Here is a 57,126-nt window from a genome sequence, read left to right on the forward strand (position 1 = left end):
GATTCAGCTTGTGGCGGTTTGGCAGCATCAGCGGTTTAGAAGAGATTTTTCCGCACAGCTTACCGAAGGCCACGATAGAACCGGTGAAGGTCACCGCACCGATGAAGATGCCGAGGAACACTTCCGTTAAATGGATGTTTTCCATCACCGGCTCAAGGCCAGGCGCATGATCCAGATAGCTGTTGAAGCCAACCAGAACGGCTGCCAGGCCAACGAAGCTGTGCAGAATGGCCACCAGCTCTGGCATTTCGGTCATTTCGACTTTCTTCGCCAGATGGATGCCGATAGCACCACCGATAACCATGGCAACGATAATCCATACCACGTTGCCCGTTTCCGGCCCAAAGATGGTCGCGACCAGCGCGATGGCCATACCGGCCATGCCAAACAGGTTCCCTTGCTTAGAGGTTTCGTGCTTTGAAAGCCCTGCAAGGCTGAAAATAAACAGGATCGCGGCAACAATGTATGCAGCTGTAACTAATCCACCAGACATTTGTTACCCCTTAGTTCTTCCGGAACATTTTCAGCATGCGCTGAGTGACGGTGAAACCACCGAAAATATTGATGCTGGCAATCAGCACGGCGATGAAGCTCAGGAAGCTGACCCAGCCGCCATGACCAATCTGTAACAGAGCACCGACGACGATGATCCCTGAAATGGCGTTGGTGACCGACATCAGCGGCGTATGCAGCGCGTGAGAGACATTCCAGACAACGTAATACCCTACGACGCACGCTAACGCGAAGACGGTAAAGTGGCTAAGGAACTCTTTGGGTGCAACATCGGCAAGCCAGCCGAACAGAATGATCGCAATGGCCATAAAGGCATATTTGCGCCACGGCGAAGCCGGTTTTTTCTCTTCTACAGGCGCGGCAACTTTCGGTTGCGCGGCCTGAGGCTGAGCAGAAACCTGGATTGGCGGTGCAGGCCATGTCACCTCGCCTTCGCGAATAACGGTAACCCCACGGATCACTACGTCTTCGAAATCGACATTGATGTTGCCGTCTTTCTCTTTCGCCAACAGCTTAAGCAGATTGACGAGGTTGGTACCGTAAAGCTGGGAGGACTGCGTAGGCAGGCGGCCTGGTAAATCTGTATAGCCAATGACGCGCACGCCGTTTGGCGTAACGGTAATTTTGTCCGCTACGGTGTATTCACAGTTACCGCCGTTTTGCGCAGCGAGGTCGACTATCACGCTGCCCGGCTGCATGGAGTCAACCATTTCACGGGTGATCAGTTTTGGTGCAGGTTTACCCGGAATCAGAGCGGTAGTCACAATGATGTCTACTTCTTTTGCCTGGGCGGCAAACAGCGCCATTTCCGCTTCAATGAACGCGGCGGACATGACTTTAGCGTAACCATCACCACTGCCCGCTTCTTCTTTGAAGTCGAGTTCAAGGAACTCGGCACCCATGCTCTGTACCTGCTCTTTAACTTCAGGGCGGGTATCGAAAGCGCGCACGATGGCGCCAAGGCTGTTAGCCGCACCGATGGCCGCAAGGCCCGCAACGCCAGCGCCGATAACCATCACTTTTGCCGGTGGTACCTTGCCTGCAGCGGTAATTTGCCCGGTAAAGAAGCGGCCAAACTCATGGGCTGCTTCAACGATGGCGCGATAACCGGCAATGTTTGCCATTGAGCTAAGCGCATCAAGAGACTGGGCGCGGGAAATACGCGGGACAGAATCCATAGCCATTACGGTGACATTGCGCGCTGCCAGCTTTTCCAGCAACTCCGCATTTTGCGCAGGCCAGATGAAACTCACAAGCGTAGACCCTTCACGCATGAGCTCAATTTCACTGTCCTGCGGTGCATTCACTTTTAAAATGATATCTGACTGCCAGACGTCCGCCGTGTCGGTAACGGTGGCCCCAGCGGCCTGAAAAGCTTCGTCTTCGAAGCTTGCCAGCTTCCCTGCACCACTTTCAATGGCGACAGTGAAGCCAAGTTTCAGCAGTTGTTCCACGGTTTTCGGTGTGGCAGCCACACGGGATTCACCGGCCCACCGCTCTTTTGGTACACCAATACGCATAGTATTCCCTTCAATCTGTTTTTTTATGATGGTTTGTCAGAATTTGCCGCAGTCCACAAAGCGCGCTGCCCTGAGGTCTGACCAACGCAATTTCAGCTACCGCTTCAACAAAAAATACATCTGTAACAAACTTTTTATAACCTACTGAAAATAACGCCTGTGATCCACATCATGATCGCAGTATTTGTATCTTTACCGCAAAATCGAAGGGTCAATGCCCTCAGACAGCTTTTTTTAACTAAATTTCTTTCTCAACGCCTGATATTACGCTTAAGCGAAGCGCTAAAACAGCGTTCTACACGGCACAAAATCACTGTTTTAACATTGTATTAACCAAATAAGTGATAAGATTTATCGAATTTAGTGGTCAACGGGCCAATTTCATCAGCTATACATTTTCGTGATGAAAATTAACTGCCTGGAAGATCACCACTTTGAAAAATGGCGCAGACAGTAGCACCGTTCTAATGCAATAATCTGCGGCTTACAGATACTTTCAGAGAATGCGGTTTAAGTATTCATTTTTGCGCAAGGCGAAGGACTATTTTATGAAGCTCAAGAACACCCTTCTGGCGTCAGCTCTTATCTCACTGACAACTCTGTCCGCTCAAGCGGCTCAGGAACTGACACCAGAGCAAGCGGCCTCTCTTAAACCTTTTGATCGCATCGTCGTGACGGGTCGTTTTAATGCGATCAACGATGCGGCCAAAGCCGTTTCTCGTCGTGCGGACGATGCAGGCGCCGCTTCTTTCTATATTCAGGATCTCAACGACGCAGGTAACAGCGGTAACTGGCGCGTGGTGGCGGATATCTACCACACAGACGCCCCTAAAGCTGATGTAAAAGGCAACCGTGTGATTAATGGCGTTATGGAGCTGCCAAAAGATCAGGCTTACCTGCTGGAGCCATTTGATACCGTGACTATCCAGGGCTTTTATCGTAGCCAGCCGGAAGTTAACGACGTAATAAGTAAAGCAGCTAAAGAAAAAGGTGCGGCATCTTTCTTTATCGTGCGTCAGGTTGATGCAAACCAGGGTGGCAACCAGCGCATCACTGCTTTTATTTATAAATCCGATGCGCCAAAACGCGTTGTGCAAAGTCCCGATGCTATCCCTGCTGATTCAGAAGCGGGCAAAGCGGCACTGGCTGCTGGTGGCGTTGCGGCGACGAAAGTTGAAATTCCGGGCGTGGCATCCTCCTCTGCGCCAAGCAGTGATGTTGGCCGCTTCTTCGAAACCCAGTCTTCTAAAGGGGGTCGTTACACGGTAACGCTTCCGGACGGCACGAAAGTTGAAGAAGTGAATAAAGTGACGGCAGCACAGATGGTGCCATTCGACAGCGTTCAGTTTACCGGCCACTTTAATGGTATGACCGACGTCTCCTACCAGGTGGCGAAGCGCGCGGCGAAGAAAGGGGCTAAGTACTACCACGTTACCCGCCAGTGGCAAGAGCGCGGCGGTAACATGACCATCAGCGCCGACCTCTACAAATAAGTTCATTTTCCTTACGGGGCAGCCACGGCTGCCCTTAGATTGCTGACAAAGAAGGAAACAGCGTGGTTTTTCCTTCTTTGTGGTAAACAGGCGAAAATCAATGAATTGATTTTCCTTGTTATTTATTCGGTGAGATCTTTGCGAAACGCATTCGCTTTAGGTTTGTCATCAGTCTGGGGGCAGCCACGGCTGCCCTTTTTATGCCTTCATTCCACCTGATTAGTCCAATTTATGGCACATGTCATTGCAAGGCGTGTTCACACTCCGTAAAATCCCGCGCCTTAGTGTGATCCACCATATTTATGCTCTAAAGCATAATAATTATTCTGGATCCCTTCTTACTGATACTGGACACTGATGGAAAAGAAACTTGGCCTTGCGGCATTAACAGCACTGGTTCTTAGCTCTATGCTCGGCGCAGGGGTGTTTAGCCTGCCGCAGAATATGGCGGCCGTTGCGAGTCCTGCGGCGTTACTGATCGGCTGGGCAATTACCGGCGCAGGCATTCTCCTGCTGGCCCTGGCAATGCTCGTTCTCACCCGCCTGCGTCCCGACCTTGATGGAGGCATTTTCACCTATGCCCGTGAAGGTTTTGGTGAGCTAATCGGTTTCTGTTCCGCGTGGGGCTACTGGCTTTGCGCCGTCATCGCCAACGTCTCTTATCTGGTGATTGTCTTTTCCGCTTTAAGCTTCTTCACCGATACGCCAGAGCTGCGTCTGTTTGGCGATGGCAACACCTGGCAGGCGATAGTCGGCGCGTCGGTACTGCTATGGATGGTGCACTGGCTGGTGCTCCGTGGCGTCCAGACGGCGGCAAGCATCAATCTGGCTGCGACGCTCGCCAAGCTCCTGCCGCTCGGGATGTTTATCATCCTGGCGGCGATGACCTTTCAGCTTCGCACCTTTAGCCTCGACTTTAGCGGCCTGGAATTAGGTATTCCCGTGTGGGAACAGGTGAAGAACACCATGCTCATTACGCTATGGGTATTCATCGGCGTTGAAGGCGCTGTTGTGGTTTCGGCCCGCGCCCGCAATAAAAAAGACGTTGGTCGTGCGACGCTGCTTGCGGTCATTGCGGCACTTGGCGTCTACCTATTGGTGACTTTGTTGTCTCTTGGCGTTGTAGCGCGTCCGGAGCTGGCGACAATGCGTAACCCCTCTATGGCCGGTATTATGGTGGATATGCTGGGACCGTGGGGTGAAGTGATTATCGCTGCAGGCCTGATTGTTTCCGTCTGCGGTGCCTACCTGAGCTGGACTATCATGGCGGCAGAAGTGCCTTTGCTGGCGGCGACGCACCGAGCCTTCCCAAAGATCTTTGCTCGCCAGAACAAAAATAATGCCCCTTCTTCATCACTTTGGTTAACCAACATCAGCGTGCAGGTTTGTCTGGTTCTGATTTGGCTGACCGGTTCGGATTACAACACGCTGCTGACGATTGCCTCCGAGATGATCCTCGTCCCCTATTTCCTGGTGGGGGCTTTCTTGCTGAAAGTGGCTGCCCGTCCGCTGCACAAGGCCATTGGGCTGGGTGCCTGCATTTATGGCTTATGGCTTCTGTATGCTTCCGGCCCCATGCATCTGCTGCTTTCAGTGGTATTGTACGCGCCTGGATTACTTGTCTTTATCTATGCCCGCCGCACCCATGCGCATGAAGGTATCCTGAAGGTTCAGGAAAAAACGATCATCGGCATGATTCTGGTCGCCGCAGTCCCGGCAACATGGATGTTGATGAGGTAACGACGGTTTGCCCGCGATGAGGAGCCAGTAATGACGACAGAGCTAACCCCCAGGCCAATTTTGATAACAGGGGCAGGCCGCCGCATTGGGCTTGCCCTTGCGAAAGAGTTTCTGGCTTGTCATCAGCCGGTGATAGTCAGCTTTCGGACTCGTTACTCGGCCATTGACGAGCTGGAACAGGCCGGTGCGCTGTGTCTTTTCGCGGATTTTTCCACAGATGCGGGTATTCATACTTTCGCAGCCGCAGTTATGGAAAGATGTAGCGGCCTGCGTGCCATCATCCATAATGCCAGCGCCTGGCAAGCGGAATCAAAAGACAGACCGCTGAGTGAAACCCTTGCCGCCATGCTGCAAATTCACGTCAACGCGCCCTATCTGCTTAATCACCTGCTGGAACCGTTGCTTCGTGGTCATGGCCAGGCCAGCACCGATATCATTCATTTCACCGATTATGTTGTAGAACGAGGCAGCGATAAGCATATTGCCTACGCCGCCAGCAAAGCGGCATTAGATAATCTGACCCGTTCGTTTGCCCGCAAGCTGGCACCGGAGGTTAAAGTTAACGCTATCGCCCCGGCCATGATCATGTTCAACGACCACGATAGTGCGCAGTACCGTCAGGAAGCGCTGAACAAATCACTGATGAAAATTGCCCCCGGTGAAGCGGAGATTGTGGCGCTGGTAAAATATCTGCTGGCGAGTCGCTATGTTACGGGAAGAACCCACGCCGTGGACGGCGGCCGCCCCCTGCGATAAATTTGTTTACCTACCGTTGATAGCATAATAGATTCGCTCAGTGTATTTTCCTCTTTTCTTCTAATGTGCCGGGTTATGAACAAAATCGTATATGTGGAAGACGATCCCGAGGTCGGCTCGCTGATTGCCGCTTACCTGGGAAAACACGACATTGATGTCATCGTCGAAAGCCGTGGCGACCGCGCGGAAGAAGTGATTAAGCAGCAGCAGCCAGACCTGGTGCTGTTAGACGTGATGCTTCCCGGCAAAGATGGTATGACCCTGTGTCGCGATCTTCGCCCGCAGTGGGACGGCCCAATTGTGCTGCTGACCTCGCTGGACAGCGATATGAATCATATTCTGTCGCTGGAGATGGGCGCTAACGATTACATTCTCAAAACCACTCCCCCCGCCGTGTTGCTGGCACGGTTGCGGCTGCATCTTCGGCAGAGAATTTCCGCCCAACATACCGCTGAAACCACTCCAACGACACTGAAGCCACATAAAGCGACGCGCTTCGGCACGCTGTGCATTGACCCCCTTAATCGTCAGGTCACGCTGGGTGAAGAGAATATCGCGCTGTCGACGGCGGATTTCGATTTGCTGTGGGAGCTGGCGACACATGCAGGGCAGATTATGGATCGGGATGCTTTGCTCAAAAATCTGCGCGGGGTAAGTTATGACGGCATGGACCGGAGCGTGGATGTTGCTATATCGCGCCTGCGCAAGAAACTTTACGACAGCGCAACTGAGCCGTTCCGTATAAAGACAGTGCGTAATAAAGGCTATCTTTTCGCGCCGCACGCCTGGGAAAGCGAAGCCTGAAAAGGCTCTCAGGCTCGCTCCTGGGCCTTAGTGGTGCAGCATTTCGTCCACCACCTGCGCCTTCGTCATGTTGTAAGGGTAAAACGTTGGCCAGTTATCCATCTCTTTTAGCAGCGCTTCCTGCGACGTATTGCCCATAAATATATGGAAATGCAGGGATTTGCGCGGGCTGATAATGTGGTCGCTAAACTGCACATATTTAGGTGCCTTTGAACGGGCATCTTTGCATTCAAACAGATAGCGAACACCCTTCTTTCCCGATGCATAGTTCAGAATTTTGTAACCGGCGTAGGAGTACTCACAGGCGCTGACGTTTTTACCGACGTGAAATTCCATCACGTTGTTCTCGATGCCGATAGTATCAATGTCGGTGGCATAACCTGCCTTGTAGTACGCCTCCAGATCGCTAATCGACTTTCCGGTTTGCTTCGCCTTTTTCTCAAGAACGGGCGTGAGATCGCCATTCTGCATATAAGGATTTAGCGACTGCCAGATACCTTCCCAGTCGCTCAGCGCGCGATCTTTCACATTGGCATTAGCAAACACACCCTCGCTCGCTTTTTGTTCAACCTCGCTTAAAGGCTTTCCATGACTGTGCCCGTGAGCAAAGGTCTGTTGAACAGTTAATAAGGCTCCCATCCCAACGATTAAAAGGGCTTTTCTCATCTGGCTACGCTCTCCTGCGTGTGCATGAATAATGAGATGATGTTATAACATAACAATTCTGTATTCAACCCCACATCACGTGTGGCGCGCAGGCAAATTTGTTTTCATAGCCAGGTAGAATGGACACAGGCATACTCTTTTCCCTGTAATGCCTCCAACCGGTGGCCGAGAATAAAACGTAATCAGGCTGGCGATTTTTAATGAAAAAACTTTTTATTCAGTTTTATCTCCTGCTGTTTGTCTGCTTCCTGGTGATGACCATGCTGGTCGGGCTGGTTTATAAATTCACCGCCGAGCGCGCGGGCCGCCAGTCGCTTGACGATTTAATGAAAAGCTCGTTGTATCTGATGCGCAGCGAGCTTCGTGAAATCCCCCCTCGTGACTGGAACAAGACCATCAACGATCTTGACCTCAATCTCTCTTTTAAACTGAACATCGAGCCGATGAGCAAGTTTAAGCTCGATGAGATGACTGCCCGCCACCTGCGGGAAGGCGAAATTGTCGCCCTCGACGACGAGTACACGTTTATCCAGCGCATCCCTCGCAGCCATTACGTGCTGGCGGTTGGCCCTATTCCCTACCTCTTTTTCCTGCATCAGATGCGCCTGCTGGACGTCGGGCTGATGATATTTATCGCCATCTCACTCGCCTTCCCGGTATTCATCTGGATGCGCCCCCACTGGCAGGACATGTTGAAACTGGAGACGGCAGCGCAGCGTCTGGGTAAAGGTCATCTGAATGAGCGGATTCATTTCGACAGCGCCTCCAGCTTTGAGCGCCTTGGCGTAGCCTTCAACCAGATGGCTGACAACATTAATGCGCTAATCGCCAGTAAAAAGTTGTTAATTGACGGTATCGCCCACGAGCTGCGTACGCCGCTGGTTCGCCTGAGGTATCGTCTTGAGATGAGTGAAAATCTGAGCGACGAAGAGTCACAGGCCCTGAATCGCGATATCGGCCAGCTGGAAGGCCTTATTGACGAGCTGCTGACCTACGCCCGCCTCGACCGTCCTCAGACCGAGTTACACCTGGCACCGGTTAACCTTCCTGAATGGATGCAAAACCACATTGCTGATGTGCGTCTGATTCACCCGCATCGTGAAATCGCTCTGCAATGCCCTGCCGCGGGAGATTTCGGCCAGGTTGATTTGCGCCTGCTGGAACGGGTGACGGATAACCTCATTAACAACGCTCTGCGCTACAGCCAGCAACGGCTGCGCGTGAGCCTGAGCATTAATGAGCACATCGCAAGGCTAGTCGTCGAAGACGACGGCCCCGGCATTCCGGTTGAAGAGCGTGAGCATATTTTCCAGCCGTTCGTCCGCCTGGATCCCAGCCGCGACAGGGCAACCGGCGGCTGCGGCCTGGGTCTGGCGATTGTTCATTCCGTCGCGATGGCTATGGGAGGAGCTGTCCGCGTAGACAGCGGCCCTCTGGGCGGCGCACGTTTGCATTTTAGCTGGCCGGTCACCTCTTTTGGCCCAGAGCAAAGCCCCTCGGCGGCCATCAAAACCGCATAATCCTGCCTGACGAAAGCTGCGCTGGTGGTCAGGCTGTCACCGACGTGCTATAACTCTATAAGTATGTTGTAACTAAAATGGGTGCACAATGGCGAATTACGATCTGATTGAACGGTTAACCTCGACGTTCCGGGAGCTGGAACGTGACCTGCTGCTGCTAAGTGGTCAGCTGGACGGCTATCGGCTGCTGGTGGGCCGCGTATTTGCCCTGCCCACCATCGAGAAAGGCAGCGAACACGAACCGCTCAACGAGATTGAAGTCACGCAGAAAATCGGCAAAGAGGCCCATGAGGCTACGCTTGCCCACTTCACCCGTCTCTTCATCCAGCAGCAGTCGGAAAAAATCAGCAGCAAGGCTGCCGTCCGTCTTCCCGGCGCGGTGTGCTACAGCGCAACCGCCTCCGACTATCAGCAAACTCAGGAGCTGATTGCGCGAATTAACCAGCAGAAAAATGCGATCGAGAAGATTATCAGCGTCGAATCCGGTCTTGCGAGCGTGCAGCGCTTCGAGTGGGTGCATCATCATATTCCGGGCTTGATAACGCTCAACGCCTACCGGACCATCACGCTGGTTGATAATCCAACCACCCTGCGCTTTGGCTGGGCTAACAAGCAAATCATCAAGAATATGACCCGGCATGAGGTAATGGTGATGCTGGAAAAAAGCCTGAAGGCAAACCGCGCCGTGCCGCCCTATACCCGCGAGCAGTGGGCGGAGCAGATCGAGCGCGAACTTAACAACGTCGCGATGCTACCCGCCAGCACGAAGCTGAAGATAAAACGTCCGGTGAAGGTCCAGCCGGTGGCGCGCGTCTGGTATCAGGAGCAGCAGAAGCAGGTGCAGCTCGCCTGTCCTTCACCGCTGATCGTGCTGTGCCAGCAGGACAGCGGCGAAGCACCGCCGGAAATTGGCGAGCTGCTGAATTACGATGCTGAGAACATCCGCCATCGCTATAAGCCAGAAGCCCAGGCGTTAAGGCTGTTGATCCCAAGGCTGCATCTTTACTGCGAGCAATAGAAGCTTACTGCCGCATGCTGCCGACCATCTCTTCTGGCCGCACCCAGGCGTCGAACTCGTCTTCAGTTAGGTAGCCCAGCTTCAGGGCGGAGGCCTTTAACGTCAGCCCTTCTTTGTGAGCCTTCTTGGCGATTTCCGCCGCCTTGTCGTAGCCGATATGGGTATTGAGCGCCGTCACCAGCATCAGCGATTCGTTTAACAGCTGGCTGATACGGTCCCGGTTTGGCTCGATGCCGACGGCACAATGCTCGTTAAAGCTTTCCATGCCGTCCGCCAGCAGGCGAACAGACTGCAGAACGTTATGGATAACCATCGGGCGATAGACGTTCAGCTCGAAATTCCCGGATGCCCCGCCCATGTTCACCGCCACGTCGTTGCCCATCACCTGGCAGCACAGCATCGTCATCGCTTCGCACTGCGTTGGGTTCACCTTGCCCGGCATGATTGAGCTGCCCGGCTCGTTTTCAGGAATGGCGATTTCGCCGATGCCGCAGCGCGGGCCGGATGAGAGCCAGCGAACGTCGTTAGCAATTTTCATCAGCGATGCGGCAAGCCCCTTCAGCGCGCCATGCGCGTGAACCAGAGCATCGCAGGTAGCCAGCGCCTCAAATTTGTTTGGCGCGGTGACAAAAGGCTGCCGGGTAATCTCGGTCAGTTCTTTTGCTACCCGGACGGCATATTCCGGATGAGTATTCAGGCCAGTGCCGACGGCGGTGCCGCCAAGAGCCAGTTCCGCTACGTGCGGCAGGCTGTGTTCGATGTGTTTGAGATTGTGCTCCAGCATCGCCACCCAGCCGGAGATCTCCTGGCCGAGCGTTAACGGCGTGGCGTCCTGTAAATGGGTACGGCCAATTTTAACGATATCGCGGAAGGCTTCCGCTTTCGCCTGCAGCGTCTCTTTCAGCACCTTAAGCTGCGGGATTAACTCTTCGCGTACCGCAATAAGCGCGGCGACGTGCATCGCCGTCGGGAATACGTCGTTAGAACTCTGGCTTTTGTTCACATCATCATTAGGGTGAACCACGCGCTCCATGCCGCGCACGCCCCCAAGGATTTCACTTGCCCGGTTCGCCAGCACCTCGTTCATATTCATGTTGCTTTGCGTGCCCGATCCCGTTTGCCAGATAGCGAGCGGGAACTCATCGGGATGTTTACCCGCCAGCACCTCGTCGGCGGCTGCGAGTATTGCTTTTCCCCGCTCTGCCGGCAGCAGACCAAGATCCATGTTCACCTTAGCGGCGGCACGCTTGGTCAGCGCCAGCGCCTGGATGAGCGCCGTGGGCATTTTTTCCGTGGAGATGCGGAAATGCTCAAGCGAGCGCTGCGTCTGCGCCCCCCAGAGCTTATCAGCCGGAACATCAATGGGTCCCATAGAGTCTTTTTCAATACGACTGGATGCCATTTCACTCTCCTTTCAGATAAAAAAAACCGCCCACAAGGGCGGCCCGGACAGATGACAAACCTCATGCAATCGATCTACGAAAATAATGCACCTTAAAACAGATAAGGAAAACCAATTCATTGGTTTTCGGCTGCTCATTACAGAGAAGAAAAAACCACGTTTTTTTCTTCTCTGTCGGCAACATAGACCGCCCGGTTGGGCGGCTTCATAATGTTATTTCACGCATCGATTACATTGGGAGGCGTGTATTTTCTGGAAGAAGTCGTTGCCCTTGTCATCAACCAGAATAAAGGCCGGGAAATCCTCGACCTCGATTTTCCAGATAGCCTCCATGCCCAGCTCGGGATACTCAACGCAGGTCAGACTCTTGATGCTTTGCTGTGCCAGCACCGCCGCCGGGCCGCCAATGCTGCCCAGATAAAAACCGCCGTGCTTGTGGCAAGCATCCGTAACCTGCTGGCTACGGTTGCCTTTCGCCAGCATCACCATGCTGCCGCCGTTGGCCTGTAGCAAATCCACATAGGAGTCCATTCGCCCTGCCGTCGTTGGCCCAAGCGAACCCGATGCGTACCCGTCCGGCGTTTTGGCCGGGCCCGCGTAGTACACAGGGTGATCTTTTATGTACTGCGGCAGCCCCTCGCCGTTATCGATACGCTCTTTGAGCTTAGCGTGTGCGATGTCACGTGCCACAATAATAGTCCCGCTCAGGGAAAGACGCGTAGAAACGGGATATTGCGAAAGCTGTTTCAGGATCTCGCTCATCGGGCGATTCAGATCGACTTTAACGGCTTCCCCTTCCCCCGCCTGACGCAGTTCCTGCGGGATAAATTTGCCGGGGTTGTGCTCGAGTTTCTCAAGCCAGATGCCGTCGCGGTTAATCTTCGCTTTGATATTTCGGTCCGCGGAGCAGGAAACACCCATGCCTACCGGGCAGGATGCGCCATGGCGCGGCAGGCGAACAACGCGGATATCATGTGCGAAATATTTGCCACCAAACTGCGCGCCCAAGCCAAGGTTCTGCGCCTCTTTCAGCAGCTCATCTTCCAGCTGAACATCGCGAAACGCCTGGCCGTGCTCGTTACCTTCGGTCGGCAGGCCGTCGTAATATTTGGTTGACGCAAGCTTCACCGTTTTGAGCGTGGATTCTGCCGAAGTGCCGCCAATCACAAATGCGACGTGGTACGGCGGGCAGGCTGCGGTGCCCAGACTGCGCATTTTCTCGACCAGATAATCTTTCAGTTTGCCCGGACTGAGCAGCGCTTTAGTTTCCTGATAAAGATAGGTTTTGTTTGCGGACCCGCCCCCTTTAGCGATGCAGAGGAATTTGTATTCCGCCCCGTCAACGCTGTACAGGTCGATCTGCGCAGGCAGGTTGGTTCCGGTGTTCACCTCTTTGTACATGTCCAGCGCGGCGTTTTGCGAATAGCGCAGGTTATCTTCAATGTAGGTGTTGTAGATCCCCTGCGAGAGCGCGGCTTCATCACCACCTCCGGTCCAGACGCGCTGGCCTTTTTTACCAGTGATGATTGCAGTCCCCGTATCCTGGCAGGTTGGCAGGATACCCTTTGCAGCAATCTCTGAGTTACGCAGGAACTGCAGCGCCACGTATTTATCGTTTTCGCTAGCTTCCGGGTCGGCCAGAATATCGGCAACCTGCTGCTGGTGCGCCGGGCGCAGCATAAAAGAGGCATCGTGGAAGGCGTGTTGCGCCAGAAGGGTCAGGGCTTTAGGGTCGACTTTCAGGACTTCCTGCCCTTCGAACTCCGAAACGGAGACGTAATCTTTGCTCAGCAGGTAGTATTCGGTTTCGTCTTTTTTTAACGGGAACGGCTCTTGATAATGAAAGGCTTTATTGGACATTGTTCTCTCACTTACGACATCAGCTACGTTAATTATTCAGGCTTCGGGTGCGGCTGGCGCACCGTGTTAAAAATTGAATCACAATATGCTACACAATTTTTTAACAAAAACTGAGACTAATACGACTTTTTACTGCCCTGGTTACTTCGCTACGGATAATTGGTTTAATAGCCGGAATCTTATCTACATTACAACAGGCCTTGATAATGCAAAAATTAATCAACGCAGTGCAAAATTACGCTTGGGGAAGTCAAACCGCCTTAACTGAACTCTATGGCGTCCAGAACCCGGACAACCTGCCAATGGCAGAATTGTGGATGGGTGCACATCCAAAAAGCAGTTCTCAAGTACTGGTTGATGGCCAGCCGCGCTCCCTGCGCGAAGTTATCGATGCGGATCAGAATTCAGCCCTTGGCGCTGCCGTTGCCGAACGTTTCCGCGAGCTGCCGTTCCTGTTTAAAGTTTTGTGTGCCGATCAGCCCCTCTCAATTCAGGTGCATCCGAACAAAAAAGCCTCCGAGCTGGGCTTTGCAAAAGAAAACGCGGACGGGATCCCGCTGGATGCCGCCGAACGTAACTACAAAGATCCGAACCATAAGCCCGAGCTGGTCTTCGCCCTTACGCCATTCCTTGCGATGAACGCCTTCCGTGAATTCTCTGACATCGTCTCGCTTTTACAGCCTGTTTCGGGCGCGCATACCGCCATTGCCCATTTTCTGGAAAAACCAGGCGCTGAGCGTTTAGCGCAGCTGTTCGCCAGCCTGCTGAATATGCAGGGCGAAGAGAAATCCCGCGCGCTGGGCGTGCTGAAAGCCGCGCTGAATAATCAGCAGGGTGAGCCGTGGGAAACCATCCGCGTCATCTCAGAATTCTATCCGGACGACAGCGGCCTGTTCTCTCCGCTGCTGCTGAACGTCGTTAAGCTCGAACCGGGCGAAGCGATGTTCCTGTTCGCCGAAACCCCGCACGCCTACCTGAAAGGCGTTGCGCTGGAGGTCATGGCGAACTCGGATAACGTGCTGCGCGCGGGCCTGACGCCAAAGTACATCGATATCCCTGAACTGGTCGCCAACGTGAAATTTGAGCCAAAGCCAGCCGGTGAGCTGCTGACCCAGCCGCGGCAAAACGGCAGCGAGCTGGACTTCCCGATCCCGGTAGATGACTTCGCCTTCTCCCTGCACGATTTGAGCGCCACTCCGGCTACGCTTGCGCAGGAGAGCGCGGCAATTGTCTTCTGCGTGGAAGGCGAAGCGGTGCTGAGCAAAAATGAGCAGCGGCTGGTACTGAAGCCTGGTGAATCCGCGTTTATCGCAGCCAGCGAATCTCCGGTTTCGGCCAGCGGCGTGGGCCGTATCGCTCGTGTATTCAATAAGCTCTGATCAAGTAACTTACTGATCTTTTAGCCACGGATTGCTAAGCTTACGGCATTGATTTTATAAAAACGCCCTCGGGCGTTTTTCCTTCGACGCTCAGGGGATGTCTGAGCGCCACTTCTCAAGGGCAGGATACGATGAAAAAATCTCTGGTAGCGGTAGGTGTGATAATAGCGCTGGGCGTGGTGTGGACGGGCACCGCCTGGTATACCGGCAAGCAGCTGGAAGGACGTATGGCGGAAATGATCGCCAACGCCAATGCCGAGTTAAACAATGCCTCACCGGAGTCGGGCCTGGCCGTGAGCTATCAGGATTATCACCGCGGTCTGTTCCATAGCTCTATGCAGCTGGTCATTAAACCCGTTGCCGGTAAAGAAAGCGCGTTCCTGAAACCGGATCAAAGCATCGTTTTTGCTGAAACTATCGATCACGGCCCGTTCCCGTTTGCCCAGCTGAAAAAATTCAATTTGATCCCAAGCATGGCCTCGATTCATACCGTGCTGGTCAACAACCCAACCACCAAACCGCTGTTTGATATCACGGCTGGTAAGTCATTCCTTGATGCGCAAACACGCGTCGGCTATAGCGGCGCAACGTCTTCAGATATTGACCTTCTGCCGCTGAACTATGCCAACGGCGATGACAAAATCTCCTTTAGCGGCGGCCAGTTTTCCGCCGACGTTGACGGCGATGGCAACAACATTGCTATTAACGGTGAAGCAAAAAGCGGCCTGATCAATACCGTCAATCAGTATGGCCAGCACGTGCAGCTCACCTTCAATGGTGTGACCACCGATGGCAGCAGCCAGCGTACCGAATTTGACGAACGGGTGGGCGAACAAAAAGCCTCTGTTGATAAGCTGGCCGTTGCGATTGAAGGCAAAGAGATGGCGGTGCTGGAAGGCTTTAAAATCAACGCGAAGTCTGACGTGCAGGATGATAAAAAGCATCTTACCGCCCAGGTTGACTACACCGTTGACGCGCTGAAACTGCAAAACCGGAACGTTGGCAGCGGCAAACTGACGCTGAAGGTCGGCAATATTGACGGGGCAGCGATGCATGAGTTCAGCCAGAAATATAACGCTGAGTCCCAGAAACTGCTGGCTGACCCGGCCATTGCGCAAAATCCTGAACTCTACCAGGAAAAACTGGTTGACGTTCTGGCCGCCTATTTACCGCTGCTGTTGAAAGGCAACCCGGTCATTACCGTGGCACCGCTGAGCTGGAAGAACGATAAGGGTGAAAGCACCTTTAATCTCTCTCTGTATCTGAAGGATCCTGCTGGCGTCACCGGCCCGGCAAGCACGCCTGAAGAGCAGCTGGACCGCTATGTTAAGTCTCTGGACAGCAAGCTGGTCATCCCGATGGATATGGCCACCGAGCTGATGACGCAGGTCGCTCAGCTGGAAGGTTATAAGCAGGACGATGCGGCGAAACTTGCCTCCCAGCAGATTCAGGGGCTGGCAGCGCTGGGCCAGATGTTCCGCGTGACGAAGGTGGAAGACAACAAAATCACCACCAGCCTGCAATATGGCACCGGTAAGGTCACGCTGAATGGTCAGGCTATGTCGCTGGGTGAACTGTTGGGGATGTTTGCCTTGCCAGGTCTGGACGGCGTGGCACCGGCACCTGAGCTGGAAGCACCAGCGCATTAAGCTTCAGGTTTTGTAGGGTGGATAAGCGTCAGCGTCATCCACCGTAGCCATTTGCAATCACAAGTGAAATTGTCGGGTGAAGTCATGCTCACCCGACCTACATCGACAAGTGATTATTGCTGGCGAAACACTTAGCCTCCAAGCCCAATCGACACTATCTCAACGTATAGCTCGCGCAGCCTTATCAATTAACTCATGTTTTCCACCGCCCAAAGATGGAATGGATGCGGCAACAACTTCATGCGGAAAACCGAGTGAAATGGCGCTCGCGGCATCCAGACGTGCGATTTGTTCAGCGGTGAGCTGAACATCTACCGACGCAAGATTATCTGCCAGCTGTTCTTCCGTACGTGGACCGATAATCGGCAATGTTCCTTTTGCAATCACCCATGCGATGGCGATTTGGCCTGGGGGATAGCCTGTTTCTTCCGCAATTGCCAGTACGGCATCAACGGTGGCGATTTTTATCTGATTGCTCTCATCATGAATGACCGCCCCCAGCCCCTGCGCCCGGCCAGATTCGCCCTTGCGATATTTTCCGGTAAGCAGACCTCCTCCTAAGGGTGACCAGCTTACCGTCCCCAGGTTAAATCCTGCCGCCATGGGTAACAGCTCGCGTTCTGCGGAGCGCTCCACGAGGCTGTACTCCAGCTGCACGGCGGATATGGGGGACCAACCCCGAAGCTCCGCCAGGGTGGCGGCCGTAGCTACCCGCCACGCCGGGAAATCCGACAGCCCCGCATACAGGATTTTGCCGGACCGGATAAGATCGTCGAGGGCCTTCGCAATTTCATCAACGGGCGTGACGCCATCAGGCATATGCACCCAGAACAAATCGATACGGTCGGTTTTCAGGCGCTTTAAGCTTGCTTCAAGGGAGTTGGTCATCGATTTGCGGCTATTGCCGCTGTGCTGTAGCCCCGCCTCAGGCGAGTCGCCAAGTGAATATTTCGTAGCAAGGATAATATCTTCGCGGTCGGCAGCGATGAACTCGCTGAGCATTGCCTCAGATTGCCCAAACTGGTACTGATCGGCCGTATCAATGAAATTGCCGCCCGCTTCACGGTAACGGGCGTAAATATTACGAGCAGCGTCCTTGTCTGCCCCATAACCCCAACCATTGCCAAAATTGCCCGTACCAAGAGCAAGAGTCGACGCTCTGAGACCTGTATTTCCAAAGATGCGATAGCGCATGGCTTCAACCTCCAGCATTCAGTTTCCTGAAAGGAATTAGGATTGTCTGAACACAGGGGTAGCCGCCGACAGCGCAGGTTACAGAGCACCCATACCCAGAACGTAGACTTAACATCCATGACAATTCTGGCTATCAGCCCAAAACCTGCGGAGTGACTGGAATGCTTATTACACAGCATTTTAGTTTATTGAGTGTAGTTCACAGAAATTCACCGGACCAAGTCAAAGCAGGTCCGGTGACGAGCGGGTCGGCTCACGAGGATTTTAGCTCTTTCGCACCACCAGTCGGGCTGGCATTATCTGATTTCGCACTTCGTCGTCGCCCTTTTGCGCCCGCTGCAGAATACGGTTACCCGCACTGCGACCAATCTCCCGGGCCGGAGTGGATACCCAGGTCAGCGGCAAATCGTCCAGCTCGTCATCCATCACTTCGGCAAATGCCGCCAGCGCGACGTGACGGTCGTAATAGCTGTCCAGGCTGCCTTCTCCGCTCTGACGGCCCGCACGCAGCAGCCCAAACCATGCGCCCATGGCGATAGTGCTGTTGTGGCAGAGCACGGCGGTGATTGTCGGATTGTGTTGCAGCAGCGTGGTAATGGCGTCTGCGGCCTGCTTCTGACTGGATTCACACTCAAGTATCCAGTCGCTGTGGAACGGTAAACCATATTTTAAGAGCGTTGAGCAGTAGCCGCCCAGACGCTCGGCACGCGTGAGAGATGAGCCGCGCCCCCCAAGCCAGGCAATGCGCTGATGCCCGCGCTTAATCAAATGTTCCGTGACCAGCTGAGCCGCCTGCATGTTATCCGGGCGGATGATGTCGGCTTCTTCGAGATAGCTCGCGCGCGAGGCAAACACCAGCGGTAGATTTTTCTGCTCCGCCAGCTCCTTGAGCTCTGCCCCCTGTCCCGCCGCCCCGGCGATGATTATCCCGTCCACGCCCTGTGACACCAGCATGTCAAAGCAACGCTGCATATGCTGCCCCTGAGCGCCGCTTTGGGTAAGAAACAGCAGTTTCCCCTGCTTTTCCAGCTCGTCCGTTAAGCCCGCCGTCAGTTCGGCATAAAACGGATTACACAGATCGCGGACGATAAGCCCAATCACGCCACTTTGCCCACCCCGCAGCGACACCGCCTGGCGATTACGCACAAAGCCCAGCTTCTCAATGGCTTCATTGACGCGGCTGCCAGTCGCCGCAGAAATCCGCCCCTTGCCGCTTAATACCAGCGAAACGGTGGCCACCGAAACACCGGCGGCAGTGGCAACGTCATTAATAGTGATTTTTCGGGCCATCATGGTCATGAACGAGGGAGTCTCTCCGTAAGTCAGGTATGACACAGGATAAAACGTTTTACCTGGACAGCTATATTAGGCGCGTTGCTTCGTTTTTAATCTGTGAGCTGACGCGCAATAAAATCAGGTTAAACGTTTTATCATCCTTGCAGTTTCGTACTGTTACTATCCTTTTTCAACCGGCAACAGGAGTCGTTATGGCGGCTAATACACCACAAAAAATTACGCTTTGGGAGTTTTTTCAAAACCTTGGCAAAACCTTCATGCTGCCGGTGGCGCTGCTGTCATTCTGCGGGATCATGCTGGGGATCGGCAGTTCTTTAAGCAGCCATGACGTCATCACGCTGCTTCCTGCACTGGGTAACCCGGTGCTGCAGCTCATCTTCGTGTGGATGAGCAAAGTCGGCTCCTTCGCTTTCAGCTTCCTGCCAATCATGTTCTGTATCGCTATCCCGCTGGGGCTGGCGAGTGAGAATAAAGGCGTCGCGGCCTTTGCTGGTTTTGTCGGCTATGTCGTGATGAACCTGGGCGTTAACTTCTGGCTGACTGCCAAAGGTATCCTGCCAACTACCGATGCCGCGATTCTGAAAGCAAACAACATTCAGAGCATCCTCGGCATTCAGTCTATTGATACGGGGATCCTGGGCGCGGTCATCGCGGGCGTGATTGTGGCTATGCTGCACAAACGCTTCCACAACATCCGCCTGCCGGATGCGCTGGCTTTCTTCGGCGGCACCCGTTTCGTTCCCATCATCACCACCGTAGTGATGGGGCTGGTAGGCCTTGTGATCCCACTGATTTGGCCTGTATTCGCGGCCGGGATCACCGGTATTGGCAACCTGATTAACAGCGCCGGCATCTTCGGGCCGATGATCTTCGGTACCGGTGAACGACTGCTGCTGCCGTTTGGTCTGCAACACATTCTGGTCGCCCTGATTCGCTTCACCGAGGCTGGCGGCACCATGGACGTCTGTGGCCACAGCGTCAGCGGCGCATTGACCATCTTCCAGGCGCAGCTGAGCTGCCCGACGGTGCATGGCTTCTCCGAAAGCGCGACCCGTTTCCTGTCGCAGGGTAAAATGCCTGCCTTCCTGGGCGGTCTGCCAGGTGCTGCACTGGCGATGTACCACTGTGCTCGTCCTGAAAACCGTCATAAAATTAAAGGCCTGCTGATTTCCGGCGTTATCGCCTGCGTTGTTGGCGGCACCACTGAACCGCTGGAATTCCTGTTCCTGTTCGTGGCTCCGGTTCTCTACCTCATCCACGCCCTGCTGACCGGCCTTGGCTTCACCATCATGGCGGTACTGGGTGTGACTATCGGTAACACCGATGGCAATATCATCGACTTCGTGGTCTTTGGTATCCTGCACGGCCTGTCCACCAAGTGGTACATGGTGCCGGTCGTAGCGGCTATCTGGTTCGCGGGCTACTACGTTATCTTCCGCTTCGCGATTACCCGCTTTAACATTAAAACGCCGGGCCGCGATATCGACACCACCACCAGCGCGGAAAAAGCGCTTGCGGGTCAGGTTGGCAAATCCGGCTACAACGTACCGGCCATGCTGGCGGCACTGGGCGGCGCTGAAAACGTCGTGACGCTGGATAACTGCATCACCCGCCTGCGTATGACGGTGAAAGACATGGCGCTGGTCGACAGCGCGGCGCTGAAAAACCTGCGTGCCATCGGCGTTGTGCAGCTTAACCAGCACAACCTGCAGGTGGTCATCGGGCCACAGGTTCAGTCGGTAAAAGATGAAATGGCGAGCCTGATGAGCACGGCTCAGGCGTAATCAAAAGCGGGCACGCAATTAAGTGCCCGCTCTTCTGTGAGGTGTTATGTTCGATTTTTCCGTTCCCGTTGACCGCCACGGAACCTGGTGTACGCAATGGGATTATGTGGCAGACCGTTTCGGTGCCCCTGACCTCCTTCCCTTCACCATCTCCGATATGGATTTCCCTACCGCCCCGGTCATTCTCTCCGCCGTCCAGCAGCGTCTGGCGCACGGCGTGCTCGGCTACAGCCGCTGGAAGAATGATGATTTCATCGGTGCCATCGCCCACTGGTATCAGCAGCGTTTTAGCAGCGAAATCGATCCCGAGAGCGTGGTCTACGGCCCTTCCGTGATTTACATGGTTTCTCAGCTGATCCGCCAGTGGTCCGAGCCGGGGGACGCGGTGCTGATTCACACCCCGGCCTACGATGCTTTTTATAAAGCGATTGAGGGAAACAGGCGCGAAGTGCTGAGCGCACCACTGCGTAACACCACTGCTGGATGGACGTGCGATATGGACGCCCTTGAGGCCCAGCTCGCAAAACCGCAGTGCAAAATCATGCTGCTGTGCAGCCCGCAGAACCCGACGGGTAAGGTCTGGACGCGGGAAGAGCTGGAAGTGATGGCTGTATTGTGTGAACGCCACGGCGTGCGCGTCATCAGCGACGAAATCCACATGGATATGGTCTGGGAAGGTCAGCGGCACACGCCGTGGTGTGAAGTGGGTAAAGGCGGCTGGGCGCTACTGACGTCCGGCTCCAAGAGCTTCAATATTCCGGCGCTGACGGGCGCATACGGGCTGATCAATGATGAGCACGATCGCCAGGCGTACCTGAGCGTGCTCAAAGGTCAGGACGGTCTTTCCTCCCCGGCCGTGCTTGCGCTGGTTGCGCACATCGCCGCCTACCGACAAGGCGAACCGTGGCTTGATGCCCTGCGGGCCTACTTGCAGGACAATCTGCGCTACGTAGCGGATACGCTTAACGGTGAGTTCCCCCTGCTCAACTGGCTGCCGCCGCAGTCCACCTATCTGGCGTGGATCTATCTTCGCCCGCTGGGTCTTGATGATAAAGCGCTGCAAAAAGCGATGATCGAACAGCAAAAAGTCGCCATCATGCCGGGCTATACCTATGGCGAAGAAGGAAACGGATTTATCCGCCTGAACTGTGGTTGCCCCCGGGTGAAGCTGGAGGAAGGCGTAAAGCGGCTGATAGCGGCGATCCGGTCTTTGCAATAATGATGTGGGGGAGATTTATTCATATGCTCCCCCGGCCAATCTTTCTTCGGCAATAGTTTGCGCTGGGGTGTCGTCGATTAATCTGTGCCAGAGGATTGTTGTATCAACAATCCGCCGCGGCTGTCCGTGGCGCTGCTAAAGGAGAAGTTATGCTTACAAATGCCTACGCCATAGGCCTCAGATAAAGAGCCCACAACTTCCTGGTGGCTGCCTGTTTCACCTGTTCCCGGCCCAAACCAGGCCGTGGTCGCGGGGATCTGATGACAACTGGTGAGGCCGGTAAAGAATTCTATAAAGCCAATGCTCTTACCGCTGATATATCCCCAGTCGGCTGGCGTCGCCCACGAGCCGATTCTGGTTCTTACATGGGTTGTTGTGTCATAGATATAGCCTACCCAGATATTCTCACTGCCGTTACGATCCTGCAGTTCAGTCACAAGGTTGTAGGCACGGTTAAATTTAAATTCCGTGAATAACACCTGGCAGCTCGACCCTGCGTGACCATCTGCCTCGCTGGTGCATTGCCTATCAATTTTACGCGCGCCGTAGCCAAAAACGGAGAAGACTGCCCTCGCCCGCCCGTTGCCCTGCGGCTGCAGCCCTACATAATAGGCTCTGCCTTTTCTGCCATCATTACCCTGATTGAAATAGCCGAACTGGCTGTAGTAAAAATGCTTCTCCGCAGGCCCTGAAATTACCGTGATTGGGTAGGTGACCTTTTCAAATCCTTCCGCAGGCTTATCCGCTATCTCTCCCACAAAGTTGGTCATATGCACCGCCCATTTCTTTCTCGGAAAATCGGCTCCCGCGGCGGCTTGAATAAAGGTAAAGCTCGCCAATAACGCTACAGCTAACGTCCTTGCTTTCATTGTGACTTCCTTGATGTTGACAAATAAATCTTTCCTGCCGCAAGTAAATGGCAAGACTCACCGCGCTGTCAAATAGTTAAAGATTATTAATAGTTAACTAAATATCGAGAGAAATAGACCCAAAGCCGACAACCGTCCGAGGTCACAGGATAAGCGTTTGCGTAACAATTCTTAGGGGAACGTAGCAATTCATCCACATTTGTTTTTATACTGTAACGCACTTTAATCAAACAATGAGTGCGACCATGATTGTTACCTCCCTGCCGTTAACCGATTTGCACCGCCACCTCGATGGCAACATTCGTGCGCAAACCATCCTCGATCTGGGCCGCCAGTACAATTTGTCGCTTCCGGCAGACTCCATTGATGCGTTAATTCCTCACGTGCAGGTCGTCGATACCGCGCCTGACCTGGTGAGCTTCCTGTCAAAACTGGACTGGGGCGTGAAAGTCCTCGCCACGCTGGATGCCTGCCGCCGGGTGGCATGGGAAAACATTGAAGATGCCTCGCGGAACGGTCTGCACTACGTTGAGCTGCGCTTCTCGCCGGGCTATATGGCGATGACCCATAACCTGCCGGTTGCCGGCGTGGTGGAAGCTGTGATTGAAGGCGTGCGCGAAGGCTGCCGTGATTTTGGCGTTGAAGCACGGTTAATCGGCATTATGAGCCGTACCTTTGGCGAGGCCGCATGCCTGGCGGAGCTGGAAGCCCTGCTTGCTCACCGCGACCAGATAACCGCGCTGGACCTGGCGGGTGATGAACTGGGCTTCCCGGGCAGCCTGTTCCTCAACCACTTCAACCGCGCACGCGATGCGGGATGGCATATTACCGTGCATGCCGGTGAAGCTGCTGGCCCGGAGAGCATCTGGCAGGCGATTCGTGAGTTAGGGGCTGAGCGTATTGGTCACGGCGTAAAGGCTATTGAAGACCCTGCGCTGATGGACTTCCTCGTGGAGCAAGGCATCGGTATTGAATCCTGCCTGACCTCAAATATTCAGACCAGCACGGTGCCGTCGCTGGATAAGCATCCGCTGATCAAATTCCTTGACCACGGCGTGCTCGCTACCATCAACACTGACGATCCGGCGGTTCAGGGGATTGATATTGTTCATGAGTATACCGTCGCCGCACCGCGTGCCGGACTGAGCGCGGCACAGATCCGTACCGCGCAAGAGAATGGGTTAAAAATTGCCTTCCTGAGCGAGACGGAAAAGCAGGCGCTAATCGCTAAGGTTCGCGCCGCTTAAGCTGCGCGCGGCAGCCTGGTCAGGAAGCTGATTCAGGCTGCTGGTTTTCTTTCGCCGTCTTCTTCGCATAGCGCTGCGCCAGTACGGCACAAACCATCAGCTGAATCTGGTGGAATATCATCAGCGGCAATACCATCATCCCTACCGCGCTGGCCGGGAACAGGACGTTGGCCATCGGTATGCCGTTGGCGAGGCTTTTCTTGGAGCCGCAGAAGACAATGGTAATTTCATCCGCAGTATTAAAACCAAGCAGCCGCGCCGTCCAGGTATTGACCACCAGCACAATCGCCAGCAGCGCGACAGAACAGCCCAGCACGGCCAGCAGCGAATAACCGTTGACCTGATGCCAGATGCCCCCCACCACCGCTTCGCTAAACGCCACGTAAACCACCAGCAGAATCGATGAGCGGTCCGTCAGGCTAATCAGCTTCTTGTGTTTATCCACCCAGCGGCCAATCAGCGGCCTCGACAGATGCCCCACGACGAACGGCACCATCAGCTGCATAACGATTTTGCCAATCGCGTGTAGCGTATCGGTTGTCCCCTCCTGGGTATTCATCAGCGCGCCAACCAGCACCGGGGAGAGAAAGATCCCCAGAATACTGGACGCCGAGGCGCTGCATACCGCCGCCGCCACGTTGCCGCCCGCTACCGAGGTAAATGCAATCGCCGATTGCACCGTGGCAGGCAGTGCGCAGAGATAGAGAAAGCCCATGTATAAAGGCTGATTCAGGATAGCCGGTGAAAGGAAACCCATCGCCAGCCCCAGCAGTGGAAACAGAGCAAAAGTGCTGAGGAAAACAATCAGGTGTAGCTTCCAGTGCCCCATACCCGCCACTATTGCATCGCGAGAGAGCTTTGCTCCATGCATAAAGAACAGCAGCGCAATGGCCGCGGTTGTCAGGTATTCAAAGCCAGTTTTAACTATGCCTTCACAGGGAAATAGCGAAGCGACCACCACGACACCGATCATGATCAGTAAGAATTTATCGACCTTCAGACGCTGCAACCAGCCCATGAATGACCCTCTATGTTCCGACTACGCTCAGACTGAAATAAAAAGGCCCCGTGCAGACGGGGCCGGACGGCAAGACTGAATTAATTAGCCAGGTTCAGCGTCGCACGCTGCTTCGACGACTCCATGCCCAGCTCAATCAGCTCCATCACCTGAATTGCCTGCGCCGCAGGCACAGGGTTTTCGCCGTGGCCGGTCAACGCGTCGCGAATGGCGGCATAGTAAGCAGGATAGTTACCCGGCACGGTCAGCAGAGTCTGTTCTGCCATCACTTCGCCCTGCGCCAGCGTCAACACGCCGTCACGCATGTCATACCCCCAGTCCTCCTGCGGCAGACGCTCGCCTGCCTTAAGGCGGTCCTCCTGCGGGTCGAGCCCATATTTGATGTAGCTGCCACGGGTGCCGTGTACGATATAACGTGCCGATTCAGCGGCGGCCAGCAGTGAGCCATGAAGCACAACGCGGCGCTGCGGATAGGCCAGGACGGCATGGAAGTAATCGGTAGCCTGAGCGCCCGGGCGAAGCTGGGCGAGATCGACCGTCAGGCTAACCGGCAGGCCGAACAGGTTCAGCGCCTGGTCGATAAGATGTGGCCCAAGGTCGTACCAGATGCCGCTGCCTACGCCCGCCTGCTCGCGCCAGCGTTGACGCACCTGGGGACGGAAGCGATCGAAGTGTGATTCGAAATAGGCAACCTCTCCCAGCGTGCCGTCCGCCAGCAGCGTTTTCAACGTCAGGAAGTCGCTGTCCCAGCGGCGATTGTGGAAAACGGAAAGCAGCAGTCCGCGGCTTTTTGCCAGCGCGTCCAGTTCACGCGCCTGTGACAACGTCACGGTAAAGGGTTTATCGACGACCACATGCTTACCCGCTTCCAGCGCGGCTTTTGCCAGGGGGAAATGGGTGTCATTCGGAGTAGGAACCACAATGAGATCGATATCTGGATTGGTCAACAGATGGTGCGGATCGGAAACAACGTCCATGTTTGGCCAGTCAGCGTGGACTTTTGTTGCATCGCTGCTGGATACCGCCGCAAGCTCCATTCCCGGCGTGCCGACGATAAGCGGCGCATGAAAGGTCTTACTGGCGTAACCGTAGCCGATTAAACCGACACGAATATTATCACTCATTTGTATTCCTCACGTTTATGGACGACCTCATTTGACACCATCCACTACAGTGTAACAACAGGGAGTTTAATTGTTACGCTTCAGTTGCACACTTGCCAGGCTTTCTGCCCTTCACGCGTCATACAGGTCTGCCACAGTCCTGTGCCAACGGACAAATCATAACGGCATGTGATAAACAATCGCATTGACATATCATTAAAAGCGGTGAAAAGAATAACGCTGATGAATTTATCTTTAGACATTTATTTAAACTTTCAGACAATACTCTGTAATATAGACAGGCGATGAACGTCAGCCGCACACGTCGAGATTAGTAGCCAATATTTTAAAATCAATAAATGCTACAGATATATTCCTATTTATATCCTTGAAATGACCGCCAACTAAAATCAAATTATCTATATCAGTGATGGATGAGCCAGCTTTTGATTAACAAAAAAGAGATATCGAGATAATTGCATTCGCTGTGAAAAAGCGGACAGCCTGACCGTGCGCGACCTGATGTCGTTCGTCTATGCGGTTCGCTTTCTCCTGCCGCCATAGGCCCTGTCGATGTACACCGTCAAAATGACATGCGACTCGCTTTCGGCTGAGGTTTTGGCAAAGCTCATTTTAAATTCCGTTTTATCTCAAGGAAAACTCCTAAATAAGCCAACAAGTGAATTTGCTCTAATAATAACGATTCAATTACGTTTATTATATGTCGGCTCGTCTGCTTAAAAATACACATGAAATCCTTCTGTACGGAATCCTCTATGACAGCGCAAGACTACTTAATGAAATTCAGAAAAATTAGCACTCTCGAAAGTCTCGAAAAACTGTTCGACCATCTGAACTACAGCCTTACGGATAATAATGACATTGTGTGCATGTATCGCGCAGCCGATCACCGCCGTGCTGAGCTGGTTTCGGGCGGCAAGCTGTTTGACCTCGGCTGTGTACCGAAATCGGTCTGGCGTTACGTGGTGTAACCGCTTGCGAGTAGCATTACTCGTAAAAAGCCTTATAATCGCCCCCGCCTTATGTCAGACATAAGGACCGCATTCTATTCTTTGCATTCCGGGAGGCAAAATGACTACCACGCAGGCGCCGCGTATTGCAGGCTGGCTTCTCGCCCCTCTCGCCTGGCTGCTGCTGACGCTACTCAGCAGTTCTATCGCGCTGGTGATTTATCTGATGATGCTGATTTCCCCTGAAAGCCATCGCCTGATGAGCGCCCAGGGGCAGCATACGGTGCTGTTCTGGTATTTCTCCGTGGCCTGTGCCATCGCCATGTGGGGCTACACCGTGTGGCTAACCATCGCCTTCTTCAAGCGCCGTAAGAACGTCGTGCGCCATTACATCCTGTGGTTATTGATCTCCATACTGCTGGCGATCAAAGCGTTTGCCTTCTCCCCGGTCAGTGACGAGCTGGCTTTGCGTCAGCTGCTGTTCCCGCTCCTGGCGGCCTCATTACTGGTGCCTTACCTCAAGCGCTCAATCCGCGTGAAGCAAACCTTTATTAATCCGTAATAACCTTATAAATACTCCGTTGTCGTCCTGCGCCGCATGGACGATAATGGACGGCTTTTTTTGTTTCAGGTCTCATCATGACAGATTATTTGCTGCTCTTTGTTGGTACGGTACTGGTCAATAACTTCGTTCTGGTGAAGTTTCTCGGCCTGTGCCCGTTCATGGGCGTGTCCAAAAAACTGGAGACGGCCATTGGCATGGGGCTGGCGACCACCTTCGTCTTAACGCTGGCCTCTGTCTGCGCCTGGATTATTAACGACCTTATTCTTATCCCCCTCGATCTGGTTTATTTACGTACCCTTTCTTTTATTCTGGTTATTGCCGTCGTGGTGCAATTTACCGAAATGGTGGTACGGAAGACCAGCCCGGCGCTCTACCGTCTGCTGGGGATTTTTTTACCGCTCATCACCACCAACTGTGCGGTGCTGGGGGTTGCGCTATTAAACGTCAATCTTGGCCATAATTTCCTGCAGTCCGCGCTGTACGGTTTTTCTGCCGCGGTCGGCTTCTCACTCGTCATGGTGCTGTTTGCAGCCATTCGTGAACGCCTGGCTGTGGCCGACGTTCCTGCCCCCTTCAAAGGCAACGCTATCGCGCTGATTACCGCGGGCTTGATGTCGCTGGCCTTTATGGGCTTTACCGGCCTGGTGAAGTTCTGATGACGACCGTATGGATTGCCATTGTTGCGCTTACCCTGATGGGGCTGATATTTGGCCTTATTCTGGGCTACGCGTCACGCCGCTTTGCCGTTGAAGAAGATCCGATTGTCGAGAAAATCGAAGAGCTGCTGCCTCAGAGCCAGTGCGGGCAATGCGGCTATCCAGGTTGCCGCCCCTATGCAGAGGCAGTAGGCAATAACGGCGCAAACATTAATCTTTGTGCGCCCGGTGGCGAAGCGGTGATGCAAAAAATCGCAACCTTGCTGAACGTCGAGCCTCAGCCAATCGAGGGGGATGAGTCCGCCCTCGCGCCGGTACGCATGCTGGCCGTGATTGATGAAGCTAACTGTATCGGCTGTACCAAATGCATCCAGGCCTGCCCTGTAGATGCCATTGTTGGTGCAACGCGTGCGATGCATACCGTGATAAGCGACCTGTGCACCGGCTGCAACCTTTGCGTGGATCCATGCCCGACTCGCTGCATCGATCTGGTGCCGGTCGCCACCACCACGGAGAGCTGGAAATGGGATCTCCAGACCATCCCGGTACGTAATATTCCGGTGGAGCAACATGCTTAATTTCTTTAATCGCTTCAAAAAAAACCGCATCTGGGATTTCGACGGCGGCATCCATCCGCCGGAGATGAAATCCCAGTCTAACGGCACACCTCTGCGTCAGGTTCCCCTGTCAAAGCAGCTTTTCCTGCCGCTGAAACAACACATTGGTGCGGAAGGTGAACTGTGCGTTAAGGCGGGTGACCACGTTCTGCGCGGCCAGGCGCTGACCAAAGGCCGGGGCAGAATGTTGCCGGTTCACGCCCCCACCTCCGGCACCATTACCGCTATCGCTCCGCATGCAACGGCGCATCCCTCTGCACTTGCGGAGCTGAGCGTGATTATCGAAGCGGACGGCGAAGATGTCTGGATGGAGCGTGACGGCTGGGCTGATTACCGCAACAAGAGCCGTGAAGCGCTTATTGAGCGTATTCACCAGTTTGGTGTAGCCGGTCTTGGCGGCGCGGGCTTCCCGACGGGCAACAAACTGCAGGGCGGCGGCGACAAAATAGAGACGCTGATTATTAACGCCGCAGAGTGCGAGCCTTACATTACGGCGGATGACCGCCTGATGCAGGACTGCGCCGCGCAGATTGTCGAAGGCATACGTATTCTTGCCCATATCCTGCAGCCACAGCGCGTACTGATCGGTATTGAAGATAATAAACCGCAGGCTATCTCTATGATGCGTGCGGTGCTGGTCGGTTGTAACGATATCGAACTGCGGGTGATCCCTACGAAATATCCTTCCGGCGGTGCGAAGCAGCTTACACAAATCCTGACTGGCAAGCAGGTTCCTCACGGCGGTCGCTCCTCTGACATCGGCGTTTTGATGCAAAACGTAGGCACCGCCTTTGCGGTAAAACGAGCCATTATTGACGGCGAGCCATTAACTGAACGCGTAGTGACTCTGACGGGGGAAGCCGTAGCGCAACCCGGTAACGTCTGGGCCCGCCTGGGTACGCCTGTGCGCCATCTGCTGGAATTTGCAGATTTTCGTCCTACCCACGACCAGCAGGTTATTATGGGCGGCCCGCTGATGGGCTTCAGCCTGCCGTGGCTGGACGTGCCGGTGGTCAAAATCACCAACTGCCTGCTGGCCCCGTCCGCAGGCGAAATGGGCGAGCCGGAGCCGGAGCAAAGCTGCATCCGCTGCAGCGCCTGTGCGGACTCCTGCCCTGCCGATCTTCTGCCGCAGCAGCTGTACTGGTTCAGCAAAGGCCAGCAGCACGATAAGGCCACCGCGCATAATCTTAAAGACTGCATCGAGTGCGGCGCGTGCGCCTATGTCTGTCCCAGTAGCATTCCGCTGGTGCAGTACTTCCGCCAGGAGAAAGCAGAGATCCGCGAAATCGAGCTGGAGGCAAAGCGCACCGCAGAAGCGAAAGTACGCTTTGAAGCGCGCCAGGCCCGTCTTGAGCGTGAGAAAGCCGCACGCCAGGCCCGCCATAAGCAATCTGCCGCTCAGCCTTCCGCCAAAGACAGCGACGCCATTCAGGCCGCGCTTGCCCGTATAAAAAGCAAGAAGCCGCAGGGCGACGAGCCGATTATTATCAAAGCCGGAAGCAGGCCCGATAACAGCGAGATGATTGCGGCCCGGGAGGCCCGCAAGGCGCAGGCACGTGCTAAGCAGGCTGAAAAAGCGCAGCAGGCTGATGCATCTGAAACCGCTACGGCCGACCCGCGCAAAGCAGCCGTTGAAGCCGCTATCGCTCGAGCCAAATCCCGTAAAGCTGCGCAGGCAAACTGTGAACCAGTTGCAGAAGCTGCGCCAGCGGAAACTGTCGACCCGCGCAAAGCAGCCGTTGAAGCCGCTATTGCTCGAGCCAAAGCCCGTAAAGCTGCGCAGGCAAATAGTGAGCCAGCCGCAGAACCAGCGCCAGCGGAAACTGTCGACCCGCGCAAAGCGGCCGTTGAAGCCGCTATTGCTCGAGCCAAAGCTCGTAAAGCTGCGCAGGTAAACACTGAGCCAGCTGCAGAACCAGCGCCAGCGGAAACTGTCGACCCGCGCAAAGCAGCCGTTGAAGCCGCTATTGCTCGAGCCAAAGCCCGTAAAGCTGCTCAGCAGGCCGAAGCTGAAGAGTCCGCCCCAGCAGAATCCAGACAAGAACAAGACCCAAGAAAAGCAGCTGTTGCCGCGGCTATCGCCCGCGTACAGGCCCGTAAGGCCGCTCAGCAGATGGCGCCAGAGGATTAAATGGTTTTTAAAATCGCAAGCTCCCCTTATACCCACAACCAGCGCAGCACCTCCCGAATTATGCTGCTGGTGACCATAGCCGCACTGCCGGGTATCGCCGCGCTATTCTTCTGGTTTGGCTGGGGTAGCCTGATTCAGATCGCGCTGGGGATCGTCAGCGCTGTGCTGGCGGAAGCGCTGGTCGTTAAGCTGCGTAAGCAGTCCTGCAGAAAAACGCTCGGCGACAACTCTGCGGCGCTGACGGGTTTGCTGCTCGGTATCAGTATCCCGCCGCTCGCGCCATGGTGGCTGATTATCGTCGGTACCTTGTTCGCCGTGATCATTGCCAAACAGATTTATGGTGGTCTGGGACATAACCCGTTTAACCCGGCGATGGTGGGTTACGTGGTCCTGCTGATTGCCTTCCCGGTGCTGATGACGTCCTGGCTGCCGCCGCAATCTATTGCGGCAAATGTGCCGGGCTTCACCGACGTTCTGCACGTCATTTTTACCGGCAGCACCGCCGCGGGCGAAACCATGACGCAGCTGCGCATGGGGATAGACGGCATCAGCCAGGCAACGCCGCTGGATACGTTTAAAACGGGGATACGTGCCGGTCACGCCGCAGCCGATCTTCTGCAAGAGCCCATTTATGGCGGGATACTGGCCGGTCTCGGCTGGCAGTGGATTAACGTCGCATTTCTGGCCGGCGGCCTGTTCCTGCTGGCGCGCGGCACCATTCGCTGGCATATCCCGGTTAGCTTCCTGCTGGTACTCACCCTGTGCGCAGCGCTGGGCTGGCTGATTTCGCCGGAGAAATACGTCTCCCCGATGATTCATCTCTTTTCCGGGGCAACGATGTTCGGCGCATTCTTTATCCTCACCGACCCGGTAACCGCCTCCACCACCAACAGTGGCCGTCTGATATTTGGCGCGCTGGCGGGGCTGCTGGTGTGGCTTATCCGCACCTACGGGGGATACCCGGATGGTGTGGCCTTCGCCGTGCTGCTGGCGAACATTACCGTGCCGCTGATTGACTACTACACCCGCCCACGCGTCTATGGCCATCGCTAAGGAATCGTCATGCTGAAAACGATGCAAAAACATGGCGTGACGCTGGCGATTTTCGCCGCGCTGGCCACCGGCCTGACGGCCGTTGTCAACGAGTTGACCAAACCCACCATTGACCGCCAGGCGGCAATCCAGCAGAAGCTGCTGTTTGACCAGGTACTGCCGTCAGAGATGTACGATAACGACATTCAGGGCAGCTGCCTTGTGGTTAACGAGCCGCGGTTGGGCGCAGGTGAACACCGGATCTACATCGCGCGCAAAGGCGAACAGCCTGTCGCGATGGTGATGGAAGCCACGGCCCCTGATGGCTATTCCGGAGCCATCCAGCTGCTGGTAGGCACAGACTTTAGCGGCAAGGTGCTGGGGACTCGGGTGACTCAGCATCATGAAACGCCGGGTCTGGGTGATAAAATCGAGTTACGGCTCAGCAGCTGGATTACCCATTTTGCTGATGTGATGATTCACGGCGAGGATGACGCAAGCTTCGCGGTGAAAAAAGATGGCGGCCAGTTCGATCAGTTTACCGGCGCCACCATTACCCCACGTGCAGTTGTCAATGCGGTGAAACGAGCGGGTCTGTATGCCGAAACGCTGCCGCCGAGGCTCTCGCAATTACCTTCCTGTGGAGCGCAACCATGAGTGAAGTAAAAGATATTATGGTCCAGGGGCTGTGGAAGAATAACTCAGCCTTCGTCCAGCTGTTAGGGCTGTGCCCGCTGCTGGCGGTGACGTCGACTGCCACCAACGCGCTTGGTCTGGGGCTTGCGACCACGCTGGTGCTGACGCTGACCAATGCCGCGGTTTCGGCCCTGCGTCGCTGGGTTCCTTCAGAAATCCGCATTCCCATCTACGTCATGATCATCGCCTCGGTGGTCAGCACCGTTCAGATGCTGATCAACGCCTACGCGTTCGGGCTTTATCAGTCGCTCGGCATCTTTATCCCGCTGATTGTCACTAACTGCATTGTTATCGGCCGCGCGGAAGCTTTCGCCGCGAAAAACTCCGTCCCTCTGGCGGCGCTGGATGGTTTCGCTATCGGGCTGGGTGCGACCAGCGCGATGTTCGTGCTCGGATCGCTGCGTGAGATTATCGGCAATGGTACGCTGTTTGACGGTGCCGATGGCCTGCTGGGCAGCTGGGCGAAGGTGCTGCGTATTGAAGTGTTTCATACCGACACGCCATTCCTGCTGGCTATGTTGCCGCCCGGCGCATTTATTGGCCTTGGGCTGATGCTGGCGGTAAAGTCTCTCATTGATGAGAAAATGAAAGCACGCCGCGCGGCGAAAAGCGTGGTGGTGGAATCAACAGCCAGGGAAGCCTGATGAACAAAGCAAAACGCTACGAGATCCTCACACGCTTGCGTGACAATAATCCTCACCCGACTACTGAATTGCAGTTCAGCTCCCCTTTCGAGCTGCTGATTGCGGTGCTGCTTTCGGCTCAGGCTACGGACGTGAGCGTCAACAAAGCGACCGCAAAGCTCTATCCCGTCGCCAATACGCCGCAGTCGATGCTGGAGCTTGGCGTTGAGGGGGTGAAGTCCTACATCAAAACTATCGGGCTGTTCAACAGCAAGGCAGAAAACGTCATCAAGACCTGCCGCATGCTCATTGAACTACACGGTGGCGAGGTTCCTGAAGATCGTGCTGCGCTGGAGGCGCTGCCGGGCGTGGGGCGCAAAACGGCTAACGTCGTACTCAACACCGCTTTCGGCTGGCCAACGATTGCCGTCGACACGCATATCTTCCGCGTCTGCAACCGTACGCAATTCGCGCCGGGCAAAAACGTTGAGCAAGTTGAGGAAAAGCTGCTGAAAGTCGTCCCCGCAGAGTTTAAAGTCGACTGCCACCACTGGCTAATCTTACATGGCCGCTATACCTGCATTGCCCGTAAACCGCGTTGTGGCTCCTGTATCATCGAAGACCTCTGCGAATTCAAAGAAAAAGTCGACGCCTGATTCACATGCCTCGACGGGTTCTCGGCGGGGCGAAAAACCTCTCACCCCGCGCTGCCATGATACCTTCTCTTTTGACTGTAACCGCGTGATTTAGTCGTTCACAACTATATAACATGTGGCTGATAACCGCTTCAGCAGGTTAATCGTTTTTTTACGATGAGAATTTTCTATAAATTTGTGATGTAGATCACTTTGATAACACCACGTTAAATTTTGGTCATTTTATTGTCACCAAAACCCGGCGATCGCGATTGCCACAGGATCTGAAGCAATACATTACGCTGGCTAAAACTTCCTGACTGGGCCATATCACTGCTTATTCGCTTTTACAGCAGAACATATCCCTGAAATGGCCCCTTAAACGCAACGGCAGAGATTTTAAATTGGGAAAGGCACGATTAATAAAATTTAACGCTGAATAACAATTCTTTCCTCGGGACATTATTCCAGCCTGGATATATGTAACAGAGTATTGCAGAAGACTTGCCTGACGGCGCAGGATAGTGAACATTACCTGCCGTTTCCCCCTTCCATAATAACAATAAAGTGACTGCCACAGGCCTTCACGCTAATAAGACCCCTGTTAAAGTGGGATGTAAAAAAAGAGGTATATGTGTCGACTGCAAACAATAAACCAGCAGAAAGCGTGAGTCTGAACGCTTTCAAACAACCGAAATCGTTCTACCTGATCTTCTCCATTGAACTGTGGGAACGCTTTGGTTACTACGGCCTGCAAGGCATCATGGCCGTCTACCTGGTGAAACAACTGGGTATGTCAGAAGCGGATTCTATTACACTGTTCTCCTCTTTCAGCGCACTGGTTTATGGCCTTGTCGCCGTCGGCGGCTGGCTGGGTGATAAAGTGCTCGGCACCAAACGCGTTATTATGCTCGGGACCATCGTTCTGGCTCTCGGCTATGCGCTGGTTGCCTTCTCCGGGCACGACGCCGCCATCGTCTATATGGGTATGGCGACTATCGCCGTCGGTAACGGCCTGTTTAAGGCTAACCCGTCTGCCCTGCTCTCTACCTGTTATGATAAAGACGATCCGCGTCTTGATGGCGCATTCACCATGTATTACATGTCCATCAACATCGGTTCCTTCTTCTCTATGCTTGCCACACCGTGGCTGGCGGCTAAGTTCGGCTGGAGCGTTGCTTTCTCCCTGAGCTTCGTTGGGATGCTGATTACGCTTGTGAACTTCATGTTCTGCAAGCGCTGGGTGAAAGACTACGGTTCCAAACCTGACTTCCTGCCGGTTCATTTCGGTAAGCTGTTCGCGACAATCATCGGTGTTGTGGTGCTGGTTGTGATCGCAACCTGGCTGCTGCATAACCAGGGTATCGCTCGTGCGGTACTGGGTCTGGTCGCGCTGGGTATCGTTATCATTTTCGCTAAAGAAGCGATTGCGATGAAAGGCGCAGCTCGTCGTAAAATGATTGTGGCCTTCATTCTGATGCTGGAAGCCGTCGTCTTCTTCGTGCTGTACAGCCAGATGCCAACGTCCCTGAACTTCTTTGCCATCCGTAACGTTGAGCACGCAATCTTAGGCATCACCTTCCAGCCAGAGCAGTTCCAGGCGCTGAACCCATTCTGGATCATGGTAGGTAGCCCGATTCTCGCCGCTATCTACAACAAGATGGGTGACCGTCTGCCAATGCCACACAAGTTCGCTATTGGTATGGTGCTGTGCTCCTTTGCCTTCCTGGTGCTGCCGCTGGGTGCTAAGTTTGCCACTGACGCGGGTATCGTTTCCGTGAACTGGCTGATTCTGAGCTACGCGCTGCAGAGCATCGGTGAGCTGATGATCTCTGGTCTGGGTCTGGCAATGGTTGCGCAGCTGGTTCCACAGCGTCTGATGGGCTTCATCATGGGTAGCTGGTTCCTGACTACCGCTGGTGCTGCAATCATCGCGGGTAAAGTCGCTAACCTGATGGCCGTGCCGGAAAACGTCACTGACCCACTGCAGTCTCTGAACGTCTACGGTCATGTGTTCATGCAGATTGGTATCGCCACCGGCGTTATCGCCCTGCTGATGATTGTTATCGCGCCAAAACTTAACCGCATGACGCTTTCAGATTCTGCTGATGCGGCTGCGGCTGCGGAGAAAGCCACCGCCTGATATAGCGGGAAACAATAATTTTTCAGCCGTTAGCTTTGCGCTAGCGGCTTTTTTTTTGCCTTAAGGCGCACTACCATAAAGAATCTTAGCGCCATAAAGGAGTTCAGTAATGAAACTGTATTATAAGCCAGGTGCCTGTTCCTTCTCTCCCCACATCATCCTCCGTGAAACCGGTCTGGATTTCTCCCTCATCAAAGTTGATTTAGCCAGCAAGCGTACCGAGGCCGGTGACGACTACTTTGCCGTGAACCCTAAGGGCCAGGTGCCCGCCCTGCTGATGGATGATGGTTCGCTGCTGACCGAAGGCGTGGCCATCGTGCAGTATCTGGCAGACAAAGTGCCGGACCGTCAGCTTCTGGCCCCGGCGGGCAGCATGACGCGTTACCACACGCTGGAATGGCTGAACTATATCGCCACCGAACTGCACAAAGGCTTCAGCCCGCTCTTTAATCCTGCGACGCCTGAAGAATTCAAAACCATTACCCGCCAGGCGCTGGAGAAGAAATTCAAATACGTCAACGAGGAGCTGCACGACAAGCAATGGCTGATGGGCCTGCGCTTTACCGTAGCAGATGCCTATCTGTTTACCGTGCTGCGCTGGGCGCAGGCACTGAAGCTGGATCTGAACGGTCTTAGCAACATCGAAGCGTTTATGGAGCGCATGAAGGCGCGCCCGGCCGTCGAAGCGGCAATGGCGGCGGAAGGTATTTAAAACAAAAATGCCCTCGGTTAAGAGGGCATTTGGCAGCGTTCAACAATAAGGGTGAGGACGTTAAGTCTCTCGCCTTTTTTTATGCACTATTTCCAGCAGACGAGGCAGTAGTTCTTCTTACCGCGGCGCAGCAGGGTGTAGCGATTGAACAGGATATCGCTATCGGCAAAGGTGTATTCCGGGTCGGACTGCTTTTCACCGTTGATGGTGATAGCGTTCTGCGCGATGGTCTTGCGCGCCTGACCGCGGGAAGGCTGAAGCTCGGAATCAACCAGCGCCTGTTGCAGGTCTGCACCACGCTCCAGTTCAACCATCGGTACACCGTCCTGCGCCAGCTGCGCGAAGTCCGCTTCGGTCAGGTCGCTCAGGTTACCGTTGAACAGGCTGCTGGTGATGCGCTTAGCGGCCACCAGGCCCTCTTCACCGTGCACCAGACGAGTCACCTGCTCGGCCAGCACGTACTGGGCACGTGGCGCAGCACCGCTGTTCTTATCTTCTTCTTCCAGCGCGTCGATCTCTTCGAGGCTCATGAAGGTGAAGAACTTCAGGAAGCGGTAAACGTCGGAGTCCGCGGTGTTGATCCAGAACTGGTAGAACTTGTACGGGCTGGTTTTCTTCGGATCCAGCCAGACCGCGCCGCCTTCGGTTTTCCCGAACTTAGTGCCGTCAGACTTGGTGATCAGAGGAACGGTCAGACCAAAGGCCTGCTGCTGGTGCAGACGACGGGTCAGGTCGATACCGGAGGTGATGTTGCCCCACTGGTCAGAACCCCCGATTTGCAGCACAACGCCATGCAGCTTGTTCAGGCAGGCAAAGTCATAGCCCTGCAGCAGATTGTAGGAAAACTCGGTAAAGGAGATCCCCACGTCGTCGCGGTTAAGACGCTGTTTTACCGCTTCCTTGTTAATCATCTGGTTAACAGAGAAGTGCTTACCGATGTCGCGCAGGAACGTCAGCACGTTCATGCCGCCGAACCAGTCGTAGTTATTCGCCGCGATCGCTGAGTTTTCACCGCAGTCAAAATCGAGGAAAGGTGCAACCTGGCGACGGATTTTTTCCACCCACTCGTGAACGGTATCCTCTGTGTTCAGCTTGCGCTCAACGGCTTTAAAGCTTGGGTCGCCAATCAGACCTGTCGCGCCGCCGACCAGGGCAACAGGCTTATGGCCAGCCTCCTGGAAGCGTTTCAGACACAGCAGTGGAACCAGATGGCCCAAATGCAAGCTGTCGGCGGTAGGATCGAAGCCGCAATAAAGCGCGATTGGCCCTTCCGCCAGGCGCTGCGCTAAGGCCTCCTCATCCGTTACCTGAGCCACCAGGCCCCGCTCTTGCAATTGTTTTATCAAATTGATGCTTGCCATCAAATTCTCCATGTAGTTACGACTGCACCTTTGCCGGTACACGGCTATTCGCCCGCTGGCGAATGGGTTCATTTCTTAGGGGGCATAGAATAAAACGCCAGCCCACGGAGTGCCAGCGCTTAACGCAATAAATCGCAGGAGTTACGGGGCCAGGCGGTCGATTTTCCAGGCGTCGCCTTCGCGCTGGTATAAAAAGCGGTCGTGCAGGCGATGTTCGCCGCCCTGCCAGAACTCCACCTGGTCAAAGTTGACCCGATAGCCGCCCCAGAAGCTCGGCAGCGGCACTTCGCCCTGCTGGAATTTTTGCTTGAGCTCAAGGAACTTGCTTTCGAGGATGCCGCGCGCGGAGATGCGGCTGGATTGTTTAGAAACCCAGGCGCCAATCTGGCTGTCGCGAGGACGACTGTGGAAGTACTTCATCACTTCGAGGGTCGACAGACGTTCCGCCGTGCCCTGCACCATGACCTGGCGATCCAGCATGTGCCACGGGAAGTGCAGGCTGATGCGTGGGTTTTGTTCCAGATGATGCGCCTTGCGCGAACCGAGATTGGTGTAGAAAACCATGCCACGTTCGTCGAAATGTTTAAGCAGGACAATACGCTGATACGGCTGACCGTTTTCGTCTACCGTCGCCACGACCATGGCGGTAGGATCGGCGAGTTTGGCCTCACAGGCCTGAGCAAGCCAGCGCTCGAACAGATCGAGGGGTTGATCGGTCAGGTCATTGCGGCGCAGGCCGCCTTTGGTGTATTCACGGCGCAGATGGGCAATCTGTTGCAAAGAGTCGTTGTCAGACATGGCGTTACGTCAGGTTATCATCAGGTGGTGCTATTGTGCGCCCCACCCTCAGAAATCTCAACTTTTCGACTTTTGCAGCTGGCAATTATTTAGCACGACGCTGTCTTTGCGGTAGACCGTGGCGGAATCGCCTTTAGACCAGAAAACATAGACGCCATCGGTATAGCGAGCCCCTGAAGCAGACAAGCCCTGAGTCAGAGAGAGATAGTCATCGTCATAGACGAAATTCACCATCTGCTTTTCTTTGTTCAGCTTCACGGTAAGCGGCTTTTCATCACACTGGTATTGCAGCGTGTCGGTTTGCATCCGTTCAACGAAGGAGTTGTAGTAGCTACAGCCGGCAAGCAGCATCGGAAGGGTGGCAACAAGTAGTTTTTTCATCTGCGTATCCTGAAGATCTTCTTATCCCTGGAGGGCAGGTCACCCTCCATTTTCCTCTTAAGTGTAAAGAGTCCGGGAAGAAGATCATTTCAGTTAACTCTGATTATGCAGCGGGTTGGCCGGAAATATCGCGCCGATGACGCTTGCCTCTGACGCACCGGTGACCGACGGAAGATTACCCGGCAGGCCAGAAACCGTTCGATAAGCAAGCCAGGCAAAGGCCAGCGCTTCCATATCGTCACCGCTGATACCTGCTTCATCCGTGGTGCCAACTTCAATCCCCGGCAGTAGTCCTGCCAGACGCGCCATCAGAAGTGGATTCCGGCTTCCGCCACCGCACACCATTAATCTTTCACAACCGCCGCACAGCAGCACCTGCTCAGCAATGGTCACCGCACTCAGCTCGGTGAGCGTAGCCTGTACGTCCTCCCCTGCAAGCCCCGGGAAAGCGCTAAGCTGGCGTTCCAGCCAGCCGTAGTTGAAATATTCTCTTCCGGTACTTTTCGGCGCCGGTGAGGCAAAGTAAGGATCGGACAGCATCTGCTGGAGCAGTGGCAGAACGACTTTTCCGCTGCTCGCCCACTGCGCGTCTTCATCGTAGGGTTTGCCTTTTTGTCGCCAGATCCACGCGTCCATCAGCATATTGCCCGGGCCGGTATCATAGCCTTTCACCGGTTTGCCGGGGATCAGCAGCGAAAGATTCGCTATGCCGCCGATGTTGAGCACCATCCGACTTTCGGTGGGATGAGCAAGCAGTGCATGATGAAACGCAGGCACCAGCGGCGCGCCCTGCCCGCCCAGCGCCATATCACGGCGGCGAAAATCCCCCACCACGGTAACGCCCGTCCGCGCGACGATACGATTATTGTCACCAATCTGCAGGGTATGGGGAGCTTCCCCTTTAGGTTCGTGCCAGACGGTTTGCCCGTGGCAGCCAATGGCCACTACGTCCGCATACGTCAGTCCCTGTTTATCCATTAATGTCTGCACCGCCTCGGCAAAGAGCGTCCCCAGACGGTGATCGAGCTGCCCCAGTTGGGAAAGCGTCAGCTGCTGCCCCTGGCAAATAGCCAGAATCGCATTTTTCAATGCCAGAGGAATGGGATGGCTGTGGTTCGCGAGCTGAACGACGAGATGTTCATCAATAGCCGCTAATACAACATCTATGCCGTCGAGGCTGGTGCCCGACATCACGCCGATATAACGACCAGATTTCATCAATTACTCCTGTAATTCACGCGGATTATCCTGTTAGTCCACCACAAACTTACATGTAGTACGATAATTTATTAATACTTTTTAACAAGTTCGCGAGTCAGCGCATTGTCTGATGCGCAGATAACACAATGAGCAGGTCGTTGACTGGCCGTTGATGACGACTCTTTTAGTATAATTTATCTTATTGCCCGGAACTAAAATGAAATTGAGTATCTAAATAACTTATAATTTACCCATTATGGATGCTCACATGGGCTTTTTTGAAACAGGAGATTCTCAGATGATTGCACGTGTACTGGTTGTTTCGTTGGTCGGCTTAACGCTGGCAGGTTGTGTGAATGACAGCTCCCTTTCGGGCGACGTCTACAGTGCTTCAGAAGCGAAGCAGGTACAAAACGTCACTTACGGTACGCTGGTCTCGGTCAGGCCGGTACAGATCCAGGGTGGCGATGACAAAAACGTGGTCGGCGCAATCGGTGGGGCCGTACTGGGTGGTTTCCTGGGTAATACCATCGGCGGTGGCACAGGTCGTTCACTGGCTACCGCAGCCGGCGCTGTGGCCGGTGGCGTAGCGGGCCAGGGCGTTCAGGGTGCGCTGAATAAAACCCAGGGCGTGGAGCTGGAAATCCGTAAAGATGACGGCAACACTATTCTGGTTGTCCAGAAACAGGGTGACACCCGTTACACCCCAGGGCAACGCGTCCTTATTGCCAGCAACGGCAGCCAGACGACCGTCTCCCCACGCTAAGTTTGTAAAAAAAGAGGCCTGAATTTTCAGGCCTCTTTTTTATTGGCTTGGGTGCGACAGGCTAATCCTGCGCCTGTAGATCGACGATGTTCTGCTCGAGTCGGGCCACCAGGTTAATCAGCAGGTTTAACTCCTCTTCGCTGATACCAGATAAAATTTCTCCGCGCGTGTGGTTTATCACCGCTTCCATTTCAGTGATAATCGGTGTCGCACGCTCGGTCAGTTTAATACGTTTTGCACGGCGATCGCTTGCGCAGGTTTGGCGTGAAATTAACCCCTTCTCTTCCAGCTGATCCAGCGTTCTGACCAGAGAAGGTTGTTCGATGCCAATCGCTTTGGCCAGCTGAATCTGTGACTGCTCGGGCGGCAGCTGATGAATATTATGCAGCGTAACCCAGTGTGTCTGTGTCAATTCCAGAGGTTTCAGGCGATGGTCAATCAGAGCGCGCCAAATACGCACCAAGCGGGCCAGATCTGATCCTAATGGCGATTCCATTTCATCTCCTTATAATTAGCTTGCTAAGTTATTATACTGATTTTAGACTAGCGTGCAGGCTTTAAAATTAAAAAAACGATTTCCATACTTTCGCTGATGTTATGTAACCATCTACACTTCAATCTTACAGCGAACTCCGGAAAAACGGCAGCAGTCCCTGGTATATTAAAGGATTATTCCACGTGAGCTTCACATTTTCTGCATCTGGCCTGGCGCTTCAGGACCTGATTGTCGGCGCATCCATCTACTTTCCCCCCCTGTTTAAACCGGTGCTGCTGGGCTTTTTTTTCTGGCTAATCCTGCATCGCCTTTTACGGGACTGGATGTATTCCGGTGAGATTTGGCATCCGACATTAATGGATTTATCGCTCTTTTCACTGTCGGTCAGCGCGGCCTTTGTCATTTTGGCGATGTGGTAAGCTCATGAATTTCAAAACTTTAAAATACTTCTCAACGTTGATAGTGGTTGCGGCGGCCGTCATCGTAGGCTGGCTGCTGTGGAACTATTACATGCAGTCGCCATGGACGCGGGATGGCAAAGTTCGTGCCGAACAGGTCAGCATCACACCGCAGGTTTCTGGAACCATTACGCACCTGAACGTCGTCGACAACCAGTTTGTGAAGGCGGGCACCGTGCTGTTTACGTTAGATATAACGCCATACCAGATTGCCGAAATCAATGCCGAAGCGCAGCTTGCCCAGTCGCAATCCACGCTGTCGAAAGCCAACAACGAAGCCAACCGCCGCCGCCATCTGCCGCGCAATTACATTTCCGCCGAAGATATGGATACGGCGAATATCAACGTCAAAGCCGCTCAGGCCGCGGTAAAAGCAGCCGAGGCCACCCTTAAGCAGGCACAATGGCAGCTTAGCCAGACTACCGTCACCGCGCCTGTAGACGGCTGGGTGACAAACCTCTCAACCCGAACCGGTAACTACGCCTCCACCGGCCAGCCGGTCTTTGCCCTGGTGGACAGCCGCTCTTTTTACGTGGTGGGCTATTTCGAAGAGACTAAATTGCGGCATATTCAACCCGGTAACCCCGCCATTATCGTGTTGTATAGCGGTCATCAGCCGCTGTCGGGAAAAGTGGAAAGCATCGGGCGGGCCATTTACGACCAGAGCATCGAAAATGAGAGCGATCTCGTGCCGGACATTAAACCCAACGTGCCGTGGGTCCGCCTTGCACAGCGGGTGCCGGTGCGCATTAAGCTCGATAGCATCCCGCAGGGCGTCACGCTGGTATCCGGTACCACCTGTACCGTCACTATTTCGCACTGAGCCCAATAGATGAAGCTAACCTGGCTCGAATGGCAGGGTACTCCCTGGGGAAAAGCAACCAGCGGTCAGTGGCGCTACGCCTTACGTAACGCCATCGCGATGTGCCTGGCGTTGACCATCGCCTACTGTCTCGATCTCGATGAACCTTACTGGGCCATGACCTCCGCGGCGGTTGTCAGTTTCCCAACCGTGGGTGGGGTCATCAGCAAGAGTCTTGGCCGCATCGCCGGGAGTTTAATTGGCGCCACGGCCGCCCTGATGATTGCAGGCAACACGCTTAACGACCCGTGGTTATTTACGTTTGCCATGGCCGCGTGGCTCGCGCTCTGTACGTGGGTTTCCAGCCAGTTCCAGAACAATGCCGCCTACGCGTTTATGCTGGCCGGCTACACGGCGGCCATCATCGCTTTCCCGATGATCGATACCGTGGACACCACGCAGCTTTGGGACATCGCCCAGGCGCGAGTTTGTGAAGTGATCGTCGGGATTTTATGCGGTGCTTTTATGATGATGGTGCTTCCCAGCACCTCGGATGGCACAACCCTTATCACCGCGCTCAAAACCATGCACGCCCGGCTGCTGGAGCACGCAAGTCTGTTATGGCGACCTGAAACCACCGACGAAATACGCACCGCCCATGAAGGCGTTATCAGCCAGATCCTGACCATGAATTTGCTGCGCATTCAGGCCTTCTGGAGCCATTATCGTTTTCGCCGCCAGAACAATCTGCTCAACTATTTACTGCACCAGCAGCTGCGGCTGACCAGCGTCATTTCGGGCCTGCGCCGCATGCTGATTAACTGGCCAAATCCACCCGACTCCCTCTGGCCGCTGCTCGATGAGCTCCTCAAAGAGCTGGCCCGCCCGGGAACGCATAAATACCCTGTGGCTCGCCTGCTCCAGCAGCTGGCCCCCGGCAGCGGGGATGATTATCGGCACCAGGCCTTCTGGCACCGGCTGCGTTATTTCTGCTGGCTGTATCTCGACAGCAGCCGCTGGCTGAAAGAGCTGGAGAATGCCACACCTGTTTCTGTGCTTACCCCTCCCAAAACGCCCTCCCTTGCTCGTCACACCGACAATGCTGAAGCCGCGTGGAGCGCGTTGCGCACCTTCTGCGTCATTACGGTTACCGGTGCGTGGAGTATCGGCACGCAGTGGGACTCGGCAAGCGGAGCGTTATCCCTCGCGGCAATCAGCTGCGTCCTTTATTCCTCCGTCGCCTCACCGCTTGGTTCGTTGACGCTACTGATGCGCACCCTGCTCTGGCTGTCGCTGTTCAGCTTCCTGGTGCAGTTTGGCCTGATGGTGCAGATAACGGATCTCTGGCAGTTCCTGCTGTTTCTGTTCCCGCTGCTCGCGACAATGCAGCTCCTCAAGCTGCAGCAGCCGAAGCTTGCCGGTCTGTGGGGGCAGCTGATTGTTTTTATGGGATCGTTTATCGCCGTCACCAACCCACCGGTCTATGACTTTGGCGGTTTTCTCAATGATAACCTCGCCAAAGTGATTGGCGTGGGCTTGTCGTGGGTGGCTTTCTCCGTGTTGCGCCCAAGCTCCGATACGCGCAAAAGCCGCCGTCATATCCGCTCCCTGAGACGGGGTTTTGTCGACCAGCTTAGCCGCAGGCCGCAGCGCAATGAAAACCAGTTTGAGTCGCTGGTCTACCACCACATCAGCCAGCTGAGCAGCAGCAAAGATGAAACGGCACGACGCTGGCTGCTGCGCTGGGGGGTGGTATTACTGAACTGTTCCCACGTGGTCTGGCAACTTCGCGGCTGGGAGACGCGGTCAGATCCGCTTTCCAACGTGCGGGACGTCTGCATTCATACGCTACGGGATGTTATGAGCGAACGCGGTGTGCAGCAGCGTCCTCTGGGCGAGGCGCTGCGGGAACTACAAAGGATTTGCGATACGCTTGCCCACCACCACAGTCCTGCGGCGCGGGATCTGGCGGGGATCATCTGGCGGCTGTACTGCTCCCTCTCACAGCTGGAACAAGCGCCGCCTGTCGGTACGCTGACAGGCAGCAGCTGAGCTAGTTAATCACACCGCAGGCGTAACGTGCGCCGCCACCGCCCAGCGGTTTGGGCCGATCGGACATATTATCGCCGTCCACGTGGATCATCAGCGCTTTGCCCTTCACGTCATCAAGCTTTTTCAGGCGCGGTGCCGTGACGGGCTCTGTTGCCTTACCGTCATTGTTCACCACCAGCACGGGTAAATCCCCAAGATGCCCCACGCCTTCCGGCCCCATATGTTGGCCGGTGTTTTCCGGATCAAGGTGGCCGCCCGCCGCCTCGGCGGCTGAAGGTTTGCCCTCTTTCATGGCTGGCTCGCAGGTGCCTTTAGCGTGGACATGAAAACCATGTTCACCGGGCGGGAGCGTACGCAGGTCCGGGGCGAATTCGAGCCCCTTATCAGTTTCGTTGATGGTGACGGAGCCAAGAGATTGGCCGATGCCCTGCGGCGTGACGAGATTCATTTCAACTTTTTCGCTTGCCGCCTGGGCTGCGCCGCAGGTCAACATTGCGAGTAGTGCGAGACTCAAACGCTTCATCATTACCTCCTGTATTTATTTTGCCCAGTTAAGGTTAGGCAGAATATCGCCAGGAGGCAATTAATCAGGCTTACGGCACGTCGTAACCCAGCGCGGCTTTACGAATGCGGAACCACTGCTGACGGGTCATCTCCAGCGACAGAGAGTGGATAGCGGAGCGTACGCGCTCAATTTTACCAGAGCCGATAATCGGCAGCGGCCGGGACGGCAGACGCATCACCCATGCATACACCACCTGCTCGATGGTCTGGGCACCGATTTCACCGGCTACCGCCTGTAGCTCATCGCGCAACGGCTGGAAGGCTTCGTCGTTAAACAGGCTGCCGCCCCCGAGGCAGGACCACGCCATAGGACGGATGCGAAGCTGCTGGCACTGGTCCAGCGTGCCGTCAAGGATCGCAGGCTGATGAACCGGCGAAATCTCGACCTGGTTGGTTGCCAGCGTAAACGGCAGGCGCGACTGCAGCAGCGCAAACTGCGCCGGTGTGAAGTTCGACACCCCGAAATGGCGTACCTTGCCGCTTTTATGCAGTTCGGTAAAAGCTTCAGCCACTTCATCCGCATCCATCAGCGGGTCCGGGCGATGGATAAGCAGCAGGTCGAGATAGTCTGTGGCCAGCTTCTGCAAAGAGGCTTCTGCGCTGCTGATGATGTGGCTGCGGTCAGTGATGTAATGGCCGAGCGCGTGATCGGGATTAGCGGTGGTGGCGATACCACATTTAGTGACAATCTCCATTTTCTCGCGCAGATGCGGCACCAGGCGCATTGCGTCACCGAAGGCTGCTTCACAGGTGTAGCCGCCGTAAATATCCGCGTGGTCCGCGGTGGTGATGCCCAATTCCACATGCTCTTCAATAAAACTGGCCAGCTGGCGTGGAGACATATTCCACTCCATCAAACGCCAGTATCCCATCACCAGACGTGAAAACGCTGGCCCCTGCGGGGAAATCGTAATGCGCTGTACCATTAAGCATGACCTCAGTATTGGAAGAATTCTGCGCCGGAGTATAGCGGGGTTAATCGATTAAAAAAGTGAGGATTGCTGCGGTTCTTCTGATGCACCAGCGGAGGTTGCTCGCTGTTTGCGCAAAAAACGTTGTCGGCAGAGACGCAGAACTTCCTGTTTCTGCGGATCGCTAAGTTTTTGCCAGTTAAAGCGCTCATCCCGGCTGCGCATACAGCCACGGCAGTAGCCGCGCTCATCTGACTGGCAGATGCCGCGACACGGGCTCTGGATTGGAAAAAACTCAAGCTGCTCAGCCACGCTAACCCCCACACTGACTCATTCTTCAATTGAAGCCCGACATCGGTGAGGATGCAAGTGCCGCGTCAGATAATTGCCAACTTAAACGTCCCATCAACAACCGAATAATTAAGGAGGAGGTTAAGGTTGGCCTAATCTTCCCCCATTAATCTGTTCATCACCTCCAGAATTCTTAATGGCAGCTATGGAACTGATTAAAAAATTACAATGTAACGATGCAAGGTTTAATCTGTGCTGCGCATTCTTCTTTACATTAATTAACGCCTTATTTATTCGGCGCAGCTGGCAGATTATCGCCCCGGACTCCTTGCATAGCTGGCTATTTGCAGCAACGGTGCCGGTCGTTCTTTTTTGCGGCTGGCTGACCATATTTAGCCTTATCAATATTCCCTGGCTGCGTAAACCCATGCTCGTAATATTGGTACTGGGTTGCGCAGCCAGCAATTACTTTATGTCGACATACGGTGCCGTCATCGATAAGAGCATGATGATTAACGTATTTGAGACGGACTCCCAGGAGGCGACAGCGCTCATCACGCCGCAGCTTTTAATGTGGCTTGCGCTTGCAGGTATCATTCCAGCGCTAATCCTTAGCGCGATAAAAATTAAACCCGCCCGCTGGTGGCATACCCTTCTGACCCGTCTGGTAGGGATAATGGCCGGGCTCCTGATAATCATTCTGGTCGCTTCGGTATTTTATAAAGATTACGCCTCGCTGTTCCGCAACAATAAAGGCGTGGTCAAAATGGTGACGCCTGCGAATTATATTAGCGCCATCAGCCGATACAGCAAAGAGCGCTGGTTTGCCGGAGACCAGACGCTAATTCGGATTGGCGAAGATGCCAAAAAAGGCCCGCTCATCAGCCAGCAGAAAAAGAAAACTGTTGTCATTATGGTGGTGGGCGAAGCATCCCGTGCCGAAAACTATTCCCTGGGGGGTTACGGGCGCGAAACGAATCCTGAGTTGAAAAACCAGGGCGTGATCTACTTCCCGAAAGCTTCCTCCTGCGGCACTGAAACCGCCGTTTCCGTACCCTGCATGTTTTCTGATATGCCCCGCAGCAGGTACGATGCAGATCTAGCCCGTCATCAGGAAGGCCTCCTCGACGTCATGGGCCATGCCGGGGTTAACCTGCTATGGCGCGACAACGACGGTGGCTGCAAAGGTGCCTGCGACCGTATTGCGCACACCACGATGCCACAATGGCAGCTGAATAGTCTCTGCAAAAGCGAGTCATGCCTCGATGACGCCTTGCTGCACCGATTGGACAATGTGCTGGACGGCGTGCAGCAAGATTCCGTCATCGTTCTGCATCTTATGGGCAGCCACGGTCCGGCCTATTATCAACGCTATCCCGATAAATTCCGTAAATTTACGCCAACCTGCGACAGCAATCAGATTCAGGACTGTACCCGACAGGCGCTGATCAACACGTATGACAACACGATTCTGTACACCGACGATGTGGTCAGCCGCACCATTGATATGCTCAAAGCACGGCAGGATAAATTCAATACGGCGCTGGTCTATCTGTCTGACCACGGTGAATCACTGGGGGAAAGCGGGATTTATCTGCACGGTACGCCTTATATGCTGGCCCCGTCCCAGCAAACGCACATTCCGTTCCTGTTCTGGCTGTCGAAGAATTATCAGCAAAACTATGCGGTCAATGCGGACTGCCTGTCGAAAAAAGCGGCCAGCAGCGAAGTTTCTCAGGATAATCTGTTCTCCACCATGCTGGGCATGATGGATATAAAAACCTCAGAATATCAATCGAATATGGATATTCTCGCCAGCTGCCGTAAGGCACAGACCGGCGTGTGAGCTGAAAAAAACGCGCCCCGGGCTTGCGCTAGACTGACCGGTCTATTACAGTGACTGCCATGAACAGAAACCCTGCACATGATACTCGCGAACATCTCCTTGCCACCGGCGAGCAGCTTTGCCTGCAGCGCGGCTTTACCGGCATGGGATTAAGCGAACTGCTACGGACCGCTGACGTGCCGAAAGGCTCTTTCTATCACTACTTCCGCTCGAAAGAGGCGTTTGGCGTGGTGATGCTGGAGCGCTACTACGAAGCGTACAACCAGCGGCTGCAGCAGCACTTCTGTCAGGGTTCAGGAAACTATCGTGAAAAGCTGCTCGGCTGGTATCAGGAGTCTCTGACTTATTTCAGCCAGCACAGCCGCCTCATCAGCTGCCTGACCGTTAAGCTCTCTGCGGAAGTCTGCGACCTTTCGGAAGATATGCGTGGCGCGCTCGATAAAGGCGCAGCACAGATTATCGCCCAGCTGGCCAACGCGCTGGAGAAAGGTCAGGCGGAAAAAAGCCTGATGGTCAACGGCAGCGCGATGGATCTGGCCCAGACTATTTATGCCCTGTGGCTGGGTGCCAGCCTGCAGGCGAAGATCTCACGTAGCGCGATGCCGCTGGAAAGCGCATTTATCTACGTGGATCGTTTAATTGCGGAGCCCGTCTCCTGACGGGCTTTTTTATTTATTTCATTACTAGACGACCGGTCTATTCTAAGGATCAACTATGTCAACCGATAAATTGTTTACCCCACTGAAAGTGGGTGCCATCACCACGCCGAACCGTATTTTCATGGCTCCTCTGACGCGCCTGCGCAGCATCGTGCCGGGTGACATCCCTACCCCACTGATGGGCGAATACTATCGCCAGCGTGCAAGCTCAGGGCTCATCATTTCCGAAGCGACGCAGATTTCCGCTCAGGCGAAAGGCTATGAAGGTGCCCCGGGTCTGCACAGCGAGGCACAAATCGAAGCGTGGAAGAAAATCACCGCTGGCGTTCACGCGGAAAAAGGTCGTATTGCCGTGCAGCTGTGGCACACCGGTCGAATCTCTCACTCCAGCATCCAGCCGGGCCAGCAGGCCCCGGTCGCCCCTTCCGCGCTGTCTGCCGGAACCCGTACTTCGCTGCGTGACGAAAATGGCAACGCGATCCGCGTCGACACTTCCATGCCGCGCGCGCTGGAAATCGAAGAAATCCCCGGCATCGTGAACGATTTCCGTCAGGCCGTGGGCAATGCTCGTGACGCTGGTTTTGATCTGGTTGAGCTGCACTCCGCTCACGGCTACCTGCTGCACCAGTTCCTTTCTCCTTCATCAAACCATCGTACCGATGCCTATGGCGGCAGCCGCGAGAATCGCGCCCGTCTGGTACTGGAAGTGGTTGATGCGGTGAGCAAAGAGTGGAGCGCCGACCGCATTGGTATTCGCGTCTCACCAGTAGGTTCGTTCCAGAACGTCGATAACGGCCCGGATGAAGAAGGCGATGCGCTGTATCTGATTGAAGAACTGAGCAAGCGCGGTATCGCTTATCTGCACATGTCCGAGCCTGACTGGGCCGGCGGCAAGCCATACAGCGACGAATTCCGTCAGAAAGTTCGCGACACCTTCAAGGGCGTGATCATCGGTGCCGGGGCTTATACGCCAGAAAAAGCGGAGTCCCTGATCGAGAAGGGCCTGATTGATGCAGTAGCGTTTGGCCGTGATTACATCGCCAACCCGGATCTGGTCGAGCGTCTGCACCGCAACGCCGACCTGAACGAGCAGCGCCCGGAATCCTTCTACGGCGGCGGCGCGGAAGGCTACACCGATTACCCTACGCTATAAGGTTAGTAGGTGATTGATAGCGGCGCGCAAACGCCGCTTTAAATGCTGGCAAAGAAGGAAAAAGCGTGGTTTTCCTTCTTTGCAGGAAGGTGTCGAAAATCAATAAATTGATTTTCCTGTTTATCTGTTTAATGGTATCTGACAGAAACTGGAAATCATTAAGTTTGTTTTCAGTCTGAGCGGCGCGCAAACGCCGCTATACTTACCGCACATTTCAAAACGTTTTCGGATGCTAAACGTTTAATGCTAAGAGGATTCTATGCGCTTACTTCACACCATGCTGCGTGTTGGCGACCTGCAACGCTCCATCGAATTTTACACAAACGTACTGGGTATGACCCTGCTACGCACCAGCGAAAACACCGAATACAAATACTCTCTGGCCTTTGTGGGCTACGGCCCGGAGTCCGAAGAAGCCGTCATCGAATTGACCTACAACTGGGATGTGGACAGCTATGACATGGGCAACGCCTACGGCCACATTGCGCTGAGCGTAGATAACGCAGCCGAAGCCTGCGAGCGCATCCGTAACAACGGCGGCAACGTGACTCGTGAAGCGGGTCCGGTTAAGGGCGGCACCACCGTGATTGCTTTTGTTGAAGATCCCGACGGTTACAAGATCGAACTCATTGAAAGCAAAGACGCTGGTAAAGGTCTGGGCAACTAATCCCCTGTTAACGGGTGCACCCTGCACCCGTTACTGCAACACTCCGCAAAATTTGCCATAATGCGCGCTGCATTTTCCCCGTATTAAGAGATCCTGATGTCTGACAACACGCAATTGCATAGCCTGTGCGACCGTTTTCGTGGCTTTTATCCAGTCGTCATCGACGTTGAAACCGCCGGGTTTAACGCCAAAACTGACGCCCTGCTGGAAATAGCGGCTATCACCCTGAAAATGGATGAGAACGGCTGGTTAATGCCTGATGAAACGCTGCATTTTCATGTCGAGCCTTTTGAAGGATCTATCCTGCAGCCTGAGGCGCTGGCCTTCAACGGTATCGACCCACATAACCCATTGCGTGGCGCGGTCAGCGAATATGAAGCCCTGCATGCCATCTTCAAAATGGTGCGCAAGGGGATTAAAGACAGCGGCTGTAACCGCGCGATTATGGTGGCGCACAACGCGACCTTCGATCACAGTTTTACGATGGCTGCCGCAGAGCGGGCATCATTAAAGCGTAACCCGTTCCATCCGTTCGTCACCTTTGATACCGCGGCTCTCAGCGGGCTGTCCCTTGGTCAGACCGTGCTGGCGAAAGCCTGCATCGCCGCAGGTATGCCGTTTGACAGCAGCCAGGCGCATTCGGCGCTGTATGACACCGAGCAAACCGCCCTGCTGTTCTGTGAAATCGTCAACCGCTGGAAGCGTTTAGGCGGCTGGCCGCTGCCGCTGCCCGAACAGGAAACGCCCGAGGCTTAATAGCAGAAACGGTGGATGGCGCATTCGCTTATCCACCTTACAAATCAGTGAATACGTAAGTCGGATAAGCGAATGCGCCATCCGACAAAATCCTCAGCCGTGAAGTTTCCCGCGCGTGTCCAGCGAAATCAGCAACACCGAAGAGATAATCAGCAGCGAGCCAATCCAGTCCGGCACCGCGAACGACACCCCAAGCAGCAGCACGGACAAAAAGGCACTGCTTAGCGGCTCCGCGCAGCTTAGTATGCTCGCCTTTGGCCCACCAATCATCTGCGCGCCGGTCAGGTACAGGCTGAAGGTAATGGCCGTCCCCACCACCACCAGATAGAAGAAGGCAAACAGTGCGCCGCCGCTGGCGGTAAAGCTGCCGATCTGGCTGGCGTAGAACGGCATCAGCATGACCCCACCCAGCAACATACTCCAGCCCACCACGGGTAAAGTGCCGTAGCGCGCAATCAACGCCGAGGGATAGGTCGTATAGAACGCGGCGGAGAAGGCCGAAGCAATGCCCCAGAACAGCGCCGCGGTGGAGATAGTCAGTGAGGTTGGGTCGCCGTGCGTCACCAGTAAAAACGTGCCCACCAGCGACGTGCCGATCGCCGCAAATACCAGCTTCCCGGAACGTTTTTTCTTCACCAGAGCAAACCAGGCCACGATGATGGTTGGTGAGAGAAACTGCAGTATCGTCGCGGTCGCCGCGTTGGACTTCTCGATGGTCACCAAAAACGTGAGCTGGACTATCAGCGCGCCGAATACCGTAAAAATGAGCAGCGAAATGAGATCCTGGCGATGCCTGAACACCGCAAATATCTTGTCACCGTGCATAAACGACAGTGTCAAAAGAATCAGACCAGAAAACAGCAGGCGCAACATCGTCAGCGACTCCGAGGAGATATGACTTTGCTCCATGATGTACTGGGCGCAAACCCCGGAACTGCCCCACAGCACGGCGGCAAACAGCACATACAGCATCCCTTTCCGACTTACACTCATTTCCTCTGCCCTTTTTTATTCATGGCCCTGCACTCAACGAACCTTCTTGCCGCGAGAAAGCTTAAACGCGATAAACAAACAGATAATCCAGACCGGTAACAGCATGGCCGAAAGGCGCATGTCATCGATGGTACACATCAGCACCAGAATCATCATCATAAAGGCGATGCACAGATAGTTACCAAACGGATACAGAAGCGCCCTGAAGCGCGTTTCCCGGCCTTTGCGGCGCATCGCGCAGCGAAACTTCAGGTGTGCCAGCGAGATCATTATCCAGTTAAGCAGCAGCGTTGCGACCACCAGCGCCATCAGCAGACCAAAGGCATCGTGAGGCAGCAGATAGTTCAGCACCACCACCAGCGAGGTGATCGCCCCGGAGAGGATAAGCGAATAGACCGGCACGCCGCCCCGGTTGACCTTCGCAAGGAAGGCTGGCGCATTACGCTGGATAGACAGGCCAAACAGCATGCGGCTGTTCGAATAAACGCCGCTGTTGTAGACCGACAAAGAGGCAACCAGAATGACGAAGTTCAGCGCAGAAGCCACGATGTTGCTGTCCAGCTCGTGGAAAATCATCACGAACGGGCTGCTGCTGGATTTAACATCCACCCAGGGATAAAGCGACAGCAGCACGACCAGCGAACCAATATAGAACAGCAGGATGCGATAGACGACCTGATTAATAGCTTTCGGGATGGTCGTTTGCGGGTTTTGTGCTTCGGCGGCGGTGATGCCAATCAGCTCAAGGCCACCAAAGGAGAACATGATCACCGCCAGCGACAGGATAAGCCCGTGCCAGCCGGTGGCAAAGAAACCGCCATGCTGCCAGAGATTATGGAGGGTCGCCTTTTCGCCGCCGTGGCCTGAGGCAAGCAGCCAGATACCGAAGCCAATCATCCCGATAATGGCCAGCACCTTAATCAGCGCAAACCAGAACTCCATTTCCCCGTAAAGCTTGACGTTCACGAGGTTGACCGCGTTGATGATAACGAAGAAAGCGGCGACCCAAATCCACGTTGGCACGCCGGGGAACCAGTACTGCATGTAGATACCGGCGGCGGTCAGTTCTGCCATCCCCACCAGCACGAACATGACCCAGTAGTTCCAGCCGGAGAGGAAGCCAGCAAACGGCCCCCAGTATTTATAAGCAAAATGGGAGAACGAACCTGATACCGGCTCCTCAACGACCATTTCACCGAGCTGGCGCATAATCAGAAAGGCAATAATACCGGCCACCGCGTAGCCCAGCAGGACGGCCGGCCCGGCCATCTGAATCGCCGGACCAATACCGAGGAATAATCCGGTGCCAATCGCCCCGCCGAGGGCAATCAATTGAATATGGCGATTTTGCAGGCCGCGTTTGAGTACCTGCTCTTCTTCATGCGCTGCATCCTGACCGATCTGCCCTGACGCCAAAGACGTGTCCTTCACGCCGCTCTCCTGTCTCTTTCATTCAAGGGGGCACCTTTTAACACCTGAGGACGGGAGTGGCAAGGTGCGAGAAAGACGACATAAAAAAACCCGCCGGATAAGTGGCGGGTTCTTGTACAGCCGGGGAGGATTATTCCGCGTCTGGCTCTTCTGACTTATGCTTTTCAGCCGTCTCTTTGATCAGCGGCTGAAGTTCGCCACGCTGATACATCTCAATGATGATGTCACAGCCACCCACCAGCTCGCCGTCTACCCACAGCTGCGGGAAGGTTGGCCAGTTAGCGTATTTAGGCAGCTCTGCACGGATGTCCGGATTCTGCAGAATATCGACATAGGCGAAGCGCTCGCCACAGGCGGAAAGCGCCTGTACGGCCTGGGCGGAGAAACCGCAGCTTGGCAACTTCGGAGAACCTTTCATGTACAGCAGGATAGGATTCTCGGCGATCTGGCGTTGAATTTTTTCGATTGTGCTCATTGTCATGCTTCCTCAAACCTTTTTACGGCAGTAGTCTGCCATTGTAACGAGTAGCGCCCCCGCGCGAAAACACCAATTTTTTAAGGGGTATTTCGCCGCGTGCGGCGGACGCCAAACATGGATTAAGAATAACACTTTTCCCTGGGCCGCCAATTGCCAAAATACCCAAATCTCGATCAATAAATTGCTTATTAGCCCGATTATCGGTTAATTTTTTTGCGGACGGTAACGAAATACCCTTAGCGCGGGAAAAGTCTGTTAACTTTCAGGCTTCTTATAGATTAGAATTGACGGGTTTAGAAAATCATACGTTGGCATGATGGTCTTCATCGTGTCTTCATCTACCAGGGGATTGTTGAGTGGCGCGGATAACAAAAAGATCTATCACGCTCTGTGCTCTGCTATTTACCTTGCCATTAACGCCATTGACGCATGCCTCAGAGCACGCGCGCTCTGCTTCCGCTCAAAAAGCACACGCGGCCAAGAAGAGCACAGTAAAAAACAAAACCAGCAAGAGTAAAATAAAAGCGAGTTCCACCACTAAGAAGTCCAGCAGTCAATCAGTCGCTGCGGTTAAAAAGAAAAAGACGGACGTTAAAAGTAAACCCCTCGCAACAGCCAGCAGCAAAAAATCACTTAAGAAAACCACTCCGGTTAGCAAAACTCAAACCATCGCTGCAGCCCAGCACTGCACCAAAGCGCGCAAAGGCCACAAGGCTAAATGCACCACGGTGAAGACAGATAAAAATCTGACTATTGCTCAGGCCCATAAAGCCCGCGTGCTGAAGGCGCAGAAAACAGCGATGAACAAATTAATGAATCAGATTGGAAAGCCTTACCGCTGGGGAGGTACCTCGCCTCGTACGGGCTTCGACTGTAGCGGCCTGGTTTATTACGCTTATAAAGATTTGGTCAAATTCCGCATCCCTCGTACGGCTAACGAAATGTATCACCTGCGCGATGCTGCTGCGGTGGGTCGTGGCGAGTTGCAAAGCGGCGATTTGGTCTTCTTCCGCACCCGTGGGCGCGGAACGGCCGATCACGTTGGCGTCTATGTTGGCAACGGCAAATTTATTCAGTCTCCCCGTACCGGCCGTGATATTCAGATAACCTCCCTGAGTGAAGATTACTGGCAGCGCCACTATGTCGGCGCTCGCCGCGTCATGACGCCAAAAACCATTCGCTGAACTTACCACCCACTCTAACAAGAGTGGGTGGTCTCCCCCTTTTGCTTATCCTTTCAATTTGTTACCCTAAAACCACACTAAGTGTGGTTTTATAGTCATCAACAATAATAAGGAGTTAAGCAATGTCGTTCGAACTACCTGCATTACCCTATGCGAAGGATGCCCTGGCACCGCATATCTCAGCCGAAACCCTGGAATACCATTACGGCAAACACCATCAAACCTACGTCACCAACCTGAACAACCTGGTGAAGGGCACGGCGTTTGAAGGTAAATCACTCGAAGAGATCGTACGTTCTTCTGACGGTGGGGTATTCAATAACGCAGCCCAGGTGTGGAACCACACGTTTTACTGGAATTGCCTGGCACCAAACGCGGGCGGAGAGCCAACGGGTGACCTGCTGAGCGCGATTAATAAAGCCTTCGGCAGCTTCGCAGATTTTAAGCAGCAGTTTACGGATGCGGCGGTGAAAAACTTTGGCGCGGGCTGGACCTGGCTGGTTAAAAACGCAGACGGCAGCCTGGCCATCGTCTCCACCTCCAATGCCGGCACACCGCTGACCACTGACGCGAAGCCGCTGCTGACCGTTGATGTGTGGGAACATGCTTATTACATCGATTACCGTAATGCTCGTCCAAACTACCTTGAGCATTTCTGGGCGCTGGTGAACTGGAAGTTTGTTGCGAAGAATCTGGCTTAACACCTGAGTCAAATGACGCTGCGCTACGCGTAGGGTGGATAAGCGATCAGCGCCATCCACCGGAAGTTACCCAGCCATAAAGCAATGGGCCGCAAAAGCGGCCCATTTAGATTGCTGACAAAGAAGGAAAAAACGTGATTTTTCCTTCTTTGTGGTTAGCAGCCGAAAATCAATGAATTGATTTTCCTTGTTATTTATTCGGTGAGATCTTTTCGAATTTCATTCGGTATAAGTTCGTCATCAGTCTGTATGGGCCGCAAATGCGGCCCATTTTAATCAGTGCAGAACGGCGGTTAAAGCGCCTGTGACAATCAGGCCCAGTACGATAACCGTTGTGATAACGG

Annotated in this window: 55 protein-coding genes (2 of these 55 running past the window's edge); 33 read left to right on the forward strand and 22 right to left on the reverse strand. The window is 54.4% G+C overall.

Translation table 11 applies throughout. The annotated features are described in order from the left end of the window. Positions 1–493, reverse strand: partial view of a Re/Si-specific NAD(P)(+) transhydrogenase subunit beta gene (gene pntB / locus HYQ67_RS13935; protein WP_202304284.1) — the 5' portion only. It extends 896 nt beyond the left edge of the window; the window shows 493 of its 1,389 coding nt (coding positions 1–493); it begins with the start codon at positions 491–493; its stop codon lies beyond the left edge, outside the window. 10 nt (positions 494–503) lie between these two features. After that, positions 504–2,033, reverse strand: a complete 1,530-nt coding sequence (gene pntA / locus HYQ67_RS13940) for a Re/Si-specific NAD(P)(+) transhydrogenase subunit alpha (RefSeq protein ID WP_202304285.1) — start codon at positions 2,031–2,033, stop codon at positions 504–506. Positions 2,034–2,581: 548 nt separating this feature from the next. Here pntA and ydgH point away from each other — a divergent pair. The 4 genes from ydgH to rstA all read left to right on the forward strand — a co-directional run bounded on the left by ydgH (position 2,582) and on the right by rstA (position 6,826). Beyond that, positions 2,582–3,526 carry a DUF1471 family protein YdgH gene (ydgH, locus tag HYQ67_RS13945; RefSeq protein ID WP_202304286.1) on the forward strand — a complete coding sequence of 315 codons (945 nt, stop codon included), beginning with the start codon at positions 2,582–2,584 and terminating at the stop codon, positions 3,524–3,526. A 357-nt stretch (positions 3,527–3,883) separates the two neighbouring features. Continuing rightward, a complete protein-coding gene (locus HYQ67_RS13950) occupies positions 3,884–5,266 on the forward strand; it encodes an amino acid permease (protein ID WP_202304287.1) in 1,383 nt (460 codons plus the stop codon). Positions 5,267–5,296: 30 nt separating this feature from the next. Further along, positions 5,297–6,022, forward strand: a complete 726-nt coding sequence (gene folM / locus HYQ67_RS13955; RefSeq protein WP_202304288.1) for a dihydromonapterin reductase — start codon at positions 5,297–5,299, stop codon at positions 6,020–6,022. Positions 6,023–6,097: 75 nt separating this feature from the next. Beyond that, complete coding sequence (gene rstA / locus HYQ67_RS13960) at positions 6,098–6,826, forward strand: two-component system response regulator RstA (RefSeq protein WP_202304289.1); 729 nt, start codon at positions 6,098–6,100, stop codon at positions 6,824–6,826. A gap of 27 nt (positions 6,827–6,853) precedes the next feature. Here rstA and zinT read toward each other — a convergent pair whose 3' ends face one another. Then, entirely contained in the window at positions 6,854–7,492 is a 639-nt protein-coding gene (zinT, locus tag HYQ67_RS13965) for a metal-binding protein ZinT (protein WP_202304290.1), read from the reverse strand. A 200-nt stretch (positions 7,493–7,692) separates the two neighbouring features. On the opposite strand from zinT, the gene rstB reads away from it, so the two are divergent. Continuing rightward, positions 7,693–9,012, forward strand: coding sequence for a two-component system sensor histidine kinase RstB (rstB, locus tag HYQ67_RS13970; RefSeq protein ID WP_202304291.1), 1,320 nt, complete (start codon positions 7,693–7,695; stop codon positions 9,010–9,012). Between the two features lie 88 nt (positions 9,013–9,100). Beyond that, positions 9,101–10,030, forward strand: a complete 930-nt coding sequence (gene tus, locus HYQ67_RS13975; protein ID WP_202304292.1) for a DNA replication terminus site-binding protein — start codon at positions 9,101–9,103, stop codon at positions 10,028–10,030. Between the two features lie 4 nt (positions 10,031–10,034). Here tus and fumC read toward each other — a convergent pair whose 3' ends face one another. Further along, positions 10,035–11,432: a class II fumarate hydratase gene (gene fumC / locus HYQ67_RS13980; RefSeq protein ID WP_202304293.1), complete on the reverse strand. Its 1,398-nt coding sequence runs from the start codon at positions 11,430–11,432 to the stop codon at positions 10,035–10,037. A gap of 213 nt (positions 11,433–11,645) precedes the next feature. Next, positions 11,646–13,292, reverse strand: a complete 1,647-nt coding sequence (gene fumA, locus HYQ67_RS13985; protein ID WP_202304294.1) for a class I fumarate hydratase FumA — start codon at positions 13,290–13,292, stop codon at positions 11,646–11,648. Positions 13,293–13,498: 206 nt separating this feature from the next. Between fumA and manA the strand changes: the two genes are divergently transcribed. Both manA and HYQ67_RS13995 read left to right on the forward strand, forming a co-directional pair. Further along, on the forward strand, positions 13,499–14,671 hold the full coding sequence (gene manA, locus HYQ67_RS13990) for a mannose-6-phosphate isomerase (protein ID WP_202304295.1): 1,173 nt from the start codon (positions 13,499–13,501) through the stop codon (positions 14,669–14,671). A gap of 131 nt (positions 14,672–14,802) precedes the next feature. Beyond that, on the forward strand, positions 14,803–16,320 hold the full coding sequence (locus HYQ67_RS13995) for a YdgA family protein (protein ID WP_202304296.1): 1,518 nt from the start codon (positions 14,803–14,805) through the stop codon (positions 16,318–16,320). A gap of 159 nt (positions 16,321–16,479) precedes the next feature. Here HYQ67_RS13995 and HYQ67_RS14000 read toward each other — a convergent pair whose 3' ends face one another. Then, positions 16,480–17,514, reverse strand: coding sequence for an aldo/keto reductase (locus HYQ67_RS14000; protein ID WP_202304449.1), 1,035 nt, complete (start codon positions 17,512–17,514; stop codon positions 16,480–16,482). Positions 17,515–17,778: 264 nt separating this feature from the next. Next, on the reverse strand, positions 17,779–18,807 hold the full coding sequence (locus HYQ67_RS14005; RefSeq protein WP_431355444.1) for a Mal regulon transcriptional regulator MalI: 1,029 nt from the start codon (positions 18,805–18,807) through the stop codon (positions 17,779–17,781). A gap of 194 nt (positions 18,808–19,001) precedes the next feature. Between HYQ67_RS14005 and malX the strand changes: the two genes are divergently transcribed. After that, complete coding sequence (malX, locus tag HYQ67_RS14010) at positions 19,002–20,594, forward strand: maltose/glucose-specific PTS transporter subunit IIBC (protein ID WP_202304298.1); 1,593 nt, start codon at positions 19,002–19,004, stop codon at positions 20,592–20,594. A gap of 46 nt (positions 20,595–20,640) precedes the next feature. Next, positions 20,641–21,813 carry a MalY/PatB family protein gene (locus HYQ67_RS14015; protein WP_202304299.1) on the forward strand — a complete coding sequence of 391 codons (1,173 nt, stop codon included), beginning with the start codon at positions 20,641–20,643 and terminating at the stop codon, positions 21,811–21,813. Positions 21,814–21,890: 77 nt separating this feature from the next. Here HYQ67_RS14015 and HYQ67_RS14020 read toward each other — a convergent pair whose 3' ends face one another. Next, positions 21,891–22,736 carry a DUF3472 domain-containing protein gene (locus tag HYQ67_RS14020; protein ID WP_202304300.1) on the reverse strand — a complete coding sequence of 282 codons (846 nt, stop codon included), beginning with the start codon at positions 22,734–22,736 and terminating at the stop codon, positions 21,891–21,893. A 191-nt stretch (positions 22,737–22,927) separates the two neighbouring features. Between HYQ67_RS14020 and add the strand changes: the two genes are divergently transcribed. Next, positions 22,928–23,929, forward strand: a complete 1,002-nt coding sequence (add, locus tag HYQ67_RS14025) for an adenosine deaminase (RefSeq protein ID WP_202304301.1) — start codon at positions 22,928–22,930, stop codon at positions 23,927–23,929. 19 nt (positions 23,930–23,948) lie between these two features. On the opposite strand, the gene HYQ67_RS14030 is transcribed toward add, so the two are convergent. Further along, entirely contained in the window at positions 23,949–24,947 is a 999-nt protein-coding gene (locus tag HYQ67_RS14030) for a bile acid:sodium symporter family protein (RefSeq protein ID WP_202304302.1), read from the reverse strand. A gap of 80 nt (positions 24,948–25,027) precedes the next feature. Further along, positions 25,028–26,071, reverse strand: coding sequence for an oxidoreductase (locus HYQ67_RS14035; protein WP_202304303.1), 1,044 nt, complete (start codon positions 26,069–26,071; stop codon positions 25,028–25,030). Between the two features lie 755 nt (positions 26,072–26,826). On the opposite strand from HYQ67_RS14035, the gene ydgT reads away from it, so the two are divergent. The 11 genes from ydgT (at position 26,827) to gstA (ending at position 36,834) form a co-directional block, all read left to right on the forward strand. Further along, the gene (gene ydgT / locus HYQ67_RS14040) at positions 26,827–27,042 is read left to right on the forward strand and encodes a transcription modulator YdgT (RefSeq protein ID WP_202304304.1); all 216 of its coding nucleotides are present in this window, start codon (positions 26,827–26,829) and stop codon (positions 27,040–27,042) included. A gap of 100 nt (positions 27,043–27,142) precedes the next feature. Then, positions 27,143–27,583, forward strand: coding sequence for a DUF2569 domain-containing protein (locus HYQ67_RS14045; protein ID WP_202304305.1), 441 nt, complete (start codon positions 27,143–27,145; stop codon positions 27,581–27,583). Positions 27,584–27,660: 77 nt separating this feature from the next. Further along, positions 27,661–28,242 carry an electron transport complex subunit RsxA gene (gene rsxA, locus HYQ67_RS14050; RefSeq protein WP_202304306.1) on the forward strand — a complete coding sequence of 194 codons (582 nt, stop codon included), beginning with the start codon at positions 27,661–27,663 and terminating at the stop codon, positions 28,240–28,242. Beyond that, positions 28,242–28,820, forward strand: a complete 579-nt coding sequence (gene rsxB / locus HYQ67_RS14055) for an electron transport complex subunit RsxB (RefSeq protein ID WP_202304307.1) — start codon at positions 28,242–28,244, stop codon at positions 28,818–28,820. Before rsxA ends, rsxB begins: the two co-directional genes overlap by 1 nt. After that, complete coding sequence (gene rsxC, locus HYQ67_RS14060; RefSeq protein ID WP_202304308.1) at positions 28,813–30,993, forward strand: electron transport complex subunit RsxC; 2,181 nt, start codon at positions 28,813–28,815, stop codon at positions 30,991–30,993. The genes rsxB and rsxC overlap by 8 nt, the downstream gene beginning before the upstream one ends. Further along, on the forward strand, positions 30,994–32,046 hold the full coding sequence (gene rsxD, locus HYQ67_RS14065) for an electron transport complex subunit RsxD (protein ID WP_202304309.1): 1,053 nt from the start codon (positions 30,994–30,996) through the stop codon (positions 32,044–32,046). Between the two features lie 9 nt (positions 32,047–32,055). Continuing rightward, positions 32,056–32,682 carry an electron transport complex subunit RsxG gene (gene rsxG / locus HYQ67_RS14070; RefSeq protein ID WP_202304310.1) on the forward strand — a complete coding sequence of 209 codons (627 nt, stop codon included), beginning with the start codon at positions 32,056–32,058 and terminating at the stop codon, positions 32,680–32,682. Further along, positions 32,679–33,365 (forward strand): electron transport complex subunit E, encoded by a 687-nt coding sequence (locus HYQ67_RS14075; RefSeq protein ID WP_202304311.1) that lies wholly within the window; start codon positions 32,679–32,681, stop codon positions 33,363–33,365. The genes rsxG and HYQ67_RS14075 overlap by 4 nt, the downstream gene beginning before the upstream one ends. Further along, the gene (gene nth, locus HYQ67_RS14080; RefSeq protein WP_202304312.1) at positions 33,365–34,000 is read left to right on the forward strand and encodes an endonuclease III; all 636 of its coding nucleotides are present in this window, start codon (positions 33,365–33,367) and stop codon (positions 33,998–34,000) included. The genes HYQ67_RS14075 and nth overlap by 1 nt, the downstream gene beginning before the upstream one ends. A gap of 613 nt (positions 34,001–34,613) precedes the next feature. Continuing rightward, on the forward strand, positions 34,614–36,122 hold the full coding sequence (gene dtpA, locus HYQ67_RS14085; protein ID WP_202304313.1) for a dipeptide/tripeptide permease DtpA: 1,509 nt from the start codon (positions 34,614–34,616) through the stop codon (positions 36,120–36,122). Positions 36,123–36,231: 109 nt separating this feature from the next. Then, positions 36,232–36,834, forward strand: a complete 603-nt coding sequence (gstA, locus tag HYQ67_RS14090; RefSeq protein ID WP_202304314.1) for a glutathione transferase GstA — start codon at positions 36,232–36,234, stop codon at positions 36,832–36,834. Between the two features lie 86 nt (positions 36,835–36,920). On the opposite strand, the gene tyrS is transcribed toward gstA, so the two are convergent. The 4 genes from tyrS to anmK all read right to left on the reverse strand — a co-directional run bounded on the left by tyrS (position 36,921) and on the right by anmK (position 40,592). Then, entirely contained in the window at positions 36,921–38,195 is a 1,275-nt protein-coding gene (tyrS, locus tag HYQ67_RS14095) for a tyrosine--tRNA ligase (RefSeq protein WP_202304315.1), read from the reverse strand. A 141-nt stretch (positions 38,196–38,336) separates the two neighbouring features. Further along, on the reverse strand, positions 38,337–38,993 hold the full coding sequence (gene pdxH / locus HYQ67_RS14100; RefSeq protein WP_202304316.1) for a pyridoxamine 5'-phosphate oxidase: 657 nt from the start codon (positions 38,991–38,993) through the stop codon (positions 38,337–38,339). A gap of 57 nt (positions 38,994–39,050) precedes the next feature. Next, positions 39,051–39,374: a C-type lysozyme inhibitor gene (gene mliC / locus HYQ67_RS14105; protein WP_202304317.1), complete on the reverse strand. Its 324-nt coding sequence runs from the start codon at positions 39,372–39,374 to the stop codon at positions 39,051–39,053. 93 nt (positions 39,375–39,467) lie between these two features. Then, positions 39,468–40,592, reverse strand: a complete 1,125-nt coding sequence (gene anmK, locus HYQ67_RS14110; RefSeq protein WP_202304318.1) for an anhydro-N-acetylmuramic acid kinase — start codon at positions 40,590–40,592, stop codon at positions 39,468–39,470. A 280-nt stretch (positions 40,593–40,872) separates the two neighbouring features. Between anmK and slyB the strand changes: the two genes are divergently transcribed. Continuing rightward, the gene (gene slyB, locus HYQ67_RS14115; RefSeq protein WP_202304319.1) at positions 40,873–41,340 is read left to right on the forward strand and encodes an outer membrane lipoprotein SlyB; all 468 of its coding nucleotides are present in this window, start codon (positions 40,873–40,875) and stop codon (positions 41,338–41,340) included. A gap of 61 nt (positions 41,341–41,401) precedes the next feature. Here slyB and slyA read toward each other — a convergent pair whose 3' ends face one another. Continuing rightward, the gene (gene slyA / locus HYQ67_RS14120) at positions 41,402–41,836 is read right to left on the reverse strand and encodes a transcriptional regulator SlyA (RefSeq protein WP_202304320.1); all 435 of its coding nucleotides are present in this window, start codon (positions 41,834–41,836) and stop codon (positions 41,402–41,404) included. Between the two features lie 182 nt (positions 41,837–42,018). Here slyA and HYQ67_RS14125 point away from each other — a divergent pair, with 182 nt between their 5' ends. Genes HYQ67_RS14125 through HYQ67_RS14135 form a run of 3 tightly spaced genes read left to right on the forward strand, consistent with a single transcriptional unit; the run spans position 42,019 to position 45,148 of the window. Then, a complete protein-coding gene (locus HYQ67_RS14125) occupies positions 42,019–42,255 on the forward strand; it encodes a DUF1656 domain-containing protein (protein ID WP_202304321.1) in 237 nt (78 codons plus the stop codon). 4 nt (positions 42,256–42,259) lie between these two features. After that, the gene (locus tag HYQ67_RS14130) at positions 42,260–43,117 is read left to right on the forward strand and encodes an efflux RND transporter periplasmic adaptor subunit (protein ID WP_202304322.1); all 858 of its coding nucleotides are present in this window, start codon (positions 42,260–42,262) and stop codon (positions 43,115–43,117) included. A gap of 9 nt (positions 43,118–43,126) precedes the next feature. Beyond that, on the forward strand, positions 43,127–45,148 hold the full coding sequence (locus tag HYQ67_RS14135; RefSeq protein WP_202304323.1) for an FUSC family protein: 2,022 nt from the start codon (positions 43,127–43,129) through the stop codon (positions 45,146–45,148). Between the two features lies 1 nt (position 45,149). On the opposite strand, the gene sodC is transcribed toward HYQ67_RS14135, so the two are convergent. The 3 genes from sodC to HYQ67_RS14150 all read right to left on the reverse strand — a co-directional run bounded on the left by sodC (position 45,150) and on the right by HYQ67_RS14150 (position 46,935). Next, entirely contained in the window at positions 45,150–45,671 is a 522-nt protein-coding gene (sodC, locus tag HYQ67_RS14140; protein WP_202304450.1) for a superoxide dismutase [Cu-Zn] SodC, read from the reverse strand. Positions 45,672–45,741: 70 nt separating this feature from the next. Continuing rightward, positions 45,742–46,638: an aldo/keto reductase gene (locus tag HYQ67_RS14145; RefSeq protein ID WP_202304324.1), complete on the reverse strand. Its 897-nt coding sequence runs from the start codon at positions 46,636–46,638 to the stop codon at positions 45,742–45,744. A 57-nt stretch (positions 46,639–46,695) separates the two neighbouring features. Beyond that, the gene (locus HYQ67_RS14150; protein ID WP_202304325.1) at positions 46,696–46,935 is read right to left on the reverse strand and encodes a DUF1289 domain-containing protein; all 240 of its coding nucleotides are present in this window, start codon (positions 46,933–46,935) and stop codon (positions 46,696–46,698) included. 184 nt (positions 46,936–47,119) lie between these two features. On the opposite strand from HYQ67_RS14150, the gene eptA reads away from it, so the two are divergent. From eptA to rnt, 5 genes are all read left to right on the forward strand, one after another. Further along, positions 47,120–48,760: a phosphoethanolamine transferase EptA gene (eptA, locus tag HYQ67_RS14155; RefSeq protein WP_202304452.1), complete on the forward strand. Its 1,641-nt coding sequence runs from the start codon at positions 47,120–47,122 to the stop codon at positions 48,758–48,760. 59 nt (positions 48,761–48,819) lie between these two features. Further along, positions 48,820–49,419 (forward strand): TetR/AcrR family transcriptional regulator, encoded by a 600-nt coding sequence (locus HYQ67_RS14160; RefSeq protein WP_202304326.1) that lies wholly within the window; start codon positions 48,820–48,822, stop codon positions 49,417–49,419. Between the two features lie 55 nt (positions 49,420–49,474). Next, positions 49,475–50,572 carry an alkene reductase gene (locus HYQ67_RS14165; RefSeq protein WP_202304327.1) on the forward strand — a complete coding sequence of 366 codons (1,098 nt, stop codon included), beginning with the start codon at positions 49,475–49,477 and terminating at the stop codon, positions 50,570–50,572. A 259-nt stretch (positions 50,573–50,831) separates the two neighbouring features. Then, positions 50,832–51,239 carry a lactoylglutathione lyase gene (gloA, locus tag HYQ67_RS14170; RefSeq protein ID WP_202304328.1) on the forward strand — a complete coding sequence of 136 codons (408 nt, stop codon included), beginning with the start codon at positions 50,832–50,834 and terminating at the stop codon, positions 51,237–51,239. Positions 51,240–51,335: 96 nt separating this feature from the next. Beyond that, positions 51,336–51,995 carry a ribonuclease T gene (gene rnt, locus HYQ67_RS14175; protein ID WP_202304329.1) on the forward strand — a complete coding sequence of 220 codons (660 nt, stop codon included), beginning with the start codon at positions 51,336–51,338 and terminating at the stop codon, positions 51,993–51,995. Between the two features lie 93 nt (positions 51,996–52,088). Here the strand turns inward: rnt and HYQ67_RS14180 are convergent, their stop codons facing one another. From HYQ67_RS14180 to grxD, 3 genes are all read right to left on the reverse strand, one after another. Next, complete coding sequence (locus tag HYQ67_RS14180; protein WP_202304330.1) at positions 52,089–52,988, reverse strand: EamA family transporter; 900 nt, start codon at positions 52,986–52,988, stop codon at positions 52,089–52,091. Between the two features lie 33 nt (positions 52,989–53,021). Continuing rightward, positions 53,022–54,404: a phenylalanine transporter gene (gene pheP / locus HYQ67_RS14185; RefSeq protein ID WP_237391253.1), complete on the reverse strand. Its 1,383-nt coding sequence runs from the start codon at positions 54,402–54,404 to the stop codon at positions 53,022–53,024. Between the two features lie 145 nt (positions 54,405–54,549). Beyond that, on the reverse strand, positions 54,550–54,894 hold the full coding sequence (grxD, locus tag HYQ67_RS14190; protein ID WP_202304332.1) for a monothiol glutaredoxin 4: 345 nt from the start codon (positions 54,892–54,894) through the stop codon (positions 54,550–54,552). A gap of 359 nt (positions 54,895–55,253) precedes the next feature. Here grxD and HYQ67_RS14195 point away from each other — a divergent pair, with 359 nt between their 5' ends. Both HYQ67_RS14195 and sodB read left to right on the forward strand, forming a co-directional pair. Beyond that, positions 55,254–56,081: an NlpC/P60 family protein gene (locus tag HYQ67_RS14195; RefSeq protein WP_202304333.1), complete on the forward strand. Its 828-nt coding sequence runs from the start codon at positions 55,254–55,256 to the stop codon at positions 56,079–56,081. 122 nt (positions 56,082–56,203) lie between these two features. Next, the gene (gene sodB, locus HYQ67_RS14200) at positions 56,204–56,782 is read left to right on the forward strand and encodes a superoxide dismutase [Fe] (RefSeq protein ID WP_202304334.1); all 579 of its coding nucleotides are present in this window, start codon (positions 56,204–56,206) and stop codon (positions 56,780–56,782) included. Positions 56,783–57,058: 276 nt separating this feature from the next. On the opposite strand, the gene cydH is transcribed toward sodB, so the two are convergent. Next, on the reverse strand, positions 57,059–57,126 hold the 3' portion of the coding sequence (cydH, locus tag HYQ67_RS14205) for a cytochrome bd-I oxidase subunit CydH (protein ID WP_202304335.1). The gene runs 22 nt beyond the window's last position; only the last 68 of its 90 coding nucleotides appear in the window; its start codon lies off the right edge, out of view; its stop codon occupies positions 57,059–57,061.

The organism is Dryocola clanedunensis subsp. sulfonylureivorans (genome assembly GCF_016756775.1).
Classification (GTDB): Bacteria; Pseudomonadota; Gammaproteobacteria; order Enterobacterales; family Enterobacteriaceae; genus Dryocola; species Dryocola clanedunensis.

What these genes read in the sequence shown, in the direction of transcription:
- HYQ67_RS14005 (WP_431355444.1), bottom strand. Translation starts at nt 18,807, where the DNA reads ATGATGGCCCGAAAAATCACTATTAATGACGTTGCCACTGCCGCCGGT.
- HYQ67_RS14045 (WP_202304305.1), top strand. Translation starts at nt 27,143, where the DNA reads ATGACTACCACGCAGGCGCCGCGTATTGCAGGCTGGCTTCTCGCCCCT.
- sodC (WP_202304450.1), bottom strand. Translation starts at nt 45,671, where the DNA reads ATGAAGCGTTTGAGTCTCGCACTACTCGCAATGTTGACCTGCGGCGCA.
- HYQ67_RS14130 (WP_202304322.1), top strand. Translation starts at nt 42,260, where the DNA reads ATGAATTTCAAAACTTTAAAATACTTCTCAACGTTGATAGTGGTTGCG.
- HYQ67_RS14145 (WP_202304324.1), bottom strand. Translation starts at nt 46,638, where the DNA reads ATGGTACAGCGCATTACGATTTCCCCGCAGGGGCCAGCGTTTTCACGT.
- rsxG (WP_202304310.1), top strand. Translation starts at nt 32,056, where the DNA reads ATGCTGAAAACGATGCAAAAACATGGCGTGACGCTGGCGATTTTCGCC.
- fumA (WP_202304294.1), bottom strand. Translation starts at nt 13,292, where the DNA reads ATGTCCAATAAAGCCTTTCATTATCAAGAGCCGTTCCCGTTAAAAAAA.
- fumC (WP_202304293.1), bottom strand. Translation starts at nt 11,432, where the DNA reads ATGGCATCCAGTCGTATTGAAAAAGACTCTATGGGACCCATTGATGTT.
- HYQ67_RS14035 (WP_202304303.1), bottom strand. Translation starts at nt 26,071, where the DNA reads ATGAGTGATAATATTCGTGTCGGTTTAATCGGCTACGGTTACGCCAGT.
- anmK (WP_202304318.1), bottom strand. Translation starts at nt 40,592, where the DNA reads ATGAAATCTGGTCGTTATATCGGCGTGATGTCGGGCACCAGCCTCGAC.
- sodB (WP_202304334.1), top strand. Translation starts at nt 56,204, where the DNA reads ATGTCGTTCGAACTACCTGCATTACCCTATGCGAAGGATGCCCTGGCA.
- tyrS (WP_202304315.1), bottom strand. Translation starts at nt 38,195, where the DNA reads ATGGCAAGCATCAATTTGATAAAACAATTGCAAGAGCGGGGCCTGGTG.
- pntA (WP_202304285.1), bottom strand. Translation starts at nt 2,033, where the DNA reads ATGCGTATTGGTGTACCAAAAGAGCGGTGGGCCGGTGAATCCCGTGTG.
- tus (WP_202304292.1), top strand. Translation starts at nt 9,101, where the DNA reads ATGGCGAATTACGATCTGATTGAACGGTTAACCTCGACGTTCCGGGAG.
- HYQ67_RS14160 (WP_202304326.1), top strand. Translation starts at nt 48,820, where the DNA reads ATGAACAGAAACCCTGCACATGATACTCGCGAACATCTCCTTGCCACC.
- rsxD (WP_202304309.1), top strand. Translation starts at nt 30,994, where the DNA reads ATGGTTTTTAAAATCGCAAGCTCCCCTTATACCCACAACCAGCGCAGC.
- HYQ67_RS14015 (WP_202304299.1), top strand. Translation starts at nt 20,641, where the DNA reads ATGTTCGATTTTTCCGTTCCCGTTGACCGCCACGGAACCTGGTGTACG.
- manA (WP_202304295.1), top strand. Translation starts at nt 13,499, where the DNA reads ATGCAAAAATTAATCAACGCAGTGCAAAATTACGCTTGGGGAAGTCAA.
- HYQ67_RS14000 (WP_202304449.1), bottom strand. Translation starts at nt 17,514, where the DNA reads ATGCGCTATCGCATCTTTGGAAATACAGGTCTCAGAGCGTCGACTCTT.
- HYQ67_RS13995 (WP_202304296.1), top strand. Translation starts at nt 14,803, where the DNA reads ATGAAAAAATCTCTGGTAGCGGTAGGTGTGATAATAGCGCTGGGCGTG.
- HYQ67_RS14165 (WP_202304327.1), top strand. Translation starts at nt 49,475, where the DNA reads ATGTCAACCGATAAATTGTTTACCCCACTGAAAGTGGGTGCCATCACC.
- nth (WP_202304312.1), top strand. Translation starts at nt 33,365, where the DNA reads ATGAACAAAGCAAAACGCTACGAGATCCTCACACGCTTGCGTGACAAT.
- pdxH (WP_202304316.1), bottom strand. Translation starts at nt 38,993, where the DNA reads ATGTCTGACAACGACTCTTTGCAACAGATTGCCCATCTGCGCCGTGAA.
- rsxC (WP_202304308.1), top strand. Translation starts at nt 28,813, where the DNA reads ATGCTTAATTTCTTTAATCGCTTCAAAAAAAACCGCATCTGGGATTTC.
- grxD (WP_202304332.1), bottom strand. Translation starts at nt 54,894, where the DNA reads ATGAGCACAATCGAAAAAATTCAACGCCAGATCGCCGAGAATCCTATC.
- HYQ67_RS14135 (WP_202304323.1), top strand. Translation starts at nt 43,127, where the DNA reads ATGAAGCTAACCTGGCTCGAATGGCAGGGTACTCCCTGGGGAAAAGCA.
- slyA (WP_202304320.1), bottom strand. Translation starts at nt 41,836, where the DNA reads ATGGAATCGCCATTAGGATCAGATCTGGCCCGCTTGGTGCGTATTTGG.
- HYQ67_RS13950 (WP_202304287.1), top strand. Translation starts at nt 3,884, where the DNA reads ATGGAAAAGAAACTTGGCCTTGCGGCATTAACAGCACTGGTTCTTAGC.
- rsxB (WP_202304307.1), top strand. Translation starts at nt 28,242, where the DNA reads ATGACGACCGTATGGATTGCCATTGTTGCGCTTACCCTGATGGGGCTG.
- folM (WP_202304288.1), top strand. Translation starts at nt 5,297, where the DNA reads ATGACGACAGAGCTAACCCCCAGGCCAATTTTGATAACAGGGGCAGGC.
- ydgT (WP_202304304.1), top strand. Translation starts at nt 26,827, where the DNA reads ATGACAGCGCAAGACTACTTAATGAAATTCAGAAAAATTAGCACTCTC.
- malX (WP_202304298.1), top strand. Translation starts at nt 19,002, where the DNA reads ATGGCGGCTAATACACCACAAAAAATTACGCTTTGGGAGTTTTTTCAA.
- zinT (WP_202304290.1), bottom strand. Translation starts at nt 7,492, where the DNA reads ATGAGAAAAGCCCTTTTAATCGTTGGGATGGGAGCCTTATTAACTGTT.
- rstB (WP_202304291.1), top strand. Translation starts at nt 7,693, where the DNA reads ATGAAAAAACTTTTTATTCAGTTTTATCTCCTGCTGTTTGTCTGCTTC.
- HYQ67_RS14075 (WP_202304311.1), top strand. Translation starts at nt 32,679, where the DNA reads ATGAGTGAAGTAAAAGATATTATGGTCCAGGGGCTGTGGAAGAATAAC.
- gloA (WP_202304328.1), top strand. Translation starts at nt 50,832, where the DNA reads ATGCGCTTACTTCACACCATGCTGCGTGTTGGCGACCTGCAACGCTCC.
- HYQ67_RS14030 (WP_202304302.1), bottom strand. Translation starts at nt 24,947, where the DNA reads ATGGGCTGGTTGCAGCGTCTGAAGGTCGATAAATTCTTACTGATCATG.
- eptA (WP_202304452.1), top strand. Translation starts at nt 47,120, where the DNA reads ATGGAACTGATTAAAAAATTACAATGTAACGATGCAAGGTTTAATCTG.
- slyB (WP_202304319.1), top strand. Translation starts at nt 40,873, where the DNA reads ATGATTGCACGTGTACTGGTTGTTTCGTTGGTCGGCTTAACGCTGGCA.
- add (WP_202304301.1), top strand. Translation starts at nt 22,928, where the DNA reads ATGATTGTTACCTCCCTGCCGTTAACCGATTTGCACCGCCACCTCGAT.
- gstA (WP_202304314.1), top strand. Translation starts at nt 36,232, where the DNA reads ATGAAACTGTATTATAAGCCAGGTGCCTGTTCCTTCTCTCCCCACATC.
- ydgH (WP_202304286.1), top strand. Translation starts at nt 2,582, where the DNA reads ATGAAGCTCAAGAACACCCTTCTGGCGTCAGCTCTTATCTCACTGACA.
- rstA (WP_202304289.1), top strand. Translation starts at nt 6,098, where the DNA reads ATGAACAAAATCGTATATGTGGAAGACGATCCCGAGGTCGGCTCGCTG.
- rnt (WP_202304329.1), top strand. Translation starts at nt 51,336, where the DNA reads ATGTCTGACAACACGCAATTGCATAGCCTGTGCGACCGTTTTCGTGGC.
- mliC (WP_202304317.1), bottom strand. Translation starts at nt 39,374, where the DNA reads ATGAAAAAACTACTTGTTGCCACCCTTCCGATGCTGCTTGCCGGCTGT.
- rsxA (WP_202304306.1), top strand. Translation starts at nt 27,661, where the DNA reads ATGACAGATTATTTGCTGCTCTTTGTTGGTACGGTACTGGTCAATAAC.
- HYQ67_RS14180 (WP_202304330.1), bottom strand. Translation starts at nt 52,988, where the DNA reads ATGAGTGTAAGTCGGAAAGGGATGCTGTATGTGCTGTTTGCCGCCGTG.